Genomic DNA, 57,671 nt, shown 5'->3' on the forward strand with positions numbered 1-57,671 from the left:
AGGAATGGCAGCGCTGGTTCGATGCGCGAGTGGCCGCCGACAGCGTGCAGCCATTGGCAGCCGTTTCGACGACCAATCCGCAACTGGCGCAGGGGCGCGAATTGTTCATGGAAAACGGCTGTGCCGCCTGCCACCGGGTTGCGGGCACGCAGGCCAATGGTCTGGCCGGGCCGGATCTGACCTTCATGGGCGATCGGGCCACGGTGGGGGCGGGCATATTGCCCAATCATCGCGGCACGCTGACCGGCTGGATCGGGGATAGCCAGGGGATCAAGCCCGGCAATCGCATGCCCAGTTACGACCGGCTGTCCGCGCAACAGCTCGATGCCATTGCCGCCTGGCTCGGGCAGCTGAAATGACGTCGGAAACCGGGTTCGATCACAAGCTTTACGGACTGTTTCCGCAACCCAGGAAGCAGCCGGACGAGGGGTTGAAGGAACTGGAACGGGTGTGGGAAACCCCCCGTGGCTGGAAGATTATCACCGCCGTCAACAACAACTACATCGGCTTCTGGTATGTGGTGACCAGCTTCCTGTTCTTCCTGCTGGCGGGAATTCTGGCGCTGGGCATGCGGGTGCAGCTGGCGGCGCCGATGCAGGACTTCATGTCGCCCGACACCTTCAACCAGTTCTTCACCATGCATGGCACGATCATGATGTTCCTGTTCGCCGTGCCGGCGGTGGAGGCGATCGGGGTGATGCTGCTGCCGCAAATGCTGTCAGCGCGTGATCTGCCCTTCCCGCGCCTGTCGGCCTATGCGTTCTGGGCCTATCTGATTGGCGGGCTCAGTTTCTTCGCATCATTGTTCATCGGCGCGGCACCCGATGGCGGCTGGTTCATGTATCCACCGCTGACCAGCACCGCCTTCAGCCCGGGGATCGCGGTCGATTTCTGGTTGCTTGGCATCGGCTTCATCGAAATCAGCGCGATTGCCGGGGCGATCGAGATCATCGTCGGCGTGTTGCGCACGCGGGCGCCGAACATGACGCTCGATCGCATGCCGATGTTCGCCTGGGCCATGCTGGTGTTCGGCGTGATGATCATCATCGCCTTCCCCGCGGTGATCCTGTGCACGCTGCTGCTGGAAGCAGAACGGATGTTCAATTGGCCGCTGTTCGACCCCACGCGCGGCGGCGATCCGCTGTTGTGGCAGCATCTGTTCTGGTTCTTCGGCCATCCGGAGGTCTACATTATCTTCCTGCCAGCCGCCGGGCTGATGTCGATGATGGTGGCGACGATCGCCCGCACCGAACTGGTCGGCTATCGGTTGAATGTGCTGGCGCTGGTGGCGACCGGCTTCATCAGTTTCGGCGTCTGGGCGCATCACATGTTCACCGTGGGCATGCCGCGCGTGTCGACCGGATATTTTTCCGCCGCGAGCATGGCTGTCAGCCTGCCGGCGGGAATCCAGGTGTTCTGCTGGATCGCGACGCTGGCGAGCGGCAAGATCCGCTGGAGCACACCGGCGCTGTTCGTGGTCGGATCGATCGTGATCTTCGTCATGGGCGGGCTGACCGGGGTGATGCTGGGCATGGTGCCGTTCGACTGGCAGGCGCATGACACCTATTTCGTGGTCGCCCATCTGCATTACGTGCTGATTGGCGGCATGGTGCTGCCGATGTTTGCCGCATTCTATTACTGGACGCCGATGGTCAGCCGCACGCCGCTGTCCGAACGGATCGGGCGATGGGTGTTCTGGCTGATGTTCAGCGGGCTGCATATCACATTTCTGCCCATGCATCTGTCCGGGCTGATGGGGATGCCGCGCCGCGTCTATACCTATCTGCCGGGGCGCGGGCTGGATCTGCTCAATCTGGTTTCCACCATCGGGGCCTTCATCTTCGCGCTGGGCGTGCTGGTGTTCCTCTACGATTGTGCGCGCAATTTCCGCTTCACCGCCAAGGGGCCCGATGCGGGCAATATCTTTGGCGGCGGTACGCTCGAATGGTTGCCGGCGGGGCTCTATTCCACCCGATCGATCCCCGTGGTCCATTCGCGGGAACCGCTGTGGGATAATCCGGAACTGTCGCGCGAAGTGGAAGAGGGGCGGCACATGCTGCCCGATACCGCGACCGGCACGCGCGAAACGCTGATCACATCGCCGGTGAAGGCGGAACCGCAATATATCCAGCTGATGCCCGGCCCGTCGATCTGGCCGCTGGTCGCCGCCATCTTTACCGCCAGCTTCTTCATGTCGTTGACGGTGCAGGCCTATCCCTTCGCGGCGTTTTCCGCCGTGGTGACGCTGGCGGCCATTCTGCGCTGGCTGTGGGATACCGATGCGCCGCTGGCCGTGGAACAGGCGGAAGTGGGCGGGGGCATCGTGCTGCCCGTGACCGTGACCGGGGCGAGCAGCCACAGCTGGTGGGCGCTCAATATTCTGATGATCGTGATTGGCATGATCGGGGCGCTGGCGGTCTTCGCCTTTTTCTTCCTTTATGGCAGCAGCCCGGAGGTGTGGATTGCCGCGCCCGCGCTGGGGCAGACGGCGATGATCGCGGGCATGTATCTGGGCGTGCTGGCCCTGCTCTGGGCCGGCCGGCGGGTGCTGCGCGCGCGGGCAGGGCGCGTGGCCGGGGATTTGCCCTGGGTGCTGGTGATGGCCGGGGCGCTGCTCGCCACCTGGGCGCTCTATTGCGATATTACCGGCTGGCTCGATGCCGGGCTGGACCCGACGGCCACATCCATGGGGGCGATCGTCTTCATGTTCATGGCGCTGCAGGGGCAGGTGGTGATCGTGTCGCTGATCATGGTGGTTTACCTGGCCTTTCGGGAGGCGCGCGGGCTGGTCACCACGCCGCACAATGTCACCATGGATATCGTCGCGCGGTTCACCGGCTTCGTCGCCGTGCAGGGGCTGGTGTTCACCATCGTGCCCCGGTTGTTCCCGGGGGCCTGACATGGGGGATGATCTGAGCCTGCGGATCAACCGCCGGACCATCGCGGCGGCCTTCATACTGTGGACCGCCCATTTCATGATCGCCTATGGCGCCGAACAGATCGCACCGGGCAGCATGGCAGCCCGCTGGATCGCGCCGATCGCCGCGCTGGCGAGCTTCGCCATTCTGGCGCTGTGCTGGCGCCGGCTGGGCTCGAATGGTAGCAATGTGGTGCGGCTGGGCCTGGCGATTTCGGGCGTAGCGATCGCGTTTCAGACGATGCCGGCCATCGTGGGCTGACGGATTGCCCGCGATTAACAGCGCGTAACGCGGGCTGTTACGGCAAATAACTTGCCCTGCGCCAACAGTGTGGCCACCGCCGATCATCGTGCTGCCCTGTCATCAACACAATCGCCATCTGTGGAGGCTGCCCTGAGCGCTGCATCGCTGAGCCGCTGTGTCGAATCCTGCGGCGATACGCTGTCTTTCGAAGCGGGGAGCGGGCGTGGCGGGGCATTCTGGCGGTCGAGCCAGGAGATCGCCCAGCCGCTCAGCTATCGGATCGCCAATCCGGCCGGGCTGCATATCGGGTGCGGCATCGCCTCGATCGAAACCCATTCGCGCGGGCTGGGCGGGTTTTCCTTTTCCGGATCGGGCATCACCGCAATGCTGTGCCCGGAAGGGGCGCAGGATTTTCATACGCAGCTGCGCGGCCAGTCGGCACGCGCATGCGGCATATTCCTGAGCCTTGCCGATATGGCCGGGACGGGCAATGCTGCGGTGCAGGAAATTGCCTTCACACTGGAACTCGATGCGCCACTGCAGGCATCGAGCGAACTTCCGCGTGGCCTGATCGCCCGGCTTTGCGCCCCTGTCGAACCCTGGTTCCAGGGCGCAGCGCGTGATCTGGCGTTCGAGGCACGGGCGCTGGAGATGACAGCGCTGGCATTGTCCTGGCTGACCCGCGCCCATGCGATGGAACCTGCACCGCAGATCCACCAGCGCTATGCCCTGGCCGCGCGGGATGTGCTGGACCATCGGCTGGCAGATCCGCCGACGCTGGCTGAACTGGCGCGCGAGGTCGGGATCAATCCGCGATCCCTGACCGAGGTGTTCCGCCGCTGTTTCGGCACGTCTGTCGCCGCTTATGTCACCGAAAGGCGGCTGGACCTGGCCCTGACCCTGCTGGAACAGGGCATGACGCCGGGTGCGGCGGCGCATCAGATTGGCTTTACCGCCTCGCATCTGTCCAATGCCTTCCATCGCCGGTTCGGTTTCCGCCCCAGCGACCTGCGCCGGGGAAGGAAATTCCCGCCATCGCAAGGATAATGCCCGGCAGCGCAAGTGCCGTGCATTGAGTGCCGCGCCCATATCCCCCAGTGCCTCACCCCTGTTAGGAATGATTCGCAATACGCAGGAGATGACATGAGGGGGACTATTCGCACCGGGTTTCGGTGCCTGCTGGGCGGCGTCAGCCTGCTGGCCGTGCCGGTGCTCGCCAGCGCGCAGGACGCCGGAACCGCAGCAGAGGGTGATGGCGAGGCGAAAGACACGGTCGAGGCAATCGTGGTAACCGGCACCCGCCAGAACACTCGCCTGGCCGATGCCCCCGTTGCCGCCACGGTGCTGACCGAACAGTTCATCCGCGATGCCCGGATCGACAGCCTGCGCCAGATCGATGACTACGTTCCGAACGTGCAGTTCAACCAGATGGGGCAGGTGGGAGGCACCTATGTCACCATCCGCGGGATCGAATCCAACCCCTTCATCGTGAACCGCGCGGCCGTCTACATCGACGGCATCCCGTTCCGCAGCCTGCGCGATCAGGCGCTGGGAACGGTGGAACAGATCGAGGTGCTGCGCGGACCGCAGGGCACGCTGTATGGCGCCAACACCGAATCCGGCCTGATCGTGATCCGCACCCGCCAGCCATCGGACCAGTTCGAAGGAGAGGTGACGGCGTCGGCCTTTGCATTCGGCAATGGCAATGGCGCCGATGCACGGCTTTCCGTCGGTGGCCCGCTGATCGCCGATACGCTGACCGGATCGTTCGTCGCCAGCCAGAGCACGGCGGATTCCTTCGTCCGCAATATCGCATCCTCGATCGGCGAACGCGGCGCGCTGAATGACACTTATCTGCAGGGGAAGCTGCGCTGGACCGCCGGTGATCGGCTGACGGTGGATCTGATCGCCTCCGCCGCGATCCAGCGCGCGCCTGGCCTGTATGAGCAGGAATTCCTGCCGATGGATATGGAGGCCTATAACCAGCGCTATGCCGCCAGTTTCAACGGCGGGCTGCGCACAGACCGCTTCACCCTGCTGAACGATGCGCCCAAGCGGACGGCGGCCGATGAATATCTGATCGGCGCGGCAGCCAATATGGATCTGGGTTTCGCCGTGCTGGACGGCAATGTGTCATGGCGCAAGCTCAGCGATGTGTCGCATGGCACGGATTTGGACATGACCGCCTTGCCCTCCGTCGCGGCGGGCATGACAATCGCGAAGTCTACTGGAATTTCGAAGCGCGCCTGTCCTCGCGGCCGGGCAGCCCGCCGCAATGGGTGGTGGGGCTGAACCATTATGTCAGCGACGAGGATCAGATCCTCTCCACGCTGGTCGGGCCGGGCGGGTTGGATGATTTCGCCTCTGCCCCGCTGCAGTCCAGCCGTTCGCGCGATTATGCGGCATTCGGCCAGCTTACCGTGCCGCTGGGGCAGCGGCTGCGGGTCACGGGCGGGCTGCGGTACGAGCGGGCCCGGCGGGAAAAGAACCAGGTGGCCGGGGCGCTGGATCTGGGGCCGGCGGGGGTTTTCACCTTCGCTGCGGAAGATTTGCAGGACGATTACGAGGAATTGCTGCCCCGCATCTCCCTCGACTGGCGCCCGGTGGACAATGTGCTGCTCTATTCTTCCGCGTCCAAGGGCTGGATCCCGGGCGGTTTCAATCTGGGTGCGACATCGTCAGCGGTGACCGGGGATTTTTCCCGCTACGGGGCCGAAACGCTGTGGAGCTATGAGGTCGGGACCAAGCTGCAATTGTTCGACAAGCGCTTGCTGCTGTCCGGTGCCGCCTTCATCATCGAGGCGCAGGACTGGCAGGAATACAATGTGCTGGTGAACGATCAGGGGCAGGTGCTGTCCACCAATCTGATCACATCGAATGCCGCCATCCGCAGCCGGGGCTTCGAGCTGGAGGCGACGGGCAAGGTCACCCCGCAGATCGAACTGCATGCATCGTTCGGCTATGTGGATTCCAAATACACCGATTACCGTTTCTCCGCGACGCAGGATCACACCGGCAACAAGGTGAAGCTGGTGCCGGAATATGATGCCTCGCTGGCGGTCAGCTGGCGCCCGTGGAAGGGATTGCTACTGCGCGGCGAAGGCAATGCCGCAGGGAAGACCTATCTGAATGCGGAAAATCTGGCGGTGCAGGATCCGGTGCTGCTGCTGAATGCGCAGATTGCCTGGGAAACCGATCTGTGGACCGTGCGGTTCTATGTCGACAATCTGACCAACCGGCGGGTATTCACCAGCAGCGCCTATTCCAATTTCGCCATGGGATATGATGGCACCTATTATGCCGGCGTAGGCCAGCCGCGCGTGGGCGGGCTGCAGCTCAGCTACAAATGGTGATGCGGCGCGCAATGACGTAACATCTGCCTGTTCGATCAGCCGGGATCGTGCCAACGATTCCGGCTGGACGCATGAACGGGGGGATGCGGTGTCATTTGCCACGCTGGGTTATGAAGTTCGGCCGCTGTTTTCCGCCGCCGAGATCGGCCGGTTGCAGCAATGCGTGGCCGATCACATGCAGCGCGTCGCCGGGGCCATGCTGAAGCCGCAGGCGGAAACGGAGCCGGATGCGCCGTTCGACGAAAGGATCGAGCGGATCGCTGCGCAGGATCATTCCTTCGCGCAATTGCTGGCCACGGCAGTCGGTACCGACGCGCAGCGGGCGGCGGTGGCGCAGGAGCTGGCGCATGATCCACGGCTGACGGGCATGGCCGCCGATCTGGCCGGCTGCGCGATCGGGGATCGGCTGTGGCGGTTTCGGCTGAACAGCCCGTCGCTGCCAGCCAGCCGGCAGCCCTGGCACTCGGATGTGGTGCGAGTCACCGGCCCCTGTTCCGATGTGGCGATCACCGCCTGGATCCCGTTGGGCAAAATTGTCGGCGCTGACGCGGGGCTGGAAGTTGCGGCGGGCCGGCGTAACGCGCCGCTACCGCACGAGATAGTGGCCGGCAGGATTGCCATCGCGCCGCATCATCTGGCCGATGGTGCTGTCCATTATCCACAGGTTCCGGCCGGGCATGGCCTGTTCCTCGATCCCTTCACCCCGCAGCGTGATGCGGCGGTTATCGGACCGCGCAGCCGCTGGAGCCTGGTGGTGTGGCTGAAGCGCGCCGCTTGATGTGCGCGATGTGACCATGCGCGGAGCGTAATTTGCAAGTCATCTTGGTCTGAAAGGGGCGGCCCATCCATTCCAGGGGTCGTTCGATGACACGTAATATTCTGCTTACCGCTGCCAGCATGCTGGCTGTTTCCGTTGCTACGCCGGCTCTGGCGAATGAGAGTGAACTCGAAAGCACGGACAGCAACGCCATCATCGTCACCGCGCAACTGCGCGAACAGGCGCTGGTCGAAGTGCCGGTGGCGATTACCGCCTATGATGGCGAATTCATCGAACAGCTTGGCCTCAATGATTTTGAGGAAATCTCCCGCTTCGTGCCGGGCTTCGTGGTGCAGAACCAGTCGCCCAACAATGCCGGCTTCGTGATGCGCGGCATCACCTCGGATTCGGGTGCGGCCTATGTCGAACCGCGCGTGTCGGTGTTTCAGGACGGGGTTTCGATTTCCAAGTCGCGCGGTTCCTATGTCGAATTGTTCGACATGGAACGGGTGGAAATCGCGCGTGGTCCGCAGTCGACCCTTTATGGGCGTGGCGCGCTGATCGGCGCGGTGAACCTTGTGCAGAACAAGGCCGATCCCTCGGCCCCCGCCGGCCTGTTTCGTGGCAGCTATGGCAACAACAACGCTATTATGGCCGAAGCCATGGTCAACATGCCGCTGAACGACAAGGCGGCGCTGCGCGTGTCGGGCCGGCTGCGTGAACGCGACGGCTTCATCCCCAATCTGCTGGGCGGCAGCGATTTCAATTCGGTCAACACCTTCGCCATCCGCAGCGCGCTGCGGCTTGAGCCGTCCGACCGGGTGAGCGTCGACATCATCGGCAATTATCAGGAAGACAATCCCGCCGGCACATCGTTCAAATCCCTGTCCTACAATCCGACCGACCCGACCACGGGCGCGCTGCTGGGCACATCGGAACCCTGGACCGGCGCGGCGCTGGCACCGGGCGAAGGTTTCGAAGGTGGGGCGCCGCTGGGCCTCGACCGCAAGGTCGGCGGCGTGACCGGCATCATCCGGGCCGAACTGTCGGACAGCTTCAGCCTGACCTCGATCAGCGCCTGGCGCCAGTTCGACAGCCTGGAAATCTTCGACGCGGACGGCATTTCGCTGCCGGCGCTGACCGCTGCGGAAGATGCCCATGGCGAACAGTTCAGCCAGGAACTGCGCCTGACCTATCAGAGCGACAGCCTGACCGCCTTCCTCGGCGCGTCCTATTTCCGGGACAAGGGCTATCAGCGCACGCCGTCGCAATTCGATGAGCGTGTGCTGCTGGCACGGCTGACCAATCAGTTGAACGGCGGCGGGCTGATCCCGGGCCGGGCGGCGAGCGATCCGGCGCCGATGGCGGTGCTGACCAATCCGGCCTTTTCCGCCGCCCTGCTGCAGGGCGTGGCCGGCGCATCGGGCGTCGCCCTGTCACCCGCATTGGCGCAGGCGATCGCGACCAATCTGAAATCGGGCCATTACGAAACCTCCACCAACCATGCGGAAACCGAATCCTTCGACATTTTCGCCGATGTCAGCCTGCAGCTGACCGACCGGTTGGAAGTGGGCGCGGGTGGCCGTTACAGCCATGACAGCAAGACATCGTCAATCAGTTCCGCCGTGCTCAATGGCCGTTCGATCCTGGGCGGCTTCATCGGCGCGCTGTCGCAGGCCGCACCGACCCGGACCGCGTTGCTCAATGCGCTGGCCGTGCCGGGCGCGGCCGGCATTCCGCCGTCTGCCGGCTATCCCGTGCCGCTGTTCGGCCTGGGATCGCAGCCGACCGCCAACAATGGCGATCTGATCTCTGCCGATCTCAACAATGGCGGCTTCACCTGGCGCGCCTTTGCCCGTTATGAGCTGGCGCCCGACGCCAGCATCTATGCCAATTACGCCCGTGGCCGCCGGCCGCAGGTGCTCTCTGCCCTGACGCCGTCCACACCCACCGGCGCGGCGCGGTTCGATGTGGTGGAGGCGGAAACCGTCGACAGCTTCGAGCTGGGCGCACGCACGCAGAGCGGCGATCTCTATCTCGACGGGTCGGTGTTCTATTATTCCTACAACAATTTCCAGACGACTGTGCAGCAGGGCACGCAGTTCGTGGTGGTCAATGCGGGCAAGGCGGATGCCTATGGCTTCGAAGGCCAGGCCCGCTGGCGCGCCAATGACAATATCAGCCTGCTGGGCACCTATGCCTACAACCACAGCCGCTTCCGCACCGGCGTGCGCGATGGCAACCAGTTCCGCCTGTCACCCGATCACAGCTTCTCCTTCGCGGCGATGTTCGGGCTGGATGCCGGGCCGGGCCGCCTGAGCTTCACCCCCAGCGTCACCTGGCAGTCGCGCATCTTCTTCGACGATGACAACGATCGGCCTGATCTGCAGACGACGGCCAGCGGCGCGCTGATCGCCGATCTGATCCAGGACGAAACGCAGGGCTCCTATGCGCTGGTCAATGCCCGGCTGGGCTATGCGCTGGACAGCGGGCTGGAGGTGGAAGCTTTCGTTACCAATCTGCTGAAGCAGAATTACATCAAGGATGCCGGCAACACGGGTGACGCGCTGGGCATGCCGACCTTCATCGCCGGTGAGCCGCGCTTCTATGGCGTGCAAGTCACGAAGCGGTTCTGATCATGCTGGATCTTGATCGTCGCGGGCTGCTCCGCCTCGGATCGCTCGGCATCGGGGCGCTGGCTGCCCCGCTGGCCGTGCCCGCCGCCGCCAGTCTGATCGCCGCGCGCGGCTTCACCCACAACGTCGCGAGCGGGGAACCGCGCGCGGCATCGGTGATGCTGTGGACCCGCTATGTCCCCACATCGGGCGAAGCAAGGCTGAGCTGGCAGGTGGCCGAAAGCGCCGATTTCGCCCGCATCGTGGCTGAAGGCAGCGTGACGGCCCGGCCGGAACAGGACCATTGCGTCAAGCCGGTGGCCGAAGGCTTGCAGCCGGGGCGCTGGTATTTCTATCGCTTCATGGACGGGTCGGGCCAGGCATCGCCGGTGGGGCGCACGCGCACCCTGCCGCAGGGGCCGACCCAGCGTTTCAACCTGGGGGTGTTTTCCTGTTCCAACCTGCCGTTCGGCTGGTTCAACGCCTATGGCCATGCGGCCGCCCGCGACGATCTCGATCTGATCGTCCATCTGGGCGATTACCTGTATGAATATGAAAGGGGCCGCTATCCCGATGGCGACCTGGCGCTGGCGCAGCGGGTGATCGAACCGGCCGGGGAAATCATAGCCCTGGCCGATTATCGCCTGCGCTATGCCGCCTATCGTGCGGACGCCGATCTGCAGCGGCTGCATCAGTCGTTCCCGATGGTGATGATGTGGGACGATCACGAAATCGCCAATGATGCCTGGATGGGCGGGGCAGAAAACCACCAGCCGGAAACCGAAGGCGACTGGAACGCCCGCCGCGCCGCCGCCATGCGTGCCTATCGCGAATGGCTGCCGGTCAGCGATAATGTCTGGGACAGCTATGAGATCGGCGATCTGGCCACGCTGTTCCGCCCGGAAACGCGCCTGACCGGCCGCACCCAGCCGCTCGATCTGGGTGCCGCGCTGGCCGGGCAGCAGGATCCGGCCGCCGCCATGGTCGCCTTCCGCGATGGCTCGTGGCAGGATCAGGCGCGGTCCATGCTGGGGGCGGAGCAGGAACGCTGGCTGGCCGATGGCTTTGCCGCCTCCACCCGTGCGGGGCAGAAATGGCAGATCCTGGCGCAGCAGGTGATCATGGGATCGGTCCGCATGGCGCCCGACATCGCCGCCATGCTGCCGGCGCAAGCGGGCGAAGACATCCGCCGCATGGTAATGGCCGGGGCCCTGGCCGCGCAGGCCGGGTTGCCGTTCAATCTGGACATGTGGGACGGCTATCCCGCCGCACGCAAGCGCCTGCTGCAATCGGCGCTGGCTGCCGATGCCAATCTGATCACACTGTCGGGCGACAGCCACAATGCCTGGGCGTTCGATCTGGATCTGGACGGCACGCCGGCCGGGGTCGATCTGGCGGTGCAGGCCGTCACTTCGCCCGGATATGAAACCTATGTCCCCTGGGTGAAGCCGGACGATCTGATGAAGGTGACGGTGGCCGCCAATCCGCAGCTGAAATGGGCCGATCTGTCGCGGCGGGGATATATGACGGTGCAGATCGAACCGGAACAGGCGCGGTGCGAATGGCTGTTCCTCGATAGCATTCGCGAGCGTTCGACGACTATCGCCAAGCGCCACAGCATGCAGGTGCTGCGCGGAACCAACCGGCTGATATAATGTCGGCCAGCTTCGCGGATAGCCAAGCTGTTTCGTCTTGCACCAAGTAAAATCGACCAAGCTTTCCTAAGAGTACAAGGCGAGCCCGGAAAATATCGGGCCGCCTTGTCTCGGGAGAGAAACAGTGTCGAACATTCGCTTACTTCTTGCAGGCGTTTCGTCTCTGGTCCTGATCGGCCATGCATCCGCGCAGGCGCAGGACTCAGTCAGCAGTGAAACGCCTGCTGATAACAATGCCAACAATGAAATCGTTGTTACGGCACAGTTTCGTGAACAGAATTTGCAGGACACGCCGCTGTCGATCACGGCGCTCAATGCCCAGATGCTGGAGGCGCGCAGCCAGTCGAGCCTGGAAGCGATTGCGGGGCAGGTGCCCAATGTGTCGCTCAACGCCAACAACACGGCTTTCGGTTCATCGATGATCGCCTATATTCGTGGCGTCGGGCAGGATGATTTCAACCCCGCGATCGAGCCGGGCGTGGGCATCTATGTCGATGATGTCTATTACGCGTCGCTGACCGGGACGCTGATGGATCTACTCGATCTGGAACGGGTCGAGGTGCTGCGCGGGCCGCAGGGTACGCTGGCGGGGAAGAATTCGATCGGCGGCGCGATCAAGCTGTTCACGGTCAAGCCCGATGGCGACACTGACGGTTTTCTGGAAGCGTCGGTGGGATCGTTCAACCGGCTGGATGTGCGCGGCGCGGCCAATCTGACACTGGTGCCCGACACGCTGTTCGTGCGGCTGAGCGGCATTTCCAAGAACCGGGACGGCTATATCGACCGGCTCGATTATGCCTGCGCCACGGGCGACGATTCCATCCCGACGCAGGTGACCGGGCAGGATTGCCATCTGGGCACGCTGGGCGGCAAATCGGTGGCGGCCGGACGGATCGCGCTGCGCTGGCTGGCGAATGACGATGTCGAGGTGAACATCGCGGCCGATTACACGCGCGACCGGTCTGAGGGCGGCGCGTCTGTCGTCAGCGATATCTATGCGCCGCCATCCTACCCCACCTACAATGGGGAGGTGTATGATGATCGCTTCCTGGCGCCGCGATACACGACCTATGCCACCTTCACCGATCCGCGCCAGCCGACCGCACAATATCCATGGCGGCCGGTGACCGACATTCCCCGGCAATATCTGACCGGCTGGGGCGTGTCGGGCAATATCGACTGGAAACTGGGCGATGATTTCGCGCTGAAATCGGTCACCGCCTATCGCTGGTTCCGCAATGAATTCAACGAGGATTCCGACGGCTCGCCGATCCCGCTGCAATTGGTGATCAACGATCTGCGCAATTGGCAGTTTACGCAGGAATTGCGGCTGAACGGCGCGGTGGGGGATGCTTTCGAATTCACTGTGGGTGGGTTCTATCTGAAATCGAAAAGCCGCTATTGGTCGCGCGTCAGCCTGCCCTATGCTTTCGCGCCGCCGATGGGGGAACTGGATTTCGTGCAGAATGATCCGGTCGACAGCGAAAGCCTGGCCGGGTTTGTGCAGGGCATTTTCCACGCCACCGACCGTTTGGATATCATCGGCGGGTTCCGCTATACGCATGACACCAAGAACTATCAGTTCGTGCGGCAAAACCCCGATGGATCGGTGATCGTCAACGATCTGACCGCGCCCAATGGGGCGATCTTCGGGCTGGATGGCGAACGGGGCAATTTTTCCGGTTCACGCGCGGATTATCGCATCAATCTGACCTATCGCTGGGCGGATGAACTGATGACCTACGCCCAGATCGCCACCGGCTTCAAAGGCGGCGGGGTCAATCCCCGGCCTTATTTCGCCACCCAGATCGTGGGCATCAATCCGGAAACCATCACCGCCTATGAGGTGGGCTTCAAATCCGATTTGTTCGGGCGGGCGCTGCGGATCAATGGATCGGCGTTCTTCAACGATTACAAGAACATTCAGCTGACGGCGACGCAGTGTGACGACATTTCCCCGTTTCCGGGCGCGCCGTGCTTCGCGCCGCTCAACACCGGTTCGGCGCATGTGAAGGGGCTGGAACTGGAAATCACCGCGCGCCCGGCCGCCGGCCTGTTGATCGACGCATCGGGCAGCTATCTCGACTTCGAATATCAATCGATCGCGCCTGGCGTGCCGGTCGGGATGAACGACATTTCCCCCTATACGCCGGAATGGAAGTTCAGCGCCGGGATGCAGTATGAAATTCCGATCGGTGATTTCGGTTCGATCACGCCGCGCGTCGATATGTCTTACCAGTCGGAAAGCTATTCGCTCGCGGCAAACAGCCCGCTCAGCCTGTTGCCCGGGCGGACGCTGGTAAATGCGCGCATCACGCTGCGGTCGAACGAGAACGACTGGCAGTTGAGCGCGGCGGTGGAGAATTTGACCGACGAATATTACCTGCTGACCAAGCAGGTGCCGAGCGGGCCGGGCTATATCGCCGCACAACCGGGCCTGCCGCGGACGTTTTCGGTGACCTTGAGGAAGGGTTTCTGATCGTTGTTGGGGAGCGCTGCTCGCAGCGCTCCCTGGCAGATCACACCGGTTTCAGCCGGATGGGCAGATGCGCCCAGCCCACTGCGGCATTGTTGATGAAGCGGAGGCCTTCGCCGGCGGGTTCGATCACGGCCACATGGCGCAGGATGGCGTCGATGATCGCGCTGAATTCCATCCGCGCCAGGGCCTGACCCAGGCAAAGATGGATCCCGGCTCCAAAGCCAAGATTGGCGCCCTTGCGGGTGATATCGAAGCGATCCGGTTCATCCCATTTTATGGGATCGCGGCCGGCGGCGGTCAGGAACAGCGCGACCGGATCGCCCCGGCGGAATTGCACGCCAGAGATTTCGCAATCTTCCGTCGCGGTGCGCCCCTGGACACGGGCAGGCGGATCATAGCGTAGCGTTTCTTCCAGCAGGCCGCGCGCCAGCTGGGGATCGGCGCGCAGCCGATCCCATTGTTCGGGAAAGGCGAGCAGGGCGCCGATGGCGTTGGCGATGACCAGCACGGTGGTGTCGAACCCGGCGGCGATGGTCGCGCGGACCAACAGTTCGGCGCGTTCCATCGCAATCGTGCCATCGCTGCCGAGATCGAGGATGCGACTGGCCAGCCCGCCCGGACGCACCGCATCGCGGGTGGTGTGCTGCTCGATCCAGGCAAAGGCGGGGGCCGCCCGTTCGAAAGATGTCTGGAAAATCTCGTTGATCGGGCCGACCGTGTTGAAGGCGGCATCGCCGAAATCGAGGATCAGTTTGCGCCCTTCGTCATGCAGGCCCAGCATGTCGGGAAAAACCTTGAGCACGAAGCGCGCGGCAATGTCGGTAACGACATCGACGCTGCCGCGATCCAGCGCCTCGGTCACCACGCGGTCCGCCTCCTGCGCGAAGGCGGCGTTGTATTGCGCCAGGGCCGTGGGGGCGAAGAAAGGCATCAGCGCCTTGCGCACTTCGGTGTGTTCGGGCGGATCTTCGGTGACCAGCACCGGCGGCACGAGCGAGAAGGGATCGTCGCAGGGTTTGGCGGTGGAGGTGAAGCGGCGCCAATCGGGCAGGATGGCGCGGACGATATCGTGCCGTCCTGTGGCGACGCAGCCGTATTTCTCCAGCCATACCGCCGGCGCGCTGCGGCACAGTTCCGCGTCGGACAGCGGCAGGCGGGCAATCCATTCGCGCGAAAACGGATCGCCATTGCTGGCCGGCATATGGGGTGAGGGTGTTGGGGCGGGTGGCAGGTTATGCGGCGCGGCAGATTGTTCGGTCATGGCGCTTTATCCCTGAAGATCGGTTTGGAAGGATCGCTCGATGGCGCGGTGGCGCGCCTCCACCGGTTCGAGCATGTCGGGATGGGTGATGACATAGCGCCGGTTTTCGCGGATCGCGGCGATCACCAGCTGTGCGGTGTCTTCGGCTGAGAGCCAGTTGACCGGCTGGTCTTCGAACTGCACCGAATCTTCGAGCTGCACATCGGTCAGCGCGCCGGCCAGATGGGCGGGGCGGTTGCGGGTGCTGGTGCCCAGATTGCTGCGCACCGGGCCGGGGCACAGGATGCTGACCCCGATATCGCTGCCTTCCACGGCCAGATCTTCGGCCATGGCTTCGCTCAGCCCGATGACCGCATATTTGCTGGCGCAATAGGGGACCAGGCCCGGCACCGGCATCAGCCCGGCCATGGAGGCGGTGTTGACGATATGGCCGCCGCGCGGATTGGCGCGCAGCACCGGCAGGAAGGCGGTGATGCCGTGGATCACGCCCCAGAGATTGACGTCGATCATCCAGCGCCAATCGTTCAGCGTCAGCCCGGCAAGCGGGGCCATTGGGCCGATCCCGGCATTGTTGCACAGCACATCCACCGTGCCGAACCGGTCGAGCGCAGCGGCGGCCAGCGCACTGACCTGATCGGCGCTGGTGACATCGACCACCATCGATGCGGCGCCAATGTCTGCAGCTGTTCGATCCAACTGACCGGGCTCGATATCGGCGATCAGCACCTGCATGCCCTGGGCAATCATTGCCTCGGCCATGGCCCTGCCGATGCCGGAGGCACCACCCGTGATTACGGCCACCCTGCCGTCAAGATTGTCCACCGCCATCCCTCCTGCACCCTCGTCATTTTGCGGGGTGTCGCTTGATGGAGGGAGGCTACAGCGAGATTGGGCGGCAGACTTGTCCGAAAGCGAAAGGGGGCTGGCTGGCTGCGAAGCGGAGAGCCGATGCAAAAAACCCCGACGCGATGCGCCGGGGTTTCGTTGTGTGTTCCATCGGGTTAGCGATCAGTCGGGCAGCGCATAAGCGATGACCTTGCTGCCCCGGATCGGGGATTCGCGCGCACCGCCGGCGGACACGACGATATATTGCTTACCATTGGGGGCGATGTAGCTCATCGGCGTCATCTGCGCGCCCACCGGCAGGTCTGCCTTCCAGATTTCCCGCCCGCTGGTGGTGTCGAGCGCGCGCAGGGCAAAATCCTGCGTGCCGGAATAGAAGGTCAGCCCGCTGGCCGTGGTCAGCGCACCGCCAACCGTGGGCATGCCGATCGGCAAGGGCAGGCCGACCTTCAATGTGCCGAACAGGCGGGTGTCCTTCACTGTGCCCATCGGTACCTGCCAGACGATTTTCTTCGTGTTGAGATCGATAGCGGTCATCGTGCCGAACGGCGGTTCCATGCAGGGAATGCCGAGTGGGGACATGACATTGTCGGTCTCGATCGCGAAGGGCGTGCCGGCCTGCGGGAAGATGCCAGCGCCGTGGATGCCGCCCTGCATTGTGTCGGCAATGGCGCGCGGAATCAGCTTTACATAGCGCGGGATGCGCATGTCGTTGACGATCAGCAGGCCGCGCCCTTCATCGATCGAGGCCGAACCCCAGTTCATCCCGCCGAAGGGGCTGGGGAACATCAGGCTCGTGTCCGTGCCCGGGGGGGTATACATCCCTTCATAGCGCATGGAGCGATAGCGGATGCGGCAATAGAGCTGATCGAACATGCTCACGCCCCACATCTTCGCTTCGCTCAGCGTGTCGACGCCCAATTGCGGCATGCCGACGGAGAAGGGTTGCGTCGGGGACAGGAAATCGCCGGGCGCGGCGCCCTGCGGCACGGGACGTTCCTCCACCTTCGTGATCGGCTGGCCGGTGCGGCGGTCGAGCACGAAAATCTGCCCCTGCTTGGTGGTCTGGATCAGCGCCGGGATGGTACCGCCGCGTCCATCGGGAATGTCGTACAGCGCTGGCTGGGACGGCACGTCATAATCCCAGACATCGTGATGGACGGTCTGGAAATGCCAGCGTTCGCGCCCGGTGGCGATATCCAGCGCCACCACGGAGGATCCGTATTTCTCGTCAAAATCGCGGCGATGGGCGCCCCAGAAATCGGGGGTGGAATTGCCCGTGGGCAGATAGATCAGCCCCAGTTCCAGATCATAGGCCGGGGTGGACCAGATGTTGGGCGTGCCCAGCGTATAGGTCTCGCCGGCCGGAGGCAGTTTGGTGACATCGGGCTTGCCCATGTCCCAGGCCCAGACCAGTTCGCCGCTGCGCGCATCGAAGGCGCGGACCACGCCGGAGGGTTCGCCGACCTTCTGCCCGTCGAAGATCCAGCCGCCAACGACGATCTTGTCCTGCATCACGGTGGGGGCCGAGGTGGGAATATACATGGCCGGCGGGGTTTCGCCGATGTCCGCATTCAGATTGACGACGCCATTGTCGCCGAAATCGGCGCAGGGCTTGCCAGTGGCGGCATCGAGTTCGATCAACCGGCCATCGATCGCATTCATGACGATGCGGGCCTGGCAGGCGCCGCCGGTTGCCGGCGGATTGCCAACAGACTGGCCGGCAGGGGGCTGGCCGGCAGCAGGTTGGGCCTCGTAATAGGTCACGCCGCGGCAGCGCTGCCAGATCGGCGATGCGCCCTTGGCGGCGTAGCTCCACAGCAGCTTGCCGGTCTGGGCGTCCAGCGCATTGACCGTGTTGGACGGGGTGCAGCTGTAGAGCACACCGTTGGCATAGGTGGGGGTGTTCTGGTCTTCCGCCAGCGTCGCCGCGGCGGGCGCTTCGCCATAATCGAATTCCCACGCGACCTTCAGATTGCGGACATTGTCCGGCGTGATCTGATCGGCGGTGATATAGCGCGTGCCCTTGCCGGTATGGGCATATTCGCGCCATTCATTGCCGGCAGCCAGGGTTTCGGCAGAGACCTTGCCCGGCACCGCCTGGGTAAAATCATGGCGGGTGACATGCTTGGGCTGCAGCGCCAGCGCCACGGCGCCGCCCATCAGCAGCGCCGTCAGCCCGGCCATGGCCAGCGGCGCCTTGGCGCCCTGCGTCCAGCCTGGGAACCGGGGCAACAGCAACAGCAGCAGGAACGCCATGAACAGCGGCCCGCTGACCCGGGGAACCAGCGGCCAGAAATCCAGCCCGGCTTCCCACAGCGACCAGGCGATGGTCACGGCGAACAGAACGGCGAAAACGGCCGCACCGGCCAGACGCCGACGGGCGATCAGAACGCCGCTGACGATCAGGGCCAAGCCGGCGAACAGATAATACCAGGATCCGCCCAGGGTCGCGAGTTGTACGCCGCCCCATGTGAGCGGAAGGCCCAGCAACACCAGCACCACGCCGAAGACCGCCAAAATAATGCGGCCCCTGCTTGTCGTCTTGTCCATCGATCCCAACCCCTCCCAAGGTTACAGGTCAAGCGGGTGGGTTACGCCAATCGGGCGGGCAATTCTTTCACCAGAGCGAAGTGGCTGTCACTTTTACAAAATTGGGCCGAGCGAGCGATAGTGCCGTGGGGTGGTGCCGAACCGGTCGCGGAAACAGCGGGTGAAATAGGATGAGCTGGAAAAGCCATTGCCGAGCGCAATCTCGGTAATCGTCGTTCGGGTGCTGCTGCGCAGATCGCGCGCGGCCTGATCCAGCCGCCGGGCCAGCATCACCCCCATCGGGGTTTCGCCATGCAGGGCGAAGGCATATTGCACGGCCCGTTCGCTGACCGCCAGATGCGCCGCGATGGTGGAGGTGCGCAGATCCGGATCATGCAAATGCCGCGTAATCAGGGCCAGGGCTCGTTGGCGCAGGCCGGCATTGTCATCGCCACGCGGCGGCCGCAGCATCAGCCGCAGGAATTCGGCGAAACTCGCTTCAACGATGCCGCCGGCCTCCCGATCCAGATCGTCATCGATCCGCAGCACGCCGTCGATCAATCCGCCGATCAGCCCGGTCGGATGCCGGGATGCGGCCATGCAGGCGGCACTGGCCACGCCGATGGGGCCGCGCAACAGGGCTTCGCCGAAATCGGCCACTAGCATGTCGTTCCCGTCCGACAATTCGATGCGGTAGTCATCGGTCGAGCGGAAGATGGCGATATCGCCCGGTGTCAGAAGGGATTCCATCCCCCCGCAGAAATTGCGGCTGGTGCCCCGGCGCTGGTAATGCAGCGTCACCCGATCGGCCCGGTCATGCCCGATGGAACGGATGATTTCCGCGCGGGAAGATTGGACGCGGGCGAATTGCACGTCGCGCAGGCCGGTGTGGCGCAGCGTTCCTTCGAAGCTGTCGCGCGGCGCCGAAACCCTGACGCCGGACCAGTTCGCGCTGGCCAGTTCATTCCACAGCTGCAGCCGCGCCGATGGCGCTGACGAGCGGGTGGAATATTGCGCGATGCCCATGGGCAGGTTTCTACCCCAAATTTGCCGCAGGTGCAGCCGCGATGATGGATAAGGCGAATGTTCCGATGCTGTCTGGCGGAACACCGTTCATGGCGATAGGGGCTGCAGGACGGTTCGCCTGCTATCGCGGCAAAGACTCAGGGAAAACGACGGGACCCCATGCTTGAACCCATTCTTGTGCCCGGCCGCAATTGCTGGCGGATCGAAAAATGCGATCGGGCATCGGTAATCGTCGATGCCGCAGATTATTATCACCTCGCGCGGGAAGCGATGATGGCGGCGGATCAGCGGATCCTGGTGATCGGCTGGGATTTCGACACCCGCATTTGCCTGGAACCGGACGAGGGCAAGGCCGGCGACACGCTGGGGGAATTCTTCCTCTCGCTGGTGCGCAAGAAGCCGACGCTGCAGATCGATATCCTGAAGTGGAGCTTCGGGGCAAAGAAGCAGCTGTGGCGGCCGCGCGCGGCATGGCTGCTGTGGAAATGGCAGCGGACCAAGGCCATCGATTTCCGCTTCGATAGTGCGCACCCCCCGGGTTGCAGCCATCACCAGAAGATCGTGGTGATGGATGAAAGTCTGGCCGTATGCGGCGGGATCGACATGTCGACCCGGCGGTGGGACACATCCGACCACGCCGACGATGATCCCCGGCGGGTGATGCCGGACGGCAAGCCCTATGCGCCCTGGCACGATGTGACCATGATGCTGGAAGGGCCGGTCGCATCCGCTTTGGCCGAATTGGGCGGCGATCGCTGGCGCGCGGCGACCAAGGACAGCCTGCCCCCGATCGAACCGACCGACAAAAGCCTGTGGCCCGACGATCTGACCGAACACTTCACCGATGTGTCGGTCGGCATTGCGCGGACGCGCGCCGAACATCAGGATCTGAGCGAGATCCGGGAGATCGAGGCGCTCTATCTCGACATGATCGCTGCGGCGAAGCGGTTCATCTATATCGAGAACCAGTATCTGACGTCCGGCAAGATTTCCGCCGCCATCGCCAAGCGGCTGGCTGAAGAAAACCCACCCGAATTCGTGCTGGTGATGCCACGTACGGCCGATGGCTGGCTGGAACAGCGGGCCATGGATGCGGCGCGGGTAAAGCTGGCGCGGGAGATCGAGAAGGTCGATCCGGACAACCGGTTCTGCATCTATGTGCCGGTCACGAAGAAGGGCGATGACATTTATGTCCACGCCAAGGTTTCGATCGTCGACGACCGGTTCCTGCGCGTGGGATCATCCAACCTCAACAACCGGTCTCTGGGGCTGGACAGCGAATGCGACGTGATCATCGATGCCGCGCTGGAAGACAACCGTGATACGCCCGAACAGATTGCGCGGCTGCGCATCCGCCTGCTGGCCGAACATTTGGATGTGGAGCCGGACGTGTTCGAACAGGAATTCGCGCGTCAGGGCGAATCGCTGATCCGCACGATCGAGGCGCTGCGGCATTCGGGCAAGACGCTGGATCTGCTCGATCTGATCAAGCCGGGTCCGTTCGACAGCTTCATCGCGGAAAATGAACTGCTCGATCCTGAAAGTGCAAATGGCTTCCTCGATCCGATCAGCGAACGCGGCCTGAGCAAGCGCTGGCGGCAGGGACTGCGCTGGGTCCGGCGCAGGACGCGCCGGGGGAAGTAAGGACTTCGGATCGCGGGGCCTCATGATTTGGCCCCGTGATCCGCCAATCTCGTGTGCGATTATTCGCCTTCGGGCGCCGTGCCGAGCGCGCGATAGAGCGCGACGCGGTTGTTGACCGCCGCCAGATCGATCTCAACCTCGCGACGCCGGGCAGTATAAAGGCTGCGCTGGGCGTCGAGATTGGCGAGGAAGCTGTCGATGCCGCCGCGATAACGCGCTTCGGTCAGGCGGGCGGTGTCTGCCGCCGCTTCGCTGTTGACCTGGGCGGTGCGCAGCCGTTCGGCGATTGTGCCCTGCACGGCCAGCGCATCGGCCACCTGGCGGAATGCGGTCTGGATCGCGCGTTCATAGGTGGCGAGCGCGGCATCGCGCTGCGCTTCGGTCAGATCCACGCCGGCACCACGGGCGCCGCCGTCGAACAGCGGCTGGCTGGCGCTGGCCCCGCCCGAAGCACGGAACTGGTCGCCGCTGAACAGGCTGCCCAGCGCATCGCTGGTGAAGCCGAGCAGGCCGGTCAGCGAGATGGTGGGGAACAGCCGGGCGCGGGCCGCGCCGATATCGGCATGGGTGGCGCGCAGGCGGTATTCCGCCTCGATAATGTCCGGACGGCGCAGCAACACCTGCGAACTGGTGCCGGCGGGCAGGGTGGCGATCGAGGCGGTGACTTCGGCCAGGCTGCGCGGCAGCAGGGCGCGATCGAAATCGGCACCGACAAGCAAGCGGACGAGGTTTTCATCCTGCGCCAATGCGGTTGTCTGCACGGCCAGATCGGCCTCGGCCGTGGCCAGGATTTGTTCCGCCTGGCGCACATCGGTGCGCGGGGCGATCCCGCCCTGCAGCCGGACACGGGTCAGTTCCAGGCTGCGGCGGGCGTTTTCCGCCGTATCACGCGCGACGGCCAGCAATTCCTGATCGGCGGCATAGTTGGACCAGGCGGCCGCCAGATCGGATACCAAAGTGATGCGTACGGCGCGGGCGGCGGCTTCGGTCGCCAGTGCCCGATCACGCGCGGCGGCGGTAGTGTTGGCCAGCCGCCCGAACAGATCGAGTTCGAAGGCAGGCATATTGCCCAGCACGCTGAAGCTCTGCCCATTGCCGACGCCGCCTTCGCTGAAATCAGCCGAACCGGTGGCGTTGAACTGCGGCAATTGCCCGGCGCGGGCCACGCGTGCGCTGGCGCGGGCAGCCGCTATATTCGCGGCGGCGATGCGCAGGTCGCGGTTGTTGGCGATGGCCTGTTCCGCCAGCGAGAGCAGGCGCGGATCGCGGAACACATCGGTGTATTTGACCACCGGCAGCGCGCTTTCGCTCTGCTGCAGATAGGCATCGCCCACCGGCCAGGATTCCGGCACCGGTGCCGCAGGTGCGACATAGGGCGGGGCCATGGAACAACCTGCCAGCAGGGCAGCCAGCACGACGGGCGGCAGGTGGCGGAACATCCGGCTGCGCATCACGCGGCCCCTTCCGGAGCAGGCTCGGCCGGAGCATGGTCGTCCTTTTCGTCCAGATGCAGCTTGCGCTTGGCGGCGGCCAGGCCGTCACGCACGCCCCGGCGCACAAGCACGAAGAACAGCGGGATGTAGAAGATTGCCAGCAGCGTTGCCGTCAGCATGCCGCCGATGACGGAGGTGCCGATGGCGATCTGGCTGTTGGCGCCGGCGCCGGTGGCAATGGCCAGCGGCAGCACGCCGAAGATGAAGGCGAAGCTGGTCATCAGGATCGGCCGCAGACGGATGCGCGCCGCTTCGAGCGCGGCATCGATCACCCGCGCGCCGCGTTTTTCGGCCTGTTCGGCAAATTCGATCATCAGAATGGCGTTCTTGGCGGCAAGGCCCATGGTGGTGAGCAGCCCGATCTGGAGATAGATATCGTTCTGCAATCCGCGCAGCGTCACGGCAAACACCGCCCCGACCAGGCCGAGCGGAATGACCAGCAGCACCGCGAACGGGATCGACCAGCTTTCATACAGCGCCGCAAGGCACAGGAACACGACCAGCAGCGACAGCCCATAGAGCACGGGCGCCTGGCCGGATGACAGGCGTTCTTCGAAGGACGCGCCCGACCAGGCCGCGCTGGTGCCTTCGACCTGACGGGTCAGTTCCTCGATCCGGTCCATCGCTTCGCCGGAACTGACGCCGGCCGCAGGCTGGCCGTTGATCTGATAGGCGGGCAGGCCCTGGAAGCGGGAAAGCGCGGTCGGCCCGGTCTGCCAGCTGGTCTTGGCGAAGGAAGAGAACGGCGCCATCTGCCCGCTGGAGGTGCGCACGAACCACTGGCCCAGATCTTCCGGGCGTGAGCGATAGGGGGCATCGCCCTGCACGAACACGCGCTTGATCCGGCCGTTTTCGATATAGTCACCGATGTAGCGGCCACCCCAGGCGGTGGACAGGGTGGAGTTTACGTCGCTGATCGACAGGCCATAGGCGGTCAGCCGTTCGAAATCCGTATCGATGCGCAGCGTCGGCTGATCGGGCATTTCGTTCGGGCGGACATTGGCGAGCATCGGGTCATTGCTGGCCAGTTCGATCAACTTGTCTCGCGCGGCGGCGAATTCGGCCTGCGACATGCCGGTACTGTTGAGGAATTGCAGAGAGAAGCCGGTGGTATCGCCCAGGCCGCGCACGGCGCCCGGAACCAGAGCGAAGACCTGCGCATCACGCAGCCCGCGCAGGGCGGAGCTGGTGCGATCGGCGATGGCGGCAGCGGTGTTTTCCTGCCCCTTGCGATCATCCCAATGCTTGAGGTTGACGAAGCCCTGACCCGAATTCTGCCCTGTGCCGCCACCGGCGACCAGGAAGATGGAATCGGCGTTCTTCGCTTCGTTTTCGGTCAGATATTTGGAAATCGCATCGCGCACTTCCAGCGTGCGGGCTTCCGTCGCGCCGGCAGGCAGGCGGTATTGCACCATCACGCGGCCCTGGTCTTCGCCTGGGATGAAGCCGCCGGGAATGCGTACGAACAGTCCGACCAGCAGCGCCAGAGCCAGAACATAGATGGTGAGGAACAGCCATTTGCGGTTAACAACGGTGCTGACCGAACGGACATAACGCTCTGTGATCTTGTCGAACGCGTTGTTGAACCCGTCCTTCGCCTGCTGCAGCTTGGTGCCAATCCAGGTGCGGTGGTGGACTTCACCATGATGGGGCGGTTTCAGCAGCGCGGCGGTCAGCGCCGGGCTGAGGATCAGCGCCACCAGCACCGACAGGATCATCGCGGTGATGATGGTGAGGGAGAACTGGCGATAGATCACCCCGGTCGACCCACCGAAGAAGGCCATGGGCAGGAACACCGCCGAGAGCACCAGACCGATGGCGATCAGCGCCACCTGCAGTTCGGCCATGGATTTGATCGTCGCTTCGCGCGCGGTCATTCCCGGGTTTTCATGCATCAGGCGTTCGACGTTTTCGACCACGACGATCGCATCATCGACCAGCAGGCCGATGGCGATCACCAGCCCGAACAGGGTGAGCGTATTGACCGAGAAGCCAGCAAAATAGAGCACCGCAAAAGTGCCGAGCAGCACCACCGGCACGGCGATCGCGGGGATCAGCGTGGCGCGCCAGCTCTGCAGGAAGACGAACATCACGATGACGACCAGCACCACCGCTTCGAGCAGCGCGGACACCACCTGTTTAACCGACAGACGGATGAAGGCAGTCGAGTCATTGGCGTAAGCGTAATCCAGCCCTTCGGGCAGGTTTTCGCTGAGCTCTTCCATCTTGGCCTTCACCGCCTCAGCCGTACGCAGTGCGTCGGCGCCGGGGGTGAGGGAGATGGCCATGCCGGCACTGGGGTGCCGGTTCATCTGCATGATATTGTTGTAGCTTTGCGCGCCCACTTCGACGCGGGCGATATCCTTCACCCGCACCACCGAACCGTCGGACTGCGTCTTGAGCAGGATATTGCGGAACTGATCCGCCGTTTGCAGCCGCGCCTGCGAGGTCACCGTGGCGTTGAGCAACTGTTCCCCGCCTGAGGGCTGTCCACCGATTTCGCCAGCGGCGACTTCGGTGTTCTGGTTGTTGATGGCGGTGATGACATCGGCGGGAACCAAGGAGAAGGCGGCCAGCTTGTGCGGATCGAGCCAGATGCGCATGGCATGCTGCGAACCGAACACATTGACGTCGCCCACGCCATCCACGCGCGACAGCGTGTCCTGAATATTGGACACCAGATAATCGGCCACATCTTGGTGCGAACGGGTGTTGGTGGTGTCGAACACCCCGACCATCAGCAGCGTGTCGGGGTTGGATTTGGTGACCTGCACGCCCTGGCGCTGCACATCCTGCGGCAGTCGGGGCAGCGCCTGCTGGATGCGGTTCTGCACCTGCACCTGGGCTATGTCCGGATCAGTGCCCTTGGAGAAGGTGACCGAAATGCTCGCGCCGCCGCGCGAATTGGAATTGGAACTGAAATAGAGCAGGCCGTCGATGCCGGTCAGTTGCTGTTCCAGCACCTGCGTCACGCTGTTTTCAACGGTTTCGGCCGATGCGCCGGGGTAGCTGGCGCGCACATTGACCTGCGCCGGGGCGATATCGGGATATTGTTCGATCGGCAGCGATGTCAGCGCGCCGACGCCGCACAGCATCACGATGATCGCCAGCACCCATGCGAAAATCGGCCGTTCAATGAATATGCGTGACATGCCGCTTATCCGCGCGGCTGGGCGGAGGGAGCAGCGCCACCCTGGCCGGCGGGCGGCGGGCCGATGCGCTGCGGCGAGGAGGCTGGTACAGCGCGGACGGTGGCACCATCCCTGAGATTGTTGAGGCCCTGGGTGATGACCTTGTCGCCCACCTTGAGCCCTGCCGTGACGATCCAGCTGGTGCCGACCGTGCGATCGGTGCTGATCTTGCGCCGCTGAACCTTGTTGTCTGCGCCAACGACGAAGACGTAGGGCGAACCATCGAAATCGCGCAGCAGAGCGGGCTGCGGGATCAGCAGCGCGCCAGGCTGGATCGCCTGTTCGAACACCGCCCGCACGAACATGCCGGGCAGCAGCAGGCCATTGGGATTGCTGAACCGGGCGCGCAGCGTGATGCTGCCGGTATCGGGATTGACCACGACTTCGGAAAATTCGACCGTACCGGTAATCGGATAGGTGCTGCCGTCTTCCAGCAGCAGCCGCACGGTGGTGCTGCCCTGCAGCAGATCGCCACTGGCGAAGGATTGCCGCAGCGCCGTCAGTTCGGCGCTGGATTGCTGGATATCGACGAACATTGGATCGACCCGCTGGATCACGGCCAGCGGATCGGCCTGATTGCTGCTGACCAGCGCGCCGACCGTGGCCAGCGAGCGGCCAATGCGGCCGGTGATCGGCGCGGGAATGGTGGCAAAGCCGAGGTTGATGCGTGCGGTTTCGAGCGCGGCCTGGTTCTGGGCCACTGTTGCGCGGGCTACGCGGGCCTGGGCTGTCGCATCGGTGTAATCCTGCTGCGATACCGCTTCCATCTCTGCCAGCGGGCGCAGGCGATCGGCGCGGGTGCCGGCAGCCTCTGCATTGGCGCGGGCGCTGGCGAGATTGGCCGATGCCTGATTGACGGCAGCGCGATAGAGGCGCGCGTCCACCTGATACAGTGGCTGGCCGGCGCGAACCATGTCGCCTTCCTGAAACAGGCGTTTTTGGATCAGCCCCGTGATCTGCGGGCGCACTTCGCTTGTTTCATAGGCGACGGCGCGGCCGGGGAGAGTGGTGGTGATGGGCACATCCTGCCCCGAAACCACCACGAAGCCGACTTCGGATGCCGGTCGTTCAAACGGCTTCTCAGCCTTGGAACACGCTGCGACGAGCGCCAGGGAAACGCAAATCAGGCAATGGCGGAGCGCCCGCGGCTGGATCATGAATCATTCTTCTGGCTGGAGCAGCGAGGGAAGTTTCCCTGTCATTGGCAAAATGCGACATTCTCGCAACCCCGATCATCGAAGCGCGACAATCTGCGACAATTGCCCCTGCCGCCCGCAAGGCGCCCGCGCGCCCCCAATGAGGCGCCGGTATTGCTCAGCCAATCCGTATAAGTGCCAAACCGTGCTTGTGTTCCCGCTGCCGGAAAAAACAGCAGCCGATCCATCGCCGACCGGCTGCTGCGACAATTTAATTCAGGACATAATCAATCAATAAGCCACCCGGATGCCGATGCGATAGGTCCGCCCGAGAACGTCGTAGAGCACATTGTTGGTCGGGCCGAAGCTGGACGGGGCTACCGGCGGCGCGCGGTTGCCGATGTTGTTGATTGCGCCGAACAGTTGCACCGAGCGGTCGCCATCGCGGATCAGATCGTATTGGGCATTGGCATTGAAATACCAATAGGCCTTGATCCGGTTGAGATTGACGCTGTTCGGATCGTTGTTGATGTGCCCTTCCTGCAGCGGCCCGAGCTTGGTGTTGTCGATATAACCGCCGGAGATGTAGCGAGCCTGCACTTCGCCGGAAAACGGCCCGGTGGAATAGCGGGCGGAGGTGTTAACCTGCCAGTTCGGCACGCCGGAGGGCTGAGAGGTCGGGGCGCCGTTCTGGCCGGCCCGGTCGATGCCCCGGCCGGTGACATCGACTGTGGTCAGATCCATGACATGCGTCGCCAGCGAGCGCAGGGTCAGATCGCCGCCGCCCAGCGCGGTGCGATAGAGCAGTTCGATGTCCAGCCCGCGCGTCTTGATGTTGTTGACGTTCTGGTTGACGTTGGTGATTGAAACGATCGCATCGTCTTCATCGCGCACGACATTGGCGCACATGGCGGCGACGCCCTGGGCGCAGAGATTGACGATGATCTGCGAGCCGTAGGTTGCAATCGCGCCTTCCAGATTGATGTCGTAATAATCGACCGACAGTTGCAGCCCGTTCAGCCCGGCAAAATCGGGCGAGAACACACCGCCAATGGTCAGCGTGTTGGCAATTTCCGGCACCAGATTGGCATTGCCCCCCAGGATCGAGAGCGGCAGCACGAAGGCGCCACCGTTTTCGGGATCGGTGACCGTCTGGAAGGATGTGGAACGCGGCGCGTAGAGTTCGAAGATATTGGGCGCGCGAATGTCGCGCGACCGCGTCACGCGCAGCCGTAACTGGTCGACGGGTTCCCATGTGGCGCCCAGTTTCCAACTGGTGACCGATCCGCTGACGCTGTAATCGGTCAGGCGGATCGCGCCGTTGAGATCGAGCGATCGGGCGAAGGATGCGTCCCGCGCCAGCGGCACGCCGACTTCCAGGAAGCCTTCCTTCACATTCATCTTGCCGCTGATCGCCGCGCCGCCGCTGACGTAGAAGTTCAGCGCGGCCGAAATCGGATCGGCGGTGCCGCTGGCGATATCTTCACGATATTCTCCGCCCAGGGCGATGGCGACCGGGCCGGCCCAGGTGCTGAAGGGTTCGCCCGAAATCTGCGCCGCCGCCACATGCTGCGTCAGATGCGTGTCCTGCAGCGCCGTGCCGAAGGAATAGGATACGGCGTTCGGATCGTAATTGCCGGCCCCGAACAGGTTGAGCGGAATGCAGCCATTGGTCGGATTGGTGAGGGTGGAGCGGCAGACGATATCGCCATTGTCGTCGAACACGGCATCGACCGCGCGGGTGTAATTGCTGTTGATGCGGTTGTTGGCGACAGCCTGGTGATAATTGGTGCGGCCATATTGGTAATAGGCTTCCCATTTCCAGGTTCCGCCAAACTGCCCGTTCAACCCGCCGACGGCGCGATAGGTTTCACGATCGACGGTCATCCGCGTGGGGCCGAAGTCATTGCCGATCCGCCCGAAGGTGAAGCTGGTCAGCCCATTGGCGTCCATCAGATCCTGCACCTCGTCCGACAGATAGGCATTGTCGCGGCGGATGGTGATATTGCCGAGATCGCGGACCTGGGCGCCCAGTTGGCTGGCCTTGACCTTGGCGTAGGAGCCTTCGGCGAAGAAAGTAACGTTGTCGGTCAGATCATATTCGAGATGGGCCATCCCGGAATAGCGCGTGACCGGCGCAACCAGCGAATAATGCTGGAAGAACGGATTGCGTTCATCGCCGCCGCCGATCTGGTAGATGCCGGCGCCGTAATAGGTGCCGTAATCATGCTGCCGGGTCGTGCCGTCGGGGTTGAATTCCAGCCCCCGCAACGGGCCGGAGGTGATGATACCATTGTCGGTGGCGGTGGCCGTCCGCACGCCGGGGACGATCAACGAAGCAGGCAGGCCGTTGACGGCGAAGGCGGGGTTGGTGACGGGACCGTAGTTTTCCGCGCACCAGGCGCGGGTGTAGCAATCGCCGGTGCCCTTGTTTTCATTGTATTCGCCACCGATGATGAAGCGGCCACGATCCCCGCCGAAGCTGGTGCCGAAGGCGAGCGAGGCGGTGTATTCTTCCGCGTCCCCTTCATCCGTCTGGCCATATTGCGCGCTGGCGCGCAGGCCTTCGAGCCGGGTGTTGAGGATCAAATTGACCACGCCGGCTACGGCATCGGAACCATAGGCCGCCGATGCGCCGCCGGTGACGACTTCGGTCCGGGCGATCAGCGAGGTCGGAATGGTGTTGAGATCGACCGTGTTGGCCGGGGTGAAGGAACCGCCCTGAACGGTCGAGGCCACGACCCGGCGGCCATCGACCAGCACCAGCGTGCGATTGGCGCCCAGCCCGCGCAGGTCGGCGGTGGCGGCGCCCAGATTGCTGCCGAAAATGGCGCTGGTGGCGGCGGTGCTCTGTGCGCGGAAGGCCGGAATCTGGTTCAGCACTTCGGAAACATTGGGCGCGGCGCGGCGAGCGATTTCATCGGCGCCCATCACGGTTACGGGGGTGGGGGCGTTGAAGCCGGAAGCCGACAGGCGGGAACCGGTGACCACGATTGGCTGTTCGCCGGATTGCTCGTCTGCCTGGGGCTGTGGCGTCTCCTGCGCCAGAACCGGTTGCGCCAGCAGATTGGCGGCTGCGACCAGCAACGACACACGAACGGCGGTACGACCGCTAAAGCGGGGCATATCTCTCTCCCTGTGATCCGCCATTTTTGGCGTTTGCAATAAGGGTACCCTCACGCGAGTGGTTGTCAATCCTAACGGCTGTTACAAAGCCAACAAACAAAAGGCGCAATAGCGGGTTTTAATCGATAGGATGGGAACATGTATTCCTTCCTCGACCAGTCACCCGATCGTCTGACCGGCGGCAGCCATTTCATCCTCTGGGCCATGCGCGGCTGGGTGATGGCGGTGATGAAGGAAAAATGCCCGGCGGCCAGCCTGCTGCAGCCCTTCACCCGCATGGGCATGCGGACCGTGCTGTCGGATTTTCATCAGCTGATGTACACCGTCAATCACCGGGGCCAGCGGCGCATGACCTTTGGTGATAGCGGACACGGCACCATCACGGAAATCGAAGCGATCTTCCTGGCGCTCTGGGCCGACATGGCCGAAGGGGAAGAGGATCGCGCGCGCGAGGTGCTGCATCTGCTGATCGTGGACGACAAGGTGGAAGAGGTGTTCACCAGGCTCAAGCGCGTCGTCTGCCACATGGAAACGATCAATTTCGCTCCCAATCGGGTGCTGCAATCGCTCCCCGCCGGTTGAGCCGATCCGGCTTTTCCCGCGGGTCAGCTGCAGAAAGCCCTTGCCCCCGCCGCGATCATCCCGACATGGGGGCGGCGGCCGGATGGTCGCCTGGCCTATGCGGGAAGAATGGGATGGCAGATGTTGTTTTGCGGAGCGATCCGCTCGGGCAGCCTTGGGCGGGAACCGATCCTTTCCTGTTCTGCGTCTATCATCAGGATGATTTTCCGGCGGCGGACGGTGCGCAGGGCGTTGATCCCAGCCATTTGACCGGGCGCGCGATGGGCCAGGATTTCAGCGGGCGCGACGGGTTCAGCATGTATCACGGCACCCGGGTACCGGGCTTCCCGGCGCATCCGCATCGCGGTTTCGAAACCGTCACCATCGTCAATGAGGGCGTGGTCGATCATGCAGATTCGCTGGGCGCTGCTGCCCGTTATGGCGATGGCGATGTCCAATGGCTGACGGCGGGGCACGGGGTCATGCATTCGGAAATGTTCCCGCTGCGCAGCAGGCAGGGGCCCAACCCGCTCGATCTCTATCAAATCTGGCTCAACCTGCCGCCGCAGGACAAGATGGCCGATCCCGCCTTTGTGGTGCAGTGGGCCGATGATGTGCCGGTCTATCGCGTGACCAGCGCGGCCGGGGCGGTGGCGGCGGTGCGGATCGTTGCCGGCGATTATCGGCCGCAGGAAGGGGCGGATCGGGCCCCGCTCGAGGCGCTCCCCGCCACGCCGAAATCCTGGTCCGGCCGGGCCGAGGGCGATGTCGCCATCTGGCAGATATCGCTGGAACCGGGCGCGGCGATAACGCTGCCCCCGGCGATGCGGGCGGATGCACGGCGCAATCTCTATTTTCATCAGGGCGATCGGCTGGACATCGCCGGCGTCAGCCAGGCAGGCGGGCGGCTGATTGCCGTGGTTGCCGATGCCGCCATGCCGATCGTCAACAGCGGACAGGAAAGCGCCCGCATCCTGTTGCTTCAGGGGGTGCCGATCGGGGCCCCGGTGGTGGCGCATGGCCCCTTCGTGATGAATACGGCGCAGGAAATCGAACAGGCCATCCGCGATTTTCACCAGACCCAGTTTGGTGGCTGGCCATGGGGCGCGGCCGGTCCGGTTCACCCTGATGGCCAGCCACGCTTCGCGCTGCCGCCTGGTGCCGCAGAGCCCGAACTGCCCCCAGCCTGACCCGCGCTTCCCGCTGGCGATTACATCGCCAAGCGGTAATCCGCATCCATGGATGGGCCAATGCGCGGCGGCTGGAACGGGCAACGGCCCTGCCGTTCTAGATCCAGCGCCATCAGAAAACGGATGTCATCGGTCAGCGTGCGCAAGACACTGCGGGCGGCCCAGAGCAGTGCGCCGGGCAGACCATGCGGAATCATGTGATCGGTGGCGATGGTGCCGGTCGTGGCCGATTGGCGCAGGGTTGCCAGCAGGGCGATTTCGTCGGGCGCGAGCAGGCTGGTATCATTGCTGGCATGCACAAGCGGGCGGCCGATGCAGGCTTCGGTCAGGCTGAAATAGCTGTCGCAGGCTGGAACCCATTCGGGGGTGTCCGTCGCGGTTGTATCCAGCGCGAACATGGCCGGCAGCGGATTTTCCCCGCGCCTGCGTGCGCTGGCCCAGCCACGGAACAGCTTGATGAAGGAACGAACCCTGGCAGGTGCATCCTGCCCCAGCATCGCATGCAGGGGCTGGTCGCGCTTGTCCGCATCCTTGACAATGCAGAGCTGCGGCCATTGTCGGGGGCCGACGACATTCATAAATAGGTTCCAGGTGTATCTATCGGGCGGGTGCAGGCCGAAGCGCGCAGGGCGCGGGCCAGACCGGCACAGGCAGGCAGGGCAATGCGGGTGAAAGCGTGCGGGCTTACGGTCTGGCAGTGCCAGGCTGTTGGGCGCTCGGTGGGTTTCCAATGGGCCGACATCGCTCTCTCTTTTGTGCTATTGCGAATAACTTGCAAATACTGTGTTCCTCCAGGAGGGCGTTGTCAAGCCTTCTGCCGGTCGCAAATGGCACGCGTGTGAAAACACCCGGAATTGCCCGGTGTTCCTGTGATAAAAGGGGAATTTTTCACAGTGCATGAGGGGCCATAGGTGTGAATCGGCCCGCCACGGGCAATCATGGCGCGATCAGCCAGAGGCTCTCGGGCCGCGTGTCAGGCCCGCGCGCATGGAGCGATTTTCAAGCAGGCGGAAACACCTGCTGGCTTGAAAACCGCGGCCACCGACGAAAAGAGAGGGGCGATCCGATGCAATCGGATCGCCCCTCTATGATGCAGCTTGCAGTGCATTCCGGCGTGCGGGCGCCGGGGCAGGCTCAGTCTTCGCTGAGCCGCATCTCTTCTTCCAGCAGCAGATCGGCCCGCCGGATCATCAATTCGACCGCGCGTTTGACGATTTCATGCTCTTCGGCCGGAATATCCCGCACCAGTTCGGCATCGCGTTCCACCGCCAGCTGGACCATCCGGGCATGGAGTTCGCGGCCTTCGTCGGTCAGGTCGATTTCGATTTCGGGGCCGCCGGGCTTGCGCTGGCGCGACAACAGGCCGCGTTCGACCATGGCCTTCACCGCGCGGCTCAACTGGCCCCGGTCCTTCAGCACCTTTTCTGACAGGCCATTGAGCGACAGCGGCGCAAACTCGCCGACATAGACCATGATCCGCCATTCGGTTTCCAGCAGGCCGAAACGACGCCGCTGCGCCAGAATGCCGCTGCGCCGCATCAGGCCGAACAGCATGATCATCCGCATGGTCAGCAGTCCGGCCAGCGGAGTGGTCCGTTCGCTGCGGATGTCATTCATCACGCGCAACCGGCTTTCCTGATTGGCCAGTTCGGTTTCTGCCGAAGATTTCACCTTGCTCAACGCGACCTCCAGACCGGCTACCGGTCCGTCAAGGGCGACGGCCGATGCCAGAGAGCTATTCCACAGTGTCAAACTGCTCGGCAGGCTCTCTAGCGATCTGCGCGCGCTTGGCTAGGGCGTCGGTGTCGGATGCTCGTTTGTGGCACAAACTAGTCAAATACGGTTTCCCCATCGGCGTTGACGGGATTGCGATCGTTTTCCGAACATTGGAATTCGATCAGGCTGCCATAGCGGTCGCGTCGATAGGTCACCCGGGTTTCGAAAGGGGCGGCCAGCGCCTCGGGATCTTCCATCCGCATGTCGTTGATCAGCACGTCGGGATTGTCGGGCGACAGGCGGATCCGTTCGATCAGCACGAATTGCGGAGAATGGAACACGCCGGCCTCGATCTCCAGGTCATCGAGAATGCCGCGCGTTTCCACCACCAGCGTATCGCCCTCCCAATGGCCCACGGCATCGCCCATAAAGGTGGGATCGGGATCAATCTGATGCTTGCGCCCATCGGTCCAAACGGTGCGGGTTTGCATCCATGCTTCCTGATTGATGGTGACCCTGCCAGGCGAAAAGATGAACTCATAAGGGTATTGGGCCAGTTGCATGATCCGCGGCATGCCGGGCGGGCTGCAATTGGATCGGGTGCGGGTGACGACACCGTGGTTGGCGCGCGCTTCGACCAACCATTCATCATAGCGTTGCTTGTATTCGCCGTTCAGTTGCGGCTGCGCGGGGGCAGGGCCGGTGCCGGGCGGGGGGCGCTGGAGGAACCAGATGCCGCCCCAGTCAGGCAGGCGATCGAGCTCGGCGTACCGCCCCTTGGGATTGGCCGCCCCCTGACCCGGCTCGACACCTTCTGGCGGGGGGGAGGCGGGGGGCTGCTGGGCCTGGGCTGGCAGGCCGATCACCAGCAGGGCGGCGGCGAGGGCGATGGTCCGCCGCATGTCAGTTCACGGTTCCCAGCGTCTTGCCATCGGCAAAGCGCACTCCGGAATAGCTGCCCCCGCGTGCGCCACTGCGCAACGGATGGACATAGAGCGTGACCCGGTCACCTGGCTTGAGCGAGTTGCGCTTCCATCCTTCCTGAACCAGATTGTTCGGGCTGGTCATTTCGATGGCCCATTGCTCGCTGCCATTGGGAGTGGCGACCTTGATGTCGATGAAGGCATGCGGGTTCTGCCATTTGAAGCGCACCACTTCGGCATTCATCGCCACGGTCTTGTTCATGTCGAACATCGAATAGCTGTGATGCGCAAGCACGGGGGTGGAGAGCAGGGCCAGACCGGCGGCGGCGATGGTCATCTTGCTGGAATTCTTCATTGTCGCCTCCTTCAATTACAGGCGCGGGACGTTGACGGGGGTGCCGTTCTTGGGCAGCCCGGAATCGAGCGTGGTACCGTCTGCCTTGCGCAGATCGAGGAACAGCCCGCCCGGCTTGCCATTGCGCAAGGGCGCGATCCGCAGCGAAATCTGGTCGCCATTGGACAGCGAAGTGCGGGTCCAGCCCTGGCGACGCAAATTGTTCGGGCTGTTCAATTCGATGCTCCAATGGGTGTTGGTTCGCCCCGAAGGCACATCGAGTTCGATGAACACATGCGGATTGGTCCACTGGAATTCAGTGACCTTGCCCTGCAGGGTCATGACCTTGGTCTGATCGAACATGGCAAAGCTGTGGTGGGCCAGGGCGGGGCCGGCGGCGAGCGCCAGACAGGCCCCGGCGATGATCCCGGCAAGCCCGGCCGCCTGCAGATATGTTCTAGTCATTGGCTACCCCCTCAAGATCGCTGGTGCCGCGTTCCTCCGCCGTCTCGCGGCCCAGATCAGTGCCTGGAAGATTGGCGTTGTAGGCAAGTATGCAGTTGGATTCGTTGATGTCTGTGTAGTCCTGCCGGCCGAAACGCTTGGTCGATCGCCATTCGCCTTCCCAGCTTTGCGGATCGGTCAGGATATATTCGACCTCCATCACGGTGCCATTTTCCAGCATCCTGATGCGTTCGGTCATTTCGAATTCGTCGGAAATCGGAATGCCGTGATCGATGTAGTGATTGTCCACTTCAAAATATTTGCTGCGAACGACCAACGTATCGCCGTCCCATTTGCCGATCGATTCCCCATTGTAACTGGGAACCACCAGATCGGGATCGCTGAAGTCGCGCCCGTCGAGATAGATGATGCGGACCGAATTGTTGAAGCCGCTGATGATGTAGACGGCGGTGGGCAGCTGGATGAAGGCGTGGGGCCAGACCCGCGTCATCAACATCGGCATGCCGGGCGGGTAACACTGGCCGATCGCATCGCGATAGGTTTCGTTGCGCGCCTGATACTTGGGCGCCTCTATCAAAGCCTCGCGTCCAGGGCGGGCGAATTTGGGATAGGGTGGCCCGAACAGGAATTTCTGGAACCCTTCCGCCAGATCGATGAACCAGGTGCCGGTCAGGTCGAACGGCGCAGCCGGACGCGGCCGGGCCAGGTTTTCCGGTGCCAGCGCCCCGAGATAGCCGGGATGTTTCGGCACCATGTCATGCAGCCGTTCGGGCGTCAGTGGCACGTAATTGCGCACCACCTCCGGCTGTTCGGGCAAGGGGCCCTGATCGTCGGTTTCGCTGATGGTCTGGGCCAGCGCCGTGCCGCAAGGCAACACGACTATCAGGCCCGCTGCGAGCATGGCTCGCGCGTTCATTCGCATGGCATTCCCCCGAACATCCTCATTTGCTCGTATGATTTTGTTATATTCTTTTACTAATTTGATTATGGCAAAAAGCCTTCTGCCTGTCACCCTCCGATGCGTTAAAAATCATACTGCATGGTGATGCCGACTTCGCGCGGGCGGCCGCGTACTTCGGCCAGCGCGGAGCGTTCGGGCAGGGCGAGCGGGTGCAGCCGGTTTACCGGGCCGCCCTGATCCCAATATCCGCCGCCGAACCGCTGGGCGTAGGTGGCATAGGTGTTGTCGAGCAGATTGTTGGCAAACACGGTCACACGCACCGGCGTGTCATCCGGCTGGAACTGGATGCGGGCATTGACCAGCTCGATTGCGGGCAGGGTATAAGCGGAATCGCCCACCGCCGAATTGTGCGTCGCCTGCTCGCCCGTGTAGCTGTAGGCGAGATTGAAGGAGAATTCGCCAAAGGATGTCCGGGCGTTGTAGGTTGCACCCAGATTGAAGGATGTTTCCGGAACATCGGGATAGAGATTGGGCCCGGCATTGGCCACCTCATCCTTCAGATCGTAGCCGATGATTGCCCCCGATGCGTCAAGGAAGAAATTGTCGGTGACAGCGATGCGCAGATCGGCCTCTGCGCCATAGAGATCGACATCGCCGGAGTTCACAACCTGAATTTGGAAACCGATGGGGCAGGTGGGATCCACATTGCAGGCAACCTGGCGCGCTGCCTGGCGGTTGGTCCATTGCATGAAGAATACGGTTGGATTGAGCCGCACCCGGCGATCGAAGGCTTCGATTCGCATGCCGAGTTCGTAATTCTGCACCTTCTCAGGGGCGATGGGCTGGATGAAATCGCCGCTCTGATCCTTCCCGGCGACGCGATCGAGGATCTGGAAGCTGAACTGCCCGGCCTTGTAGGCCTTGGACGCAGTGGCGTAGATCATCGCGCGGTCGGAGAAGTGATAATCCAGCGTTGCCCGCCAGTCGATCTGATCCCACGAATGATCGCTGAACACGGTGGTGGATGTCGTCCCGGCAGCCGGAGTGAAATTGGCGGAAGCCTGTTCGGTCTCGTCATATTTCTTGCGGTCATTGGCATAGCGCAGCCCGCCGGTGAAATTCAGGCTGTCGGTGATGTGCCATGTGCCGGAGGCGAAGACGCCGAAGGAATCGCTGGCCTGTTCGACATAGGTATCAGTCAGGCGGAACAATCCGCCATCGGCGTCACCCCTTGGCTGATCAGGGAAGATGCTGCTGCCGCGCCGGTTGATGGTAAGGCCGGGGCTGGCGGATTTTTCATGGAAATAATTGAGCCCGCCGACCAGATCGAGTGCACCGCCGAACAGCGCCGCATTGAGCTGCAATTCCTGATAGAACACGGTAGAGGAGACGTCGGTGAGGCGGTTTTCCGTGCCGAGCAGCTGATAATCAACCGATGCCCGGTGGATCATCCTGGCCAGGCCAGTGGTTGTCGACAGCGTCAGATCATCATTCAGATCATAGGCCATGCGCAGATCGGCCTGCCAATATTTGTTCCGCTGTTCCTGCGTACAGGCGCGATCGTAATCGGGGTTGAAATCATCGAGCAGGCAGATGCTGGGTGCGGTGAAATCGTCGATCACGATGCGGTCATCGTTGTATTCGGCTAGTGGCGCCTGCCCGGCCTGCTTGAAAGCATCGTTGAGCCAATCGGCAAAATTGCCTTCGATGACCCCCTCTATCCCCGGGCGCATGTCAAATTCGGTGAAGACCAGCGGCGTGCCGTCGGCCTTGGTATCGGTATAGAGGAAGCCGAGAGTGGCATCGAAGCGATCATCCGGCTTGTAGCGCAGGTTGATGCGGCCGATGATGTCTTCCGATCCGCCGAGCATCTGATCGCCACGGCTGACATAGCCATCCTGCTTCAGATAGGCGCCCTGTGCCCGCGCGGCCAGGCCTTCGGCCAGCGGCACATTGAGGGTGCCGACAATATCGGTTCGATCGAATGATCCGGCGGTGACGCGCAGGTAACCGCCAAATTCGTCCAGATCGGGCTGCTTGGTGAAGATGCGGATGGCACCGCCTGTGGAATTGCGACCAAACAGCGTCCCTTGTGGGCCACGCAACACTTCGATCCGGTCAATGTCGAGCACCCGCAGCACCGATCCGCTGGTGCGCGGTACGAAGACGCCATCAATGTAAAGACCCACACCGCGCTCACCGGTGGCACCGCTGCCGCCAGAAATGCCGCGAATGGAAAAGTTGGGCACGGCATTCCCGGTTCCGCGCGAAGGCGTGATGTTGAGATTGGGCGTAAAGCTGCTGAGATCGGCAAGGTCTTCGATCCCCCTCGCTTCCAGCATGGTTTCATTCATGGCGACAATGGAAAGCGGCGTATCCTGCAGATTGGTGGCCCGTCGTTCTGCCGTGACGATAATGGTTTCGGCGGCGGGGCGTTCGCTTTCCTCATTGCCCTGCGCCCAGGCGGGGGTGATCCAACTGCACCCGGTGGCGACGACAAGCATCGCGACCCGCCGACCGGCAGGGCCCTTCCATTGCCTCATGTTCGCATCTCCTCTTCCCCGGTCGCCGGTTGTCTTTTTGGCGCCGGCTCCATCCCCAGGGGCGGAGCGGTAAAAGGCTATATTTGCAAATGGCAAAAAGCAATATTGATATTATCAAATTAAATGGGAGTGGGCAGTGAGCCAGTTGAAGGAAGTTCCGCAATGGGCAAAATGAGCCGGGCGGAGGGCAGTCCCGCCTTGCGGCAGGAGGAGGGCAAGTGGACGAGGATGGTCTTGGACCATGCCGCCTTCCCATCCGCCCGGCTCGCAGCAGTGCCAGGGGGGCCGGGCACTGCTGAAAATTTCGCTTTCCACCCATGCGGGAAAGCAATCCGAAACCGTGTCTCAGGCGCCGGCCACCCCCATGGCCAGCGCCTGCCGGTGCCGATATCCGGATTACCCAGAAGGAATGGGCTGCCGAATCCCGCGCCGATTTGATCAGTTGTACGCCAATTGGCGAATGGGTAAGGTAAATTGTTGTAAATGATATTTTTTTGTAAATTTATCTAAATTGATGCTACGTCCGCGCCACAGGCTTGCTTAAGATCGGGCTGAAACGATGGTGAAATCACCACGTGCAGGGGTCGCAAATTGAACAGGGATTATCCAATGGCTTGGCTGCGCATCGGTCGTGTACCCGTAGCTGTGCTTTCGCTGGTTGTTGCGTCCATCGGGCCGGTGTCGGCAATGGCGCAGGCGGAACCGCCGGAAGATTTCGTTTATGCGATGAAAGCCGGCGATACGCTGATCGGCCTGGCGGGCAGCTATTTCCACACGACAGGGGATTACCGGGTGGTGCAGCGGCGCAACCGGGTGGCCGATCCTTATCGCATGCCCATCGGCAGCCAGTTGCGCATTCCCGTCAACCTGCTGCGCTTTACCCCGGTGCAACTGCAGGTGGTCAGTTTCAGCGGCAATGTGGCGGTGGCGTCCGGCGGCCGGGAGCGCGCGCCTGCGGTTGGCGAAACCCTCTCCGAAGGAACCGTGCTGCAGACTGGTCGCGGTGGGTTCATTACCCTGTCCGGCGGGGCGGGGTCGCGGGTGTCGCTCCCATCCCAGTCGCGCGTGAGGGTGAAGTCCGCCCGGCGCTATCTGATCGACAACTCGCTGGATGTGGAATTTGAACTGCTGGAAGGGCGGGGCAGTTTCCAGCCGCCGCAACTGCGTCGGGGCGAACGCTATCGCGTGCGCACGCCGCAGGCGGTTTCGGCCGTGCGCGGAACCACTTTCCGGATCTTCCTGGCGCAGGATGGTGAACGATCGGGTACAGAGGTGATCGAGGGGGACGTGGCGCTCAGCACGTTGGAGGAAACGCACCACGTTGCCGCCGGTTTCGGCGCGGTCGCTGGCGAAGATGGCGGCATCGCGGAAGAACCCCTGCTGCCATCCCCCGTGCTGGCCGATCCGGATCGGGTCCAGACCGAAGTCGACCTGAAATTCACGATCCGCCCCGTTGCCGGCGCCACATCCTATCGGTTGCAGCTGGCGCGCGATGCCGGCTTTGTCGATACGATCGCCGAAACGGTTGATGCCGATACGGACATCACCCTGCCGGGCATCCCCAATGGCACCTATTTCGTGCGGTCGGCGGGGATCGCTGCCAGCGGGATCGAGGGCTTGACCGAAGCTTACAGTTTCCGGCGGCAGCGGCTGGGCGTGGAAGCAGCGGTCGGGCCGGCGGAACTGGTTGATGGCTTCCGTTTTGCCTGGCGGCATGAGGGGGAAGGGCCGGCGCTATACAGTTTCCGCCTCTGGCGCGAAGGGCAGGAGGCACGGCCGATGCTGCATGAGATTGCCATGGATCAGCGCGAATACACGCTGACGGCACTGCCGCCGGGCGTCTATTACTGGCAGGTTGCGGCTACGCAGCCGGGCGATGGGGAGTTGTTGACGGTGTGGAATGCACCGCAGAAGCTGACCATCACGCCCTGAAAGGGGTAATCGGTCCTGTCGCATGCTGAAAAACCGGCTGTTCCTCGAATGGTGTCTGACCCTGCTGGTGGCGGCGGGCGTGACCTGCTGGGCCAGCCTGTTCGAGCTGACCGCGCGGCTGGACGAACAATTGCAGGATATCGCCGTATCCTGGACCGTGGATCGGGGTGATCCGGCGCTGGTGCTGGTCGAGGTGGACGACCGAAGCCTGCGGGAACTGGGGCCCTGGCCCTGGCCGCGCGCGCGCCATGCCGAACTGATCGAGCGGCTATCGGCTGCCGGGGCGAAGGTGATCGTCCCGGACATACTGTTCCTGGAACCCGGGATCGTCGCCGAAGATCTGGCCCTGGCCCAGGCGGTGGCGAAGGCGGGCAATGTCGTGCTGCCCTTCACCTTCGGCCCGGAAGAAAACACGCTTGATGGGCGCGTTCCGATCATGCCGCTGCCGGCGCTGCAATCCGCCGCCCGCGAACTGGGGCATGTCGAGCTGCAGTTCGATGGCGATGGCACGATCCGGCGTGTTCCGCTGGCGATGGAGGAGCGTGGCCGGCGTTATGATCATCTGATGCAGGCGACGTACCGGGTCAAAGAAGGGCGTGATCCCCCACCGTCGGACAATGCCAGCGGATTGTCCGACATCGTGCCTTTCCACCAGCCGGGCACCTACCCCACCATATCGGCGGTAGATGTCCTGCGCGGGTCGGTCCCCAAGATATTCCTGCAGGATCGGGTGGTGCTGTTCGGCGCAACTGCGCAGGGGTTGCAGGATCGCTATGCGGTTCCGCGCTATGCCGGCCATATCCAGAGCGGTATCGAGATTCAGGCCAATCTGCTCGACGCCATGATGCATGACCGCTTCATTGCGCCGGTGTCCAGCCTCTGGAACATGGCGCTATCGGTGCTGCTGGTGGCGGCCTTGATGATGGCCTTCTGGGTGCTCAGGCCCAAATCGGCGCTGCGCTTTGCCGTGCTGCTGGCGCTGGCGATGGTGGCGCTCGCCCTGGCGCTGCCGACGGCGGCGGGGGTGTGGCTGTCCCCTGGCGCGGCGCTGGTCGGGATCGTCATCGCCTATCCGCTGTGGGGATGGCGTCGGCTGGTCTCCGTGGTGGATTTCCTGCACCAGGAATCTGCCAGTCTTCACCAGCAGTCGGATCAGCCGGTGGATGCGCAGGGCTTCGACGTGATCGCCCGGCAGGTGAATGAGTTCAAGGGCTTGCTGCTGAACGTGCGGCAGAATTTCGCCTTCGTTCGCGGCATCATCGAATCCGCGCCAGAGCCGATTGTCGTGCTTGACCGTTCGCGCCGGACCATCGCGATGAACGATGCCGCCCGGCGACTGCTCGGGCCGTTCGAACCAGGGCTCGATCTGCCCCTGCTTCTGGCGCGCAGCAATGGTCAGCTCGTCGACGGGAATGATGAGGTGGCGTTTGGGGATGGGCGCAGTTTCCGGATATCGCGCGCCCTGTTCGGTGCGGATCACGATGACGGCACCGGGGCCGAGGAAATCGTGCAGTTCCACGATATTTCCGCCATCCGCCGGGCCGAACAGAACCGGCGGATGACGCTGGAATTCCTCTCTCACGACATGCGGTCCCCGCAGGCGGCGATCATTGCCATGACCAATGACTCGCTGACGAAAGGTGATCCCGGCGCGCGCCTGTTGCGCATTCGCCAGCAGGCCGAACGGACGTTGCAACTGGCGGACAGCTTCGTGCAATATGCCCGGGTGCAGGAACAGGCGCTGTCCATGGAATCCTGTGATGTGCAGGCCCTGCTGATCGAGGCGGCCGACCGGGCCTATTTCGCCGCTAGGGCGAAGAGCACGACCATTCGCCTGAATGATCAGGAAGACCCGGTTTTCCTGAACTGCGACGCGGCGCTGATCGCCCGCATGCTGGACAATCTGATCGGCAATGCCATCCGCTACTCCCCTGCCGGATCCGCCATCAGCCTGGCGGTGGAAAATGCCCCGTCATCGAATCGTGATGTCGTGCTGCTGGTCGGGGACAATGGGCCAGGCCTGCCGGCCGCCCGGCGGCACGATCCCTTTGCTCGCTTCGGTGCCTGTCAGAATGCGGACGACAATGCGCCCAGCAGCGGGCTGGGACTGGCTTTCGTGGCAGAGGTCGTCAGCCGGCATCGCGGCCAGATCGAGGTGAAAACCGCGGCGGGGGAGGGGACACTGTTCCGGATCACCCTGCCGGATGATGCGTCACCCGACAACGTCTGAACAGCAAGGGCAGCTCAGGATGCTTGCCCATTCCGGCTGAGCGCGTCGTCGACCATTTGCCCGGCCAGATCTTCCAGCATGGCGGGGGTGATCGTGCAACTGTCCATTTCGGCCGTCGATCGGTGGAGCAGGGCGCCCGTCGCCCGTTGGAAGGCCGCCATGCTGATCCGGGCGCGTTCACCACGGCAGCGATCGAGCAAATAGCCCCGGCGGGCGACGGATTCCCAGGCCACTTCCCCATCCACTGCGCGGCCGATGCCGACATAGGACGGGCGCATGGAAACCGAATAGCGGATTTCGATACCGGCACCCTCCGCCGTCGCGACTGAATGCCGTGCCAGCGCAGTCTGCAGCGCTTGGCCAAGCATGGTTTCATCCGCGCCGGCATCCGGGTTCAGGCTGGCCGGGGTGCCGGATGCCAGGCCTGCCCCGGTCGCATCGACGCGTGGATGGGCGCCAATGGCGCAGGCGGACAGCGCCAGCGCGCCGGCCAGGCAGAATGCATTACGCAGGGTCGGCAGGGGAGGAATACGCAGGGACGGCTGAATCATGCGCCGTTGCTATCATTATCCTTGATCGAATCCATCCTGTATCCGAAGCCGAACACCGTCTGGATCACCAGACCGTTCTCCGCGCGCAGCGACAGCTTGGACCGGACGCGCGAGACATGCATGTCCAGCGTGCGGGTTTCGACCAGGTCGGAACTGCCCCAGATCTCCCCCAGCAGATAGCTGCGGGAAAGCGGACGATCGATATTTTCCAGGAACACCCGCGCCAGGGCAAATTCCTTCGCGGTCAGTTTGACCGGCTGCCCGTCGAGCGAGATCTGGTCTTCCGCCATGTCGATCGAATAGCGGCCATGGGCAGTCTGTCGATCACGTGGACGGGCCTGAGTGCGCCGCGCGGCCGCGCGGATGCGCGCCAGGATGATCGTTTCTTCCTCAGGCTTGATGATATAGTCGGTCGCTCCGGCTTCGAGCCCGCGCACCACATCGTCGGTGTCACCGCGTGCGGTCAGCAGGATAAAGGCCGGGGGCGTTTCCAGCCGATCGGTGGCCCAGCGCAGCACTTCGATGCCCGAAGTGTTGGGCATGTTCCAGTCGAGCAGCACGACGTCGAAGGTGGAGCGGCGCAAGGCGGTAACGACATCGGTGCCATCCGCAAAAATCTCGCAGGTCATGCCGGCAGATTCTGCCAGGCGGGCCATCTCTGCGGCGAGATCCGGTTCGTCATCGACGATCGCAACGCGCACTTTAGCTGTCCCCCTGCACAAATGTAACATGGCCTTTTGGACCGATGCTCAACGCCTAGCTTAAACTATCCAATTTCGCTGCCGCCAAGACATTAGCTTTACAAGATTTTACCTAATGAGATGCTAGGGTTAGTACGTAGGCATCACCCGCAGCCGTGTCATACGGATTGTGTTGCAACGCAGCATGGAAAATCGTCTAATGCTCGGATGATCCGCGCCGCGCTCCACCACGCCACCAGCTATCATTATGACCGGCCCGTCCGGCTCGGTCCGCAGATCGTCCGGCTGCGACCGGCTCCGCACGCCCGCACAGCCATTCCCAACTATGCGCTCAAGATCGAACCGGCCGGCCATTTCCTGAACTGGCAGCAGGATCCGCATGGCAACTGGCTGGCGCGGATCGTGTTTCCCGAACGGGTCACGCATTTTTCGATCGAGGTCGATCTGATCGCCGACATGACGGTGATCAATCCGTTCGATTTCTTCGTGGAGGAAAGCGCGGAGCAGATCCCCTTCCACTATGATGCGGAAACGCGGGAAGAACTGGCCGCCTATTTCGAGGCAGAGCCGACCGGCCCGCTGTTCGATGAATTGCTGCAGCAATTCAGCCAGTGGCGGGGGCGGACGATCGACTTCCTGGTCGCCATCAATCAGGCGCTGGAACAGCGGATCGGCTATGTCGTGCGGATGGAAGCCGGGGTGCAGGCGCCGGAAGAAACGCTGACGCTGGGCACCGGATCCTGCCGTGATTCCGGCTGGCTGTTGGTCCATCTGCTGCGGCGCCTTGGCTATGCCGCGCGCTTCGTATCCGGCTATCTGATCCAGATGAAGGCAGATGTGGAGCCGGTCGAAGGACCCAAGGGACCGGAAGCGGATTTCACCGATCTGCACGCTTGGTGCGAGGTGTTCATCCCCGGCGCCGGCTGGATCGGGCTCGATCCCACATCCGGCCTGTTCGCGGGGGAAGGGCATATCCCCGTCGCCGCCACCCCGCATTATCGCTCCGCCGCGCCGATCAGCGGCGTGTCCGAACCGGCCGAGGTGTCGTTCAATTTCGCCATGCGCGTCGATCGCGTGCATGAGGCAGTGCGCATCACCAAGCCGTTCACGGACAAGCGCTGGGAAAGCCTGCTCGCCTTGGGCGCGCAGGTCGATGTGGATCTGAATGCGCAGGATTGCCGGCTGACCATGGGCGGGGAACCGACCTTCGTGGCTGCCGATGATCCCGAAGCGCCCGAATGGAACAGCGATGCCGTCGGCCCGACCAAGGCCCGTTATGCCGACCGGCTGATCCGCAAGCTGCGCGATCGCTTCGCGCCGGGCGCGCTGCTCCATCATGGGCAGGGCAAATGGTATCCGGGGGAAAGCCTGCCGCGCTGGGGCTATTCACTCTATTGGCGCAAGGACGGCATCCCCATCTGGCGCAATCCAGCGCTGATCGCGGCCGATCCGGATCAAGAGCAGCCCGATACGCTGGGCGCGGCCGATGCGCAGGCATTCCTGGACAATATTGCCGTCGGGCTGGGCATCGTCGGCGATTATGTGCAGCCGGTCTACAATGACGGCGAGAAGTGGATCGAGCGGGAAGGGGAACTGCCGGTCAATGTGACACCGGGCGACCCGAAGATCGATGATCCCGAAGAACGCGCCCGCATCGTGCGGACCTTCGCGCGCGGCCTGTCGAAGCCGGTCGGCTATGTGCTGCCGGTGCAGCGCTGGCAGGCCGAACCGGCCAAGGGGCCACGCTGGAAGAGCGAACAATGGACTGTGCGGCGCGGCGCGCTGTTCGCGGTGCCGGGCGATGCGGCGCTTGGCTATCGCCTGCCGCTGGGCTCGCTGCCCTGGGTCCCCAAATCCGACTATCCCTATATCCATCCGCGCGTCAGCACCGATGCCCAGACCCCGATCGCCGATTTTCGCCAGCAGGCGGCAAAACCGGCGCAGGACCAGACGGAAGTCACGGCCGGCAGGCAGCGCCATGAACGCGTGGAGCAGGCTGAGGGCAATCGGCAGGATATCGTCGAACAGGAAATCATCGCCGGTGCCGTCCGCACCGCGATCACGGTGGAGGCACGCGGCAGCTATCTGTCGGTCTTCATCCCGCCGGTGGAGGAGATGGAGGATTTCCTCGAACTGGTCGCCCAGGTGGAAGCGGTGGCCGAAAAGCTGAACCTGCCGGTGCGGGTGGAAGGCTATCCTCCGCCGCCCGATCCGCGTATTCAGGTGCTCAAGGTCACGCCCGATCCCGGCGTGATCGAGGTCAACATCCACCCCACCGCCAGCTGGGAAGATCTGGTGGAGGTGACCACCGGGCTTTACGACGATGCACGCGAATGTGGGCTGACGGCGGACAAGTTCATGGTCGATGGCCGCTCGGTCGGCACCGGCGGCGGCAACCACATGGTCATGGGCGGGGAAACCTTCCCCGACAGCCTGTTCATCCGCCGTCCCGACCTGTTGAAGAGCTTCGTGCTCTATTGGCAGCGGCATCCCTCGCTCAGCTATCTGTTTTCCGGCCTGTTCATCGGCCCGACCAGCCAGGCGCCACGGATCGACGAAGCGCGGCATGACAGCCTGTATGAGCTGGAAATCGCCCTGGCCCAGGTGCCGCCGCCCGGCGTGGCGCCGCAATTCCCCTGGGTCGTCGATCTGCTGTTCCGCAACATGCTGGTCGATGTGACGGGCAACACCCACCGCACGGAAATCTGCATCGATAAGCTCTATTCGCGTGACGGGCCGACCGGCCGATTGGGCCTGGTCGAGTTTCGCGGATTCGAGATGCCGCCGGACGCGAAGATGAGCGTGGCCCAGCAATTGCTGCTCCGCGCGCTGCTGGCGTGGTTTTCCCGCCAGCCGCAGGATGGCAGTCTGGTCCGCTGGGGCACGGCCCTGCATGACCGGTTCCTGCTGCCGCATTTCGCCTGGACCGACTTTATGGAGGTTCTCTCCGACCTGCGGCAGGCGGGTTATGATTTCGATCCGCAATGGTTCGAAGCGCAGAAGCAGTTCCGTTTCCCGGTGCATGGCACGGTGGAGGCGGGCGGCGTGCAGCTGGAGATCAGCCATGCGCTGGAACCCTGGAACGTGCTGGGTGAAACCGGGGCGATCGGCGGGACCGTGCGCTATGTCGACAGTTCGACCGAACGGCTGCAGGTGCGCGCCAGCGGGCTGGTGCCGGGCCGTCACGTGATTGCCTGCAATGGCCGCCGCGTGCCGCTGCATCCCACCGGGCAACCGGGCGAAGCGGTGGGCGGGGTGCGCTATAAGGCTTGGGCGCCGCCGTCTTGCCTGCATCCGTTGCTCCCGGCCAATGCCCCGCTGACCTTCGACGTGTTCGACAGCTGGAACGGCCGCTCGCTGGGCGGCTGCGTCTATCACGTGGCCCACCCGGGCGGGCGGTCCTATGACGATGTGCCGGTCAACAGCTATGAAGCCGAAGCCCGCCGCAAGGCGCGGTTCCAGGAATTCGGGCATACGCCGGGGCAGGTGGATATCCCCGCCGAAGAGCATCGCGGGGAATTTCCGATGACGCTCGACCTGAGGCGACCGGCGCGCCTATACTGACGCGGGTAATGGCAAACCAGGCTGAAGATCTCTTCGGCCCCGGCCCCGGGGCTGATCCGCTCGCATATTATCAGGCGGGTGAGCCTGGTGGTGATGCCTATCTGGCGGCCCAGCCGCAGGTGGCAGACGCCTGGCGCAGCTTCGTCGCCGGGTTGGTGGCGCAGGGCAATGGCGATCTGGCGCGGGTGCGCGGCTTTCTGGATCGGCATGTCGACGAACTCGGCCTGGCTTACCGCCTGACCGGTGACGAGCAGGAACGCGCCTGGCCATTGAGCCCGATCCCAATCCTGATCGGCGCGGCGGAATGGTCGGGCATAGAGGCGGGGCTGGTCCAGCGGGCCGAGCTGCTCGAAGCCGTGCTGCGAGACATCTACGGCGATCAGCACCTGTTTGCAGATGGGCATCTGCCCCCGGCTATGGCATCGGGCAGCCCGCATTTCGCCCGGCGGATGATCGGCGTGAAGCCGCCCGGTGGGCATTATCTGCGGCAATATGCGGTGGATCTGGCCCGCGGGCCGGATGGCAGCTGGCGGGTGCTGGCGGATCGGACGCGGCTGTCGATCGGCGTCGGCTATGCGCTGGAAAACCGCCTTGCACTGTCCCGCTCCACCGGATCGCTGCTGGGTTCGATCGGAGCGCGGCGGCAGTCGGATTTCTTCGATGCACTGCGTGAAGGGATCGCCGCCGATTGCGTCCGATCGGATCCGCGCATCGCCCTGTTCACGCCGGGGCGTTTCAACCAGAGCTATCCCGAACAGGCGCTGCTCGCGCGGCATCTCGGGTTTTCGCTGGTCGAAGGGCGCGATCTGATGGTGCGCAATTCGCGGCTGTTCGTGCGCACTATCGCGGGGGTGAAGCGGATCGACGCGCTGTGGCGGTGGATCAACACGCGCGATATCGATCCGCTCCATTTCGATTCCCGTTCCCGTATCGGCGTGCCCGATCTGCTGCAGGTCTGCGTCAGCGGCCAGATGCTGTTGTGCAACTGGCCGGGTGCCGGGGCGGTGGAATCGCGGGCCATGTCGGCCTTCATGCCGCGCCTGTGCGATCGGCTGCTGGGGGAACCGCTGCTGCTGCCCAATGCGGCAACCTGGTGGTGCGGGGGGCAGGACGAACGCAACTACGTCGCGGCCAATCTGGATCGGCTGATCATATCATCGGCCTTCCGCCAGCCCAATGCGCTGATGCCCGATGGCAGTTCGCGTGCCGGGGCGGAATTGAGTGCGGCCGAACGGGCGGTGCTGCTGCAGGAACTGGACCGGCGGCCGATGGATTTCGCCGCGCAGGAAGTTGTTCGCCTGTCGACCACGCCATGCCTGGACGATGGAGGGATCGCCCCGCGCGGTTTCACCATTCGCGCCTTCCTGACGCGTGGGGCCGACGGGCAGTGGGTGGTACTGCCAGGCGGCTTTGGCCGCATGTCGAGCGACGGCGATCTGCGGACCTCCCTGATCGGGGAGGGGGATATCTCCTGCGATGTCTGCGTGCTCGATTCGCCAGGATCGGAACAGGCGATGCTGGCGCCGGTTCTGGTTCCGCCGCAGGTGCGACGGGCTCAAGGGGTGCTTCCCAGCCAGGCAGCCGACAATCTGTTCTGGCTCGGCCGCTATGTCGAACGCAGCCACCAGGTCGCCCGCGTGGTGCGCACCATGCTGGATGCGGGCGATGCGCTGCAGACCGAGACGGGAATGGGCTCTGCCGCATCGCGCCTCGCGCGGTTGCTGGAACGGTGGGGCGCGGTGCCGCGCGCGGCATCCGCATGGCGCCCCGCCGATATCGCCGGTGCGGCGCTGGGCAGCGCAGATCAGCCGGGCAGCGTGATTACGCAGGACAGGCGTATTCGCGGGTTGGCGCGGCTGCTGCGCGATCGGCTCAGCCGCGACAGCTGGCGCGCGCTGAACCGGCCTCTGCCGCGCTATGTCCAGGGGGACAGCGATTCTATCACCGCGGCGGCGGACCAGCAGCTCGAACAATCGGCTGCCTTCGTGCGGCTGACGGCCGATACGATGAGCCGCTCTGCCGCCTGGCGTTTCTTCGATCTGGGCATGTGCATCGAACGCGCGTCGCTGATGACGCAGGCCTGCGCCACGATCGTTCCGGGGCAGGCGAGCGCGGTCGATCTGGCGGCCTTGCTGGATCTGGCCGATGCCCAGGCCGTCTATCGCGCGCGCTATCTGACCATGCCCTTCATCGCGCCGGTGCTAGACATGGTGTTGCTGGATCCCCAGCAGCCGCGCAGCCTGGTGTTCCAGCTCGGGGGCATCCGCGACCATCTGGAAACCCTGCCATCCCTGCGGGAAGACGGTCTGGCTGATTTGCCGTTGCGGCTGGCGCGGCAATTGTATGTGCGGGCAGAATCGCTCGATGCCGAAACGCTGACGCCCCGGACGCTCGACGATCTGCTGCAGGCGCTGTCTGATCTGTCGAATGCGATCAGCAAGCGGTTTTTCCTGGAAGAGGCGGCAACGCCGGAACGGGACGGGGCGCAGTTGCTGTCGTGATCTATCATGTTAACCACCGATCGGTGCTCAGCTATGCAGCACCGGTGTTCGATGCGCGGATCAACCTGCGGCTGAAGCCCGTCGCATGGCCCGGGCAGAGCATGCGCGATTATCGGCTGGAGATTGATCCGATGCCGGCGAGCATGCGGGACGAGGTGGGCCCCTATGTGGTCAACACGCTGGCGCTGAACCTGGCGGAGGCGCTCAGCGCCCTGACGGTTGTCAGCAGCTTCACCATGCAGGTGGATGCACCCGTCGTCCCACAGCACACGCCCTCCATCACCGATCTCAGGCAGCAGGCGCTGGCCGTGCAACGCATCGACGCGCTGGCACCGGCGCCCTATCTCTACGCGTCGCGTCTGGCGGCATTCGAACCCGATATCGCGCATTGGGCGGCAACAAGCCTGACCTCGGACCAGCAGGTGCTGGATGGCGCCCTGGACCTGGCGCGCCGGATCTATCGGGAATTCGCCTATGTTCCCGGGGCCACCTCCAGTTCGACCAGCCCGGCCGATGCCTTCCGCGCGCGGGAGGGGGTGTGTCAGGATTTTGCCCAGGTGATGATCGTCGCCCTGCGCAGCTTCGGCATTCCGGCAGCCTATGTCAGCGGCTATCTGCGCACTATTCCGCCACCAGGCCGGGAACGGCTGGTCGGTGCGGACGCCATGCATGCCTGGGTTGCCGTGTGGTGCGGGGATGCAGCGGGCTGGGTCGGCATTGATCCCACCAATGATTGCTTAACCGGGGAATCGCACATCACCGTGGCAATGGGGCGCGATTATGCCGATGTCGCGCCCGTCGACGGCGTATTCGTGGGGCAATCCGTCCAGCGCATGAAGGTGCAAGTGGATGTGGCTCCGCTCGATTGAGCGGCCAGGCCATAAATCCCGCCAAGCCGAATTTCTTCAGCCGCAAAAAGGAAAGGCCCGCGATCCATGGGATCGCGGGCCATCCTGCATTGCCCGGATGGGCAGAGCTATGCTTAGCGGCCGCGGTTCGCTGCAGCTGCCACAGCTTCGGTGGTCGGGTTGCCGAGCGACAGTTCGCGGCCATTCGGGAAGCGGATTTCCGCTGCCGATGCGCGGGTGTCGCCATCGCGTGCTGCGAAAGCGTCCACGATGATTTCGGTGCCCGCAGGCAGCGAGTTCCGGTTCCAGCCACGACGCAGCAGTGCGCTGGGTGCACCGCCTTCAACGCGCCAGCGTTCGACCTTGCCATTGCGGCGCGCGTCGATGTGGATCCAGGAGTGGGGGTTAACCCATTCGAACTTCACAACCTTGCCTTCCAGACGGAGCGGCTTGTTGCGGTCGAACTCGGTGGCGAAAGAATGGTGTGCGAAAGCCGTGCCAACGGTGCCGGCTGCAACAACAGCGGCGAGAGCGGCAGCGGCCCATTTCTTGGTCTGCATTTTTATCTACTCCTCAAACTTCACTCGCTCTCGTGCTCTTATTCCGAGCCTTCCTTGTTCTCGAGCAGATCGCCATATAGCATCTGTTCGCTGAACGGTACGCAACGGAATTCGAGCAACTGGGCATTCTCTTCCACGCGCCGATAGATCGGCATCTTCATAGTCCAGGCTTCGGTATAAACGGTCGGATCTTCAATGGTCACTTCATAATCCATGTGGTCTGCACCACGGGGAGTGAAGCGTTCGATGACGGTGGCCGTGTTGGTCAGATAATTGCCCGCACGGTCCAGCCAGGTAACGCCTTCGATCATTTCACCGGCCGGCAGCTTCACGTCGCCGGGGCCCTGGGCCAGGGTCGTCACGACCAGCGTGTCGCCTTCCCACTTGCCGTAGGACGTGCCCATCCAGGTGTCGATCGGCGGGATGCCGACTTCCTGCATGTGGATCACGCGATTCGCGGTGGCATATTCATAGACGAACAGAATATCGTCGCCCGTGCCCTGCACGATCTGGAAGGGATAACCCATATAGGTCGCGCGCGGGATGCCGGGCAGGTAGCAGGCGCCTTCCGGGTCGTGGCGAACCGGGTTTGCCTTGTTCTGCGCCAGCCGTTCCTGGGCTGCGTCATTGTAGGGGATCTTGCCGCCGACAACCACGCCAAGGCCGGCGGGAATCGCGCCGATCGCGCCAACCAGGCGGTCTGCAACCGGATTCGGGCCGGCCGAATGCGGCTCCACGTTCCAGTTGGCGGTGCCCATGGTCTGCCAGACGCCGTTGATGTTCGGGTTTTCACCGATGCGGGCCGGGGCCTGCTGCTGGGCGTTCTGTGCCATGGCGACACCCGGCACAGCCAGTGCGAAGGCTGCCACAGTGGCGGCCAGGATCGAGATATTCTTCATTCCCCCGAGTAACCTCTCTTGTTTGTATCGCTTAGCGCGATAGCGAATAGGCGACGATTGTGCCACCTGCATTGATTGCGACAAATTGCTTCCCGCCATTGCCGTTGTAGGACATCGGATTGGCATTGGCACTGCTGCGGAGCTGCGTTTCCCAAAGCATCTGCCCGGTATCCGCATCGAACGCCCGGAAGCGCTTGTCGTTGGTGGCGCCGACGAACACGAGTCCGCCGCCGGTCACCGTCGGGCCGGCACTGCCGGCATTGCCCAGGGTGCGCCTGCCTTCTGGCAGTTCTTCGTAGTCACCCAGGGGAACGGCCCATTTGATTTCGCCCGTGTTCGCATCGATCGCGGTCAAACGCGCCCAAGGCGGCCGGTAACAAGGGGCGCTGGTTCCTTCCGCGCGGCCGTTTTCGTCATATTTGCCGCTCAACGGCGCCTGGAAGGAGAAGAAGGGGCCCTTGCCGTCCACGCTGGCGCGGTCATAGGCCTGATTGGTGTCATTGGCATCGAAGCTGTAGCTTTCGGTCGATTCCTTGCGTTCGACCCAGCCGACCAGGCTGGTGTCGATCGCATTGACATAGACCATGCCATTGGTCGGGTTTGCAGCCGGCCCGCCCCAGTTGACGCCGCCGATCCCGCCCGGAAGCTGGATGGTCGAACGCGGGGGCGTGCCCTGGCGGTGCAAATAGAAGGGCGTGAACTGGCCAAAATTCAGATAGCCGCCGGCCTTGTCCCACATGTCGCGGCAGGCCTGGGCATGTTCGGGCGTGGTGTCTTCTGCGGTGACCAGATCATCATAGGTCAACCGCACGCGGCTCAGCGGCGGGGTGACGACCGGGAAGGGCTGGGTCGGGTGGTAATATTCGCCGGGCACATCGCCGACCGGAACCGGCCGTTCTTCTACTGTGTGAATGGGCTGGCCGTTTTCGCGGTTCAGCACATAGAACAGGCTGGTCTTGCCGACATGGGCGATCGCCTGACGCCGGTTGCGGCCCTGACCCACAGTGATCAGCGGTCCGGCCGATGGCATGTCTGCATCCCAGATGTCGTGATGGACGGTCTGGTAATGCCATTTGTATTCGCCGGTCTTCAGATCGACAGCGACCAGCGAATTGGCGAACAGGTTCGAACCGGGGCGATCACCGCCGTAATAATTGGCCGCAGGGCCGCTGATCGGCAGGATCACGATCCCGCGTTCCATATCGACCGGGGCGGAAAACGCCCACATATTCGCGCCGGAACGGCCCTTCCAGCCATTGCCCCAGGTGTCGTTATGCGGCTGGCCTTCCTGCGGCACCGTCTGGAATTCCCAGATCTTGGCGCCGGTGCGAACATTGAAGGCACGCGGATTGCCCGGCACGCCGATCGGATTTTCCAGCGTCGCAGCACCGATGATGGCGATTTCGCCGGCCACGGTCACCGCGCCGCCATAACCCACGCCGACATCGACCGCGCCATTGGTGCCGAAACCGGCAGCGGGCTGGCCCGTCGCTGCATCCAGCGCATACATGGTCGATCCGGCCATCACCATGATCCGCGCGGGGGTGTTGGCGTCCCCCGGCCAGTAACCCACGCCGCGCGAAGAGGCATTGACGGCCGGTGCGCCGGCCGTCTGCGGAACGCTGAACACCCATTTTTCGGTGCCGGCTTCTGCATCCAGGGCAACCACGCGGTTGCCGGCAGGCACATACATGGTCCCGCCGATCACCACCGGCACGGCGGTGTTGAAGGACCGCAGCGGATAGGTCCAGGCCTGCTGCAACTGCGTTACATTGGACCGGTTGATCTCGTTGAGGGGGGAGTAACGGGTGGATGCGAGGTCGCGATTGATCGTGCGCCAGTCACCGGCGGGAATCGTATCCTGGGCCAGTGCGCCATGGCTTACGCCGACCGACAGCATCGCTGCCAGCGCAATGCCCTTTGCGACACGCATATACATATCCTCCCCAGTGTGCCGGTCGTTCACACAATCGCGTGCGCCGCAGCAGAAATTGCTTCGTTGATTCTGTCCTACTGTTGGGCAGCGCCTTTGACAATGCCCTCTGAACCGTTCCGGCAAACATCGCAATCGTTTGTTGGATAAACTATATCGTGCCTCGCTTCTGCAGTTTTCCGTATAGGCGCGGGCCCGTGCGGTATGAAAATCTGCAAATTGTTGCATGCGTGCAACAGTCTGGCAGCTGCGCGCCAGAATCTGGCCCACACGGCAACTGATAGGGCGAGTCGTTAAACTTATGGCAGAGGCGTAACCTGACGCAGGGATGACAGCGCGTTTGCATTGCTATCGGATTGTTGCGGGAATCTGCGTGTTTGCGGTGCATTCCTCCATACGAGCAGAGGAAAAGCTTTTCCCCGCTCGCTCGCTGGCGTATCGGGGCCCCTTGGAACCAGCGATTTGAGGCGTTTTGTCCGGCTTGGACATTGTCAACTGACGGCACGTTCCAGGTCTTGGCGCAGATCTGGCACCGCTTCGGCGGGATTTGCGCTGGATCAATGCCAGCCTCGCTGGCGGCTGTAACTGGCTGTTACCTGGGTGGTAACGGTAATTTACTCTGCCGGCATCTGCTGGACGAGTAAGTGACGACGGATTGGCGCCATGGTCCTCGCGATCGGCGCTGACTCACTGGGATAAACGGACGCATTCGCGGACCGACAAGTTTTGGACAGGGGAATCATTCTCTGATGGGCGATTTACTTTTTAACTTTACCGAGTGGCTGCGGACGACAGCTCTCGTCGATCTGGCCTTGTGGATTTCAGAAACCAAGGCCAGCGAGATCATGGCCACCAATTTCTGGGCCATCCCTGCGTTTCAGGTGATTCACATCCTTTCGATTGCGGCGGCATTCGGATCGATTCTGATGATCAACGTGCGCGTCTTCAATGCGGGCGGCACCAGCCAGACCCTGATTGAAACCGCCAATCGTTATGTTCCGTGGATCTGGTGGGCGCTGCTGTTCCTGGTCATTTCGGGCTTCGTGATGATCATCGGTGAACCGGTGCGCGAACTGATCAACCCCATCTTCTGGATCAAGATGGTGCTGGTGGTTGTGGCCATCCTGCTCAGCCTGTGGTTCCACAATGGCGTGATCCGCAAGGCAGAAGCAGGCCAGGGCGTTGGCGGTTCCGCCAGGGCGGGCGCTGTCATCATCACCATTCTTTGGTGCGCAATCATCTTCGGCGGTCGTTGGATCGCTTACGCACCGGCGTGATTCTGGGGGCTATCGATGTATCCTGAACCTGAAAATATCTGGCAGACGATCGAGTATTCGAAAGTCGGCATCTACATCGCCGAATCGACCTGGGCATTCCCGACCCTGGAAACGATCCACGTCATCGCGCTGGTAACGGTGATCGGCACGATCGCCATCGTCGATCTGCGGCTGCTCGGCATTGCCGGTCTGAAGCAGCGCTTTACCGAACTCAGCCGCGACACGCTCAAATGGACGGTAGGCGCCTTCGTGCTTGCGGCCATCACCGGCGGCCTGCTGTTCGTCAGCAAGGCCAGCACCTACATGGTCAATCCCTACTTCCTCTGGAAGATGGGCGTGATGGCCCTGGCGGGCATCAACATGGTCTATTTCCATGTCATCACCCAGAAGACTCAGGCCGCCTGGGACGTATATGGCACGGGTGAAATCCCGACCGGCGCCAAGGTTGCCGGCCTGCTGTCGTTGCTGTTCTGGATCATGGTCGTCGGCTTCGGTCGCGCAATCGGCTTCACGCTCGGCATCTTCTACTGATCATGCCGCATTCCGGTGGCCATGCTGCCGACAAAGGAAAGGCCGCCCCCTCGGGGCGGCCTTTCTTGTTTCAGCCACCGGTGCTTCAGTTCTTTTCCGGCAGCGCAAACACATAGAGCGCCGAACCATTGACCGGCGGCAGCGGAATTTCCGGCGTGAAGGCGGCCGGCAGGCCGAAGGCGAGCGGATTGCCGGCCCCGGTCACCATCGCCACATATTGCCGCCCATCGACAGAGAAGGTGATCGGTGATCCATTGGGAATGCCGGCCACCCCGGTGCGCCACAATTCGCGCCCGTCCGCCTGGTCATAGGCGATAAACTGCCGGTCCATGCCCCCGGTGAACAGCAATCCGCCCGCTGTGCTCAGAATGCCCATGTCATAGGGCGCGCGGCGGCGGACTTCCCAGGTGATTTTGCCGCTGCCGACATCAAGGTTCTGCAGCACGCCGTAATTGCCGTCTCCATCGGCCGGCGGCGAATAGAGCACATTGACCCCGCTGGTCAGGAAGCCGGTTTCCGCCGGCACCATCTCCATGCAGACATCGCGCGCATTGACGAACAGCGCCCGGCTCTGCGGGTTGAATGATGTTGAGCTCCAGTTGCGGCCGCCCCCGGCATGCGGGCAGACGAACACCGGCCCCTTGTCACGCCCGGGCACCAGTTTCGGGTCCACGGTCTTGTCCCCGGTCACCGGATCGATCGCGATGATGAAATCCTGCAGGCCCATGTCGACCGTGGTCAGGTAACGGCCAGTGGCGACATCCAACGCATCGAACAGTCCCTCCTTGCCGCCGGTGATGACGGCGCGGTGATCCTGGCCGCCGACATTGATCGTGCCGATGACGCGATCGAACACCCAGTCCAGATCATACTGGTCGTTCTTCATGTGCTGATAATGCCAGGCCAGCCGGCCGGACCTGGGTTCGAAGGCCAGGGTCGAATTGGTATAGAGCCCGTCATTGTTCTCGCCCGGCTCGCGGTCACGCAGCGGCCCGGTGTCATAGGTCTGCGCCACGCCCCACAGCGCGAGCCCGCTTTCGGCATCATAGGTGCCGGACGTCCAGACCGATCCGCCGCGCCGTTCATTGTCGGGCAGGCCGTTCCAGGTATCACCGCCGGGGGTACCGGCCTTGGCCACGGTGTCGAAGGTCCACAGATGGCGCCCGGTCTCGGCGTCGAACCCGGCGATCAGCCCGCCGCCCGGTTGCTGCGTGGTCAGGCCCTGCATGATCACGCCAT

At 63.3% G+C, this 57,671-nt stretch carries 41 protein-coding genes (2 of these 41 only partly in view); 20 read left to right on the forward strand and 21 right to left on the reverse strand.

Annotation, left to right across the window (positions count from 1 at the left end; all coding sequences use genetic code 11):
- The 10 genes from GRI97_RS04915 to GRI97_RS04960 all read left to right on the forward strand — a co-directional run.
- On the forward strand, window positions 1–359 hold the final stretch of the coding sequence (locus tag GRI97_RS04915) for a cytochrome c oxidase subunit II (protein ID WP_328598497.1). 625 nt of this gene lie to the left of the window's left edge; the window shows 359 of its 984 coding nt (coding positions 626–984); its start codon lies beyond the left edge, outside the window; its stop codon occupies window positions 357–359.
- On the forward strand, window positions 356–2,899 hold the full coding sequence (locus GRI97_RS04920; RefSeq protein WP_161389977.1) for a cbb3-type cytochrome c oxidase subunit I: 2,544 nt from the start codon (window positions 356–358) through the stop codon (window positions 2,897–2,899). The genes GRI97_RS04915 and GRI97_RS04920 overlap by 4 nt, the downstream gene beginning before the upstream one ends.
- A 1-nt stretch (window position 2,900) precedes the next feature.
- On the forward strand, window positions 2,901–3,179 hold the full coding sequence (locus GRI97_RS04925; protein ID WP_161389978.1) for a hypothetical protein: 279 nt from the start codon (window positions 2,901–2,903) through the stop codon (window positions 3,177–3,179).
- A gap of 120 nt (window positions 3,180–3,299) precedes the next feature.
- Window positions 3,300–4,208, forward strand: a complete 909-nt coding sequence (locus GRI97_RS18865) for a helix-turn-helix domain-containing protein (protein ID WP_161389979.1) — start codon at window positions 3,300–3,302, stop codon at window positions 4,206–4,208.
- A gap of 96 nt (window positions 4,209–4,304) precedes the next feature.
- Window positions 4,305–5,453: a TonB-dependent receptor gene (locus GRI97_RS04935; protein WP_161389980.1), complete on the forward strand. Its 1,149-nt coding sequence runs from the start codon at window positions 4,305–4,307 to the stop codon at window positions 5,451–5,453.
- Window positions 5,444–6,514, forward strand: a complete 1,071-nt coding sequence (locus GRI97_RS04940; protein ID WP_202392685.1) for a TonB-dependent receptor domain-containing protein — start codon at window positions 5,444–5,446, stop codon at window positions 6,512–6,514. The genes GRI97_RS04935 and GRI97_RS04940 overlap by 10 nt, the downstream gene beginning before the upstream one ends.
- A gap of 88 nt (window positions 6,515–6,602) precedes the next feature.
- Window positions 6,603–7,292 carry a phytanoyl-CoA dioxygenase family protein gene (locus GRI97_RS04945; RefSeq protein ID WP_161389982.1) on the forward strand — a complete coding sequence of 230 codons (690 nt, stop codon included), beginning with the start codon at window positions 6,603–6,605 and terminating at the stop codon, window positions 7,290–7,292.
- Between the two features lie 86 nt (window positions 7,293–7,378).
- Window positions 7,379–9,907: a TonB-dependent receptor gene (locus GRI97_RS04950; protein WP_161389983.1), complete on the forward strand. Its 2,529-nt coding sequence runs from the start codon at window positions 7,379–7,381 to the stop codon at window positions 9,905–9,907.
- 2 nt (window positions 9,908–9,909) lie between these two features.
- On the forward strand, window positions 9,910–11,541 hold the full coding sequence (locus GRI97_RS04955) for an alkaline phosphatase D family protein (protein WP_202392582.1): 1,632 nt from the start codon (window positions 9,910–9,912) through the stop codon (window positions 11,539–11,541).
- A gap of 124 nt (window positions 11,542–11,665) precedes the next feature.
- The gene (locus GRI97_RS04960) at window positions 11,666–14,020 is read left to right on the forward strand and encodes a TonB-dependent receptor (protein WP_161389984.1); all 2,355 of its coding nucleotides are present in this window, start codon (window positions 11,666–11,668) and stop codon (window positions 14,018–14,020) included.
- A 40-nt stretch (window positions 14,021–14,060) separates the two neighbouring features.
- Here the strand turns inward: GRI97_RS04960 and GRI97_RS04965 are convergent, their stop codons facing one another.
- The 4 genes from GRI97_RS04965 to GRI97_RS04980 form a co-directional block, all read right to left on the reverse strand.
- Window positions 14,061–15,281 (reverse strand): cytochrome P450, encoded by a 1,221-nt coding sequence (locus GRI97_RS04965; protein WP_161389985.1) that lies wholly within the window; start codon window positions 15,279–15,281, stop codon window positions 14,061–14,063.
- Window positions 15,282–15,287: 6 nt separating this feature from the next.
- On the reverse strand, window positions 15,288–16,103 hold the full coding sequence (locus GRI97_RS04970) for an SDR family NAD(P)-dependent oxidoreductase (RefSeq protein ID WP_161389986.1): 816 nt from the start codon (window positions 16,101–16,103) through the stop codon (window positions 15,288–15,290).
- 186 nt (window positions 16,104–16,289) lie between these two features.
- Window positions 16,290–18,677 carry a membrane-bound PQQ-dependent dehydrogenase, glucose/quinate/shikimate family gene (locus GRI97_RS04975; protein WP_161389987.1) on the reverse strand — a complete coding sequence of 796 codons (2,388 nt, stop codon included), beginning with the start codon at window positions 18,675–18,677 and terminating at the stop codon, window positions 16,290–16,292.
- 93 nt (window positions 18,678–18,770) lie between these two features.
- Complete coding sequence (locus GRI97_RS04980; protein WP_161389988.1) at window positions 18,771–19,682, reverse strand: helix-turn-helix domain-containing protein; 912 nt, start codon at window positions 19,680–19,682, stop codon at window positions 18,771–18,773.
- A gap of 159 nt (window positions 19,683–19,841) precedes the next feature.
- Between GRI97_RS04980 and GRI97_RS04985 the strand changes: the two genes are divergently transcribed.
- A complete protein-coding gene (locus tag GRI97_RS04985) occupies window positions 19,842–21,326 on the forward strand; it encodes a phospholipase D-like domain-containing protein (protein WP_161389989.1) in 1,485 nt (494 codons plus the stop codon).
- A 59-nt stretch (window positions 21,327–21,385) separates the two neighbouring features.
- Here the strand turns inward: GRI97_RS04985 and GRI97_RS04990 are convergent, their stop codons facing one another.
- The 4 genes from GRI97_RS04990 to GRI97_RS05005 form a co-directional block, all read right to left on the reverse strand.
- Window positions 21,386–22,777: an efflux transporter outer membrane subunit gene (locus GRI97_RS04990; protein WP_235917608.1), complete on the reverse strand. Its 1,392-nt coding sequence runs from the start codon at window positions 22,775–22,777 to the stop codon at window positions 21,386–21,388.
- On the reverse strand, window positions 22,777–25,971 hold the full coding sequence (locus GRI97_RS04995) for a multidrug efflux RND transporter permease subunit (RefSeq protein WP_161389990.1): 3,195 nt from the start codon (window positions 25,969–25,971) through the stop codon (window positions 22,777–22,779). Before GRI97_RS04995 ends, GRI97_RS04990 begins: the two co-directional genes overlap by 1 nt.
- Before the next feature lie 5 nt (window positions 25,972–25,976).
- A complete protein-coding gene (locus tag GRI97_RS05000) occupies window positions 25,977–27,167 on the reverse strand; it encodes an efflux RND transporter periplasmic adaptor subunit (protein WP_161389991.1) in 1,191 nt (396 codons plus the stop codon).
- Window positions 27,168–27,437: 270 nt separating this feature from the next.
- A complete protein-coding gene (locus GRI97_RS05005; protein WP_161389992.1) occupies window positions 27,438–30,272 on the reverse strand; it encodes a TonB-dependent receptor plug domain-containing protein in 2,835 nt (944 codons plus the stop codon).
- A 138-nt stretch (window positions 30,273–30,410) separates the two neighbouring features.
- Between GRI97_RS05005 and GRI97_RS05010 the strand changes: the two genes are divergently transcribed.
- Window positions 30,411–30,854, forward strand: coding sequence for a hypothetical protein (locus GRI97_RS05010; protein WP_161389993.1), 444 nt, complete (start codon window positions 30,411–30,413; stop codon window positions 30,852–30,854).
- Between the two features lie 113 nt (window positions 30,855–30,967).
- Entirely contained in the window at window positions 30,968–32,023 is a 1,056-nt protein-coding gene (locus GRI97_RS05015) for a pirin family protein (RefSeq protein WP_161389994.1), read from the forward strand.
- Between the two features lie 20 nt (window positions 32,024–32,043).
- Here GRI97_RS05015 and GRI97_RS05020 read toward each other — a convergent pair whose 3' ends face one another.
- The 7 genes from GRI97_RS05020 to GRI97_RS05050 form a co-directional block, all read right to left on the reverse strand.
- Window positions 32,044–32,601 (reverse strand): hypothetical protein, encoded by a 558-nt coding sequence (locus GRI97_RS05020; RefSeq protein ID WP_161389995.1) that lies wholly within the window; start codon window positions 32,599–32,601, stop codon window positions 32,044–32,046.
- Between the two features lie 556 nt (window positions 32,602–33,157).
- Window positions 33,158–33,694 (reverse strand): MarR family winged helix-turn-helix transcriptional regulator, encoded by a 537-nt coding sequence (locus tag GRI97_RS05025; protein WP_328598526.1) that lies wholly within the window; start codon window positions 33,692–33,694, stop codon window positions 33,158–33,160.
- A 158-nt stretch (window positions 33,695–33,852) separates the two neighbouring features.
- On the reverse strand, window positions 33,853–34,641 hold the full coding sequence (locus GRI97_RS05030; RefSeq protein ID WP_161389997.1) for a hypothetical protein: 789 nt from the start codon (window positions 34,639–34,641) through the stop codon (window positions 33,853–33,855).
- Window position 34,642: 1 nt separating this feature from the next.
- The gene (locus tag GRI97_RS05035; protein ID WP_161389998.1) at window positions 34,643–35,017 is read right to left on the reverse strand and encodes a DUF6152 family protein; all 375 of its coding nucleotides are present in this window, start codon (window positions 35,015–35,017) and stop codon (window positions 34,643–34,645) included.
- A 15-nt stretch (window positions 35,018–35,032) separates the two neighbouring features.
- On the reverse strand, window positions 35,033–35,461 hold the full coding sequence (locus GRI97_RS05040; RefSeq protein ID WP_161389999.1) for a DUF6152 family protein: 429 nt from the start codon (window positions 35,459–35,461) through the stop codon (window positions 35,033–35,035).
- Window positions 35,454–36,377 carry a hypothetical protein gene (locus tag GRI97_RS05045; RefSeq protein ID WP_161390000.1) on the reverse strand — a complete coding sequence of 308 codons (924 nt, stop codon included), beginning with the start codon at window positions 36,375–36,377 and terminating at the stop codon, window positions 35,454–35,456. Before GRI97_RS05045 ends, GRI97_RS05040 begins: the two co-directional genes overlap by 8 nt.
- 107 nt (window positions 36,378–36,484) lie before the next feature.
- Window positions 36,485–38,905 (reverse strand): TonB-dependent receptor, encoded by a 2,421-nt coding sequence (locus GRI97_RS05050; protein ID WP_161390001.1) that lies wholly within the window; start codon window positions 38,903–38,905, stop codon window positions 36,485–36,487.
- 609 nt (window positions 38,906–39,514) lie between these two features.
- Between GRI97_RS05050 and GRI97_RS05055 the strand changes: the two genes are divergently transcribed.
- Together GRI97_RS05055 and GRI97_RS05060 are read left to right on the forward strand one after the other, a co-directional pair.
- A complete protein-coding gene (locus GRI97_RS05055; protein ID WP_161390002.1) occupies window positions 39,515–40,837 on the forward strand; it encodes a FecR family protein in 1,323 nt (440 codons plus the stop codon).
- A 22-nt stretch (window positions 40,838–40,859) separates the two neighbouring features.
- Entirely contained in the window at window positions 40,860–43,067 is a 2,208-nt protein-coding gene (locus GRI97_RS05060) for a CHASE2 domain-containing protein (protein ID WP_161390003.1), read from the forward strand.
- A 14-nt stretch (window positions 43,068–43,081) separates the two neighbouring features.
- Here GRI97_RS05060 and GRI97_RS05065 read toward each other — a convergent pair whose 3' ends face one another.
- On the reverse strand, window positions 43,082–43,618 hold the full coding sequence (locus GRI97_RS05065) for a hypothetical protein (protein WP_161390004.1): 537 nt from the start codon (window positions 43,616–43,618) through the stop codon (window positions 43,082–43,084).
- Window positions 43,615–44,319: a response regulator transcription factor gene (locus GRI97_RS05070; RefSeq protein ID WP_161390005.1), complete on the reverse strand. Its 705-nt coding sequence runs from the start codon at window positions 44,317–44,319 to the stop codon at window positions 43,615–43,617. The genes GRI97_RS05065 and GRI97_RS05070 overlap by 4 nt, the downstream gene beginning before the upstream one ends.
- A gap of 207 nt (window positions 44,320–44,526) precedes the next feature.
- Here GRI97_RS05070 and GRI97_RS05075 point away from each other — a divergent pair, with 207 nt between their 5' ends.
- The 3 genes from GRI97_RS05075 to GRI97_RS05085 are packed head-to-tail and all read left to right on the forward strand — an operon-like array spanning window position 44,527 to window position 51,253.
- The gene (locus GRI97_RS05075; RefSeq protein WP_161390006.1) at window positions 44,527–47,883 is read left to right on the forward strand and encodes a transglutaminase family protein; all 3,357 of its coding nucleotides are present in this window, start codon (window positions 44,527–44,529) and stop codon (window positions 47,881–47,883) included.
- Between the two features lie 8 nt (window positions 47,884–47,891).
- Complete coding sequence (locus GRI97_RS05080) at window positions 47,892–50,384, forward strand: circularly permuted type 2 ATP-grasp protein (protein WP_161390007.1); 2,493 nt, start codon at window positions 47,892–47,894, stop codon at window positions 50,382–50,384.
- Entirely contained in the window at window positions 50,381–51,253 is an 873-nt protein-coding gene (locus GRI97_RS05085; RefSeq protein WP_161390008.1) for a transglutaminase family protein, read from the forward strand. Before GRI97_RS05080 ends, GRI97_RS05085 begins: the two co-directional genes overlap by 4 nt.
- Window positions 51,254–51,366: 113 nt before the next feature.
- On the opposite strand, the gene GRI97_RS05090 is transcribed toward GRI97_RS05085, so the two are convergent.
- From GRI97_RS05090 to GRI97_RS05100, 3 genes are read right to left on the reverse strand one after another with little or no spacing between them, the layout of a single operon-like run.
- Window positions 51,367–51,792 carry a DUF6152 family protein gene (locus GRI97_RS05090; RefSeq protein WP_161390009.1) on the reverse strand — a complete coding sequence of 142 codons (426 nt, stop codon included), beginning with the start codon at window positions 51,790–51,792 and terminating at the stop codon, window positions 51,367–51,369.
- Between the two features lie 38 nt (window positions 51,793–51,830).
- Complete coding sequence (locus GRI97_RS05095; protein ID WP_161390010.1) at window positions 51,831–52,691, reverse strand: hypothetical protein; 861 nt, start codon at window positions 52,689–52,691, stop codon at window positions 51,831–51,833.
- A gap of 31 nt (window positions 52,692–52,722) precedes the next feature.
- Window positions 52,723–54,624: an outer membrane protein assembly factor BamB family protein gene (locus GRI97_RS05100; protein ID WP_161390011.1), complete on the reverse strand. Its 1,902-nt coding sequence runs from the start codon at window positions 54,622–54,624 to the stop codon at window positions 52,723–52,725.
- 749 nt (window positions 54,625–55,373) lie between these two features.
- Between GRI97_RS05100 and GRI97_RS05105 the strand changes: the two genes are divergently transcribed.
- Together GRI97_RS05105 and GRI97_RS05110 are read left to right on the forward strand one after the other, a co-directional pair.
- Window positions 55,374–55,901 carry a DUF6644 family protein gene (locus tag GRI97_RS05105; protein ID WP_161390012.1) on the forward strand — a complete coding sequence of 176 codons (528 nt, stop codon included), beginning with the start codon at window positions 55,374–55,376 and terminating at the stop codon, window positions 55,899–55,901.
- A gap of 15 nt (window positions 55,902–55,916) precedes the next feature.
- Window positions 55,917–56,432 carry a DUF6644 family protein gene (locus GRI97_RS05110; protein WP_161390013.1) on the forward strand — a complete coding sequence of 172 codons (516 nt, stop codon included), beginning with the start codon at window positions 55,917–55,919 and terminating at the stop codon, window positions 56,430–56,432.
- A gap of 85 nt (window positions 56,433–56,517) precedes the next feature.
- Here GRI97_RS05110 and GRI97_RS05115 read toward each other — a convergent pair whose 3' ends face one another.
- A protein-coding gene (locus GRI97_RS05115; RefSeq protein WP_161390014.1) for an outer membrane protein assembly factor BamB family protein crosses the window boundary here: on the reverse strand, window positions 56,518–57,671 show its 3' portion. 1,012 nt of this gene lie beyond the right edge of the window; only the last 1,154 of its 2,166 coding nucleotides appear in the window; its start codon lies off the right edge, out of view; its stop codon occupies window positions 56,518–56,520.

The organism is Croceibacterium xixiisoli, from assembly GCF_009827305.1.
In the GTDB taxonomy this organism is placed as follows: domain Bacteria; phylum Pseudomonadota; class Alphaproteobacteria; order Sphingomonadales; family Sphingomonadaceae; genus Croceibacterium_C; species Croceibacterium_C xixiisoli.

Excerpts from the sequence above, each read along its gene's own strand:
- GRI97_RS05020 (WP_161389995.1), bottom strand. The coding sequence starts at position 32,601 with ATGAATGTCGTCGGCCCCCGACAATGGCCGCAGCTCTGCATTGTCAAG.
- GRI97_RS05090 (WP_161390009.1), bottom strand. The coding sequence starts at position 51,792 with ATGCAGACCAAGAAATGGGCCGCTGCCGCTCTCGCCGCTGTTGTTGCA.
- GRI97_RS04975 (WP_161389987.1), bottom strand. The coding sequence starts at position 18,677 with ATGGACAAGACGACAAGCAGGGGCCGCATTATTTTGGCGGTCTTCGGC.
- GRI97_RS05005 (WP_161389992.1), bottom strand. The coding sequence starts at position 30,272 with ATGCCCCGCTTTAGCGGTCGTACCGCCGTTCGTGTGTCGTTGCTGGTC.
- GRI97_RS04950 (WP_161389983.1), top strand. The coding sequence starts at position 7,379 with ATGACACGTAATATTCTGCTTACCGCTGCCAGCATGCTGGCTGTTTCC.
- GRI97_RS05065 (WP_161390004.1), bottom strand. The coding sequence starts at position 43,618 with ATGATTCAGCCGTCCCTGCGTATTCCTCCCCTGCCGACCCTGCGTAAT.
- GRI97_RS04965 (WP_161389985.1), bottom strand. The coding sequence starts at position 15,281 with ATGACCGAACAATCTGCCGCGCCGCATAACCTGCCACCCGCCCCAACA.
- GRI97_RS05030 (WP_161389997.1), bottom strand. The coding sequence starts at position 34,641 with ATGCGGCGGACCATCGCCCTCGCCGCCGCCCTGCTGGTGATCGGCCTG.
- GRI97_RS05060 (WP_161390003.1), top strand. The coding sequence starts at position 40,860 with ATGCTGAAAAACCGGCTGTTCCTCGAATGGTGTCTGACCCTGCTGGTG.
- GRI97_RS05015 (WP_161389994.1), top strand. The coding sequence starts at position 30,968 with ATGGCAGATGTTGTTTTGCGGAGCGATCCGCTCGGGCAGCCTTGGGCG.
- GRI97_RS04935 (WP_161389980.1), top strand. The coding sequence starts at position 4,305 with ATGAGGGGGACTATTCGCACCGGGTTTCGGTGCCTGCTGGGCGGCGTC.
- GRI97_RS05075 (WP_161390006.1), top strand. The coding sequence starts at position 44,527 with ATGATCCGCGCCGCGCTCCACCACGCCACCAGCTATCATTATGACCGG.
- GRI97_RS04955 (WP_202392582.1), top strand. The coding sequence starts at position 9,910 with ATGCTGGATCTTGATCGTCGCGGGCTGCTCCGCCTCGGATCGCTCGGC.
- GRI97_RS04925 (WP_161389978.1), top strand. The coding sequence starts at position 2,901 with ATGGGGGATGATCTGAGCCTGCGGATCAACCGCCGGACCATCGCGGCG.
- GRI97_RS05040 (WP_161389999.1), bottom strand. The coding sequence starts at position 35,461 with ATGACTAGAACATATCTGCAGGCGGCCGGGCTTGCCGGGATCATCGCC.
- GRI97_RS05105 (WP_161390012.1), top strand. The coding sequence starts at position 55,374 with ATGGGCGATTTACTTTTTAACTTTACCGAGTGGCTGCGGACGACAGCT.
- GRI97_RS04980 (WP_161389988.1), bottom strand. The coding sequence starts at position 19,682 with ATGGGCATCGCGCAATATTCCACCCGCTCGTCAGCGCCATCGGCGCGG.
- GRI97_RS04920 (WP_161389977.1), top strand. The coding sequence starts at position 356 with ATGACGTCGGAAACCGGGTTCGATCACAAGCTTTACGGACTGTTTCCG.
- GRI97_RS04990 (WP_235917608.1), bottom strand. The coding sequence starts at position 22,777 with ATGCGCAGCCGGATGTTCCGCCACCTGCCGCCCGTCGTGCTGGCTGCC.
- GRI97_RS05035 (WP_161389998.1), bottom strand. The coding sequence starts at position 35,017 with ATGAAGAATTCCAGCAAGATGACCATCGCCGCCGCCGGTCTGGCCCTG.
- GRI97_RS04985 (WP_161389989.1), top strand. The coding sequence starts at position 19,842 with ATGCTTGAACCCATTCTTGTGCCCGGCCGCAATTGCTGGCGGATCGAA.
- GRI97_RS05080 (WP_161390007.1), top strand. The coding sequence starts at position 47,892 with ATGGCAAACCAGGCTGAAGATCTCTTCGGCCCCGGCCCCGGGGCTGAT.
- GRI97_RS05055 (WP_161390002.1), top strand. The coding sequence starts at position 39,515 with ATGGCTTGGCTGCGCATCGGTCGTGTACCCGTAGCTGTGCTTTCGCTG.
- GRI97_RS05010 (WP_161389993.1), top strand. The coding sequence starts at position 30,411 with ATGTATTCCTTCCTCGACCAGTCACCCGATCGTCTGACCGGCGGCAGC.
- GRI97_RS04995 (WP_161389990.1), bottom strand. The coding sequence starts at position 25,971 with ATGTCACGCATATTCATTGAACGGCCGATTTTCGCATGGGTGCTGGCG.
- GRI97_RS05050 (WP_161390001.1), bottom strand. The coding sequence starts at position 38,905 with ATGAGGCAATGGAAGGGCCCTGCCGGTCGGCGGGTCGCGATGCTTGTC.
- GRI97_RS05045 (WP_161390000.1), bottom strand. The coding sequence starts at position 36,377 with ATGAACGCGCGAGCCATGCTCGCAGCGGGCCTGATAGTCGTGTTGCCT.
- GRI97_RS05095 (WP_161390010.1), bottom strand. The coding sequence starts at position 52,691 with ATGAAGAATATCTCGATCCTGGCCGCCACTGTGGCAGCCTTCGCACTG.
- GRI97_RS05100 (WP_161390011.1), bottom strand. The coding sequence starts at position 54,624 with ATGCGTGTCGCAAAGGGCATTGCGCTGGCAGCGATGCTGTCGGTCGGC.
- GRI97_RS05110 (WP_161390013.1), top strand. The coding sequence starts at position 55,917 with ATGTATCCTGAACCTGAAAATATCTGGCAGACGATCGAGTATTCGAAA.
- GRI97_RS05000 (WP_161389991.1), bottom strand. The coding sequence starts at position 27,167 with ATGATCCAGCCGCGGGCGCTCCGCCATTGCCTGATTTGCGTTTCCCTG.